Origin of the sequence: Streptomyces nymphaeiformis (assembly GCF_014203895.1) — a bacterium.
Lineage (GTDB): Bacteria > Actinomycetota > Actinomycetes > Streptomycetales > Streptomycetaceae > Streptomyces > Streptomyces nymphaeiformis.
This window is the reverse complement of sequence record NZ_JACHJY010000003.1, coordinates 570213-627883: the sequence shown is the minus strand read 5'-3', so window position 1 is coordinate 627883 and position 57671 is coordinate 570213. Positions and strand designations below refer to the sequence as shown.

General features: G+C 70.4%; 50 protein-coding genes and 3 pseudogenes (2 of these 53 cut by a window edge). 32 read left to right on the top strand and 21 right to left on the bottom strand.

Annotation, left to right across the window (positions count from 1 at the left end; all coding sequences use genetic code 11):
* Positions 1-126, top strand: a pseudogene (locus GGE06_RS12890) (transposase); its annotated part reaches 396 nt to the left of the window's first position; the annotation flags it as partial.
* Between the two features lie 401 nt (positions 127-527).
* Here GGE06_RS12890 and GGE06_RS12885 read toward each other — a convergent pair.
* Positions 528-866, bottom strand: a complete 339-nt coding sequence (locus tag GGE06_RS12885; RefSeq protein WP_116162511.1) for a thioredoxin family protein — start codon at positions 864-866, stop codon at positions 528-530.
* Positions 867-1236: 370 nt separating this feature from the next.
* Between GGE06_RS12885 and GGE06_RS12880 the strand changes: the two genes are divergently transcribed.
* Positions 1237-1842: a cadmium resistance transporter gene (locus tag GGE06_RS12880; protein WP_116162513.1), complete on the top strand. Its 606-nt coding sequence runs from the start codon at positions 1237-1239 to the stop codon at positions 1840-1842.
* A 422-nt stretch (positions 1843-2264) separates the two neighbouring features.
* Here GGE06_RS12880 and GGE06_RS12875 read toward each other — a convergent pair whose 3' ends face one another.
* Complete coding sequence (locus GGE06_RS12875; RefSeq protein WP_184930887.1) at positions 2265-2432, bottom strand: hypothetical protein; 168 nt, start codon at positions 2430-2432, stop codon at positions 2265-2267.
* Between the two features lie 184 nt (positions 2433-2616).
* On the opposite strand from GGE06_RS12875, the gene GGE06_RS12870 reads away from it, so the two are divergent.
* The 3 genes from GGE06_RS12870 to GGE06_RS12860 all read left to right on the top strand — a co-directional run bounded on the left by GGE06_RS12870 (position 2617) and on the right by GGE06_RS12860 (position 4899).
* A complete protein-coding gene (locus GGE06_RS12870; RefSeq protein ID WP_181924711.1) occupies positions 2617-3180 on the top strand; it encodes a TetR/AcrR family transcriptional regulator in 564 nt (187 codons plus the stop codon).
* On the top strand, positions 3177-3731 hold the full coding sequence (locus GGE06_RS12865) for a hypothetical protein (protein ID WP_116162521.1): 555 nt from the start codon (positions 3177-3179) through the stop codon (positions 3729-3731). Before GGE06_RS12870 ends, GGE06_RS12865 begins: the two co-directional genes overlap by 4 nt.
* A gap of 433 nt (positions 3732-4164) precedes the next feature.
* Positions 4165-4899, top strand: a complete 735-nt coding sequence (locus GGE06_RS12860) for a transposase family protein (RefSeq protein ID WP_116162523.1) — start codon at positions 4165-4167, stop codon at positions 4897-4899.
* 13 nt (positions 4900-4912) lie between these two features.
* Here GGE06_RS12860 and GGE06_RS12855 read toward each other — a convergent pair whose 3' ends face one another.
* The 9 genes from GGE06_RS12855 to GGE06_RS12815 form a co-directional block, all read right to left on the bottom strand.
* The gene (locus GGE06_RS12855) at positions 4913-5149 is read right to left on the bottom strand and encodes a hypothetical protein (RefSeq protein WP_184930886.1); all 237 of its coding nucleotides are present in this window, start codon (positions 5147-5149) and stop codon (positions 4913-4915) included.
* 62 nt (positions 5150-5211) lie between these two features.
* Complete coding sequence (locus GGE06_RS12850) at positions 5212-6060, bottom strand: JmjC domain-containing protein (protein ID WP_116162527.1); 849 nt, start codon at positions 6058-6060, stop codon at positions 5212-5214.
* Between the two features lie 25 nt (positions 6061-6085).
* On the bottom strand, positions 6086-7144 hold the full coding sequence (locus GGE06_RS12845) for an aldo/keto reductase (protein ID WP_184930885.1): 1059 nt from the start codon (positions 7142-7144) through the stop codon (positions 6086-6088).
* A gap of 145 nt (positions 7145-7289) precedes the next feature.
* Positions 7290-8039 carry an SDR family NAD(P)-dependent oxidoreductase gene (locus GGE06_RS12840; protein WP_181924712.1) on the bottom strand — a complete coding sequence of 250 codons (750 nt, stop codon included), beginning with the start codon at positions 8037-8039 and terminating at the stop codon, positions 7290-7292.
* Positions 8029-8727, bottom strand: coding sequence for an O-methyltransferase (locus GGE06_RS12835; protein ID WP_184930884.1), 699 nt, complete (start codon positions 8725-8727; stop codon positions 8029-8031). The genes GGE06_RS12840 and GGE06_RS12835 overlap by 11 nt, the downstream gene beginning before the upstream one ends.
* The gene (locus tag GGE06_RS12830; RefSeq protein ID WP_184930883.1) at positions 8724-10544 is read right to left on the bottom strand and encodes a M3 family metallopeptidase; all 1821 of its coding nucleotides are present in this window, start codon (positions 10542-10544) and stop codon (positions 8724-8726) included. Before GGE06_RS12830 ends, GGE06_RS12835 begins: the two co-directional genes overlap by 4 nt.
* The gene (locus GGE06_RS12825; RefSeq protein ID WP_184930882.1) at positions 10541-11800 is read right to left on the bottom strand and encodes a tetratricopeptide repeat protein; all 1260 of its coding nucleotides are present in this window, start codon (positions 11798-11800) and stop codon (positions 10541-10543) included. Before GGE06_RS12825 ends, GGE06_RS12830 begins: the two co-directional genes overlap by 4 nt.
* On the bottom strand, positions 11797-12855 hold the full coding sequence (locus GGE06_RS12820) for an arginase family protein (protein ID WP_184930881.1): 1059 nt from the start codon (positions 12853-12855) through the stop codon (positions 11797-11799). The genes GGE06_RS12825 and GGE06_RS12820 overlap by 4 nt, the downstream gene beginning before the upstream one ends.
* Positions 12856-12881: 26 nt before the next feature.
* A complete protein-coding gene (locus GGE06_RS12815) occupies positions 12882-14243 on the bottom strand; it encodes an MATE family efflux transporter (protein ID WP_184930880.1) in 1362 nt (453 codons plus the stop codon).
* A gap of 491 nt (positions 14244-14734) precedes the next feature.
* Between GGE06_RS12815 and GGE06_RS12810 the strand changes: the two genes are divergently transcribed.
* The 6 genes and pseudogenes from GGE06_RS12810 (at position 14735) to GGE06_RS12785 (ending at position 19636) form a co-directional block, all read left to right on the top strand.
* Positions 14735-14902 carry a hypothetical protein gene (locus tag GGE06_RS12810; RefSeq protein ID WP_181924716.1) on the top strand — a complete coding sequence of 56 codons (168 nt, stop codon included), beginning with the start codon at positions 14735-14737 and terminating at the stop codon, positions 14900-14902.
* 205 nt (positions 14903-15107) lie between these two features.
* Positions 15108-16181 (top strand): outer membrane protein assembly factor BamB family protein, encoded by a 1074-nt coding sequence (locus tag GGE06_RS12805; protein ID WP_181924717.1) that lies wholly within the window; start codon positions 15108-15110, stop codon positions 16179-16181.
* Positions 16178-17977 (top strand): M3 family metallopeptidase, encoded by a 1800-nt coding sequence (locus GGE06_RS12800; protein ID WP_184930879.1) that lies wholly within the window; start codon positions 16178-16180, stop codon positions 17975-17977. The genes GGE06_RS12805 and GGE06_RS12800 overlap by 4 nt, the downstream gene beginning before the upstream one ends.
* Positions 17978-18003: 26 nt before the next feature.
* Positions 18004-18756, top strand: a complete 753-nt coding sequence (locus GGE06_RS12795; RefSeq protein WP_116162546.1) for a thioredoxin domain-containing protein — start codon at positions 18004-18006, stop codon at positions 18754-18756.
* 171 nt (positions 18757-18927) lie between these two features.
* A pseudogene (locus GGE06_RS12790) lies at positions 18928-19146 on the top strand (transposase); the annotation flags it as partial.
* Positions 19112-19636, top strand: a complete 525-nt coding sequence (locus GGE06_RS12785) for a hypothetical protein (RefSeq protein ID WP_184930878.1) — start codon at positions 19112-19114, stop codon at positions 19634-19636. The pseudogene GGE06_RS12790 and the gene GGE06_RS12785, both read left to right, overlap by 35 nt.
* A 15-nt stretch (positions 19637-19651) precedes the next feature.
* On the opposite strand, the pseudogene GGE06_RS12780 reads toward GGE06_RS12785, so the two are convergent.
* Positions 19652-20364: pseudogene (locus GGE06_RS12780) on the bottom strand (helix-turn-helix domain-containing protein).
* Positions 20365-20656: 292 nt separating this feature from the next.
* Between GGE06_RS12780 and GGE06_RS12775 the strand changes: the two are divergent.
* From GGE06_RS12775 to GGE06_RS12765, 3 genes are all read left to right on the top strand, one after another.
* Entirely contained in the window at positions 20657-21628 is a 972-nt protein-coding gene (locus tag GGE06_RS12775; protein WP_184931003.1) for a streptophobe family protein, read from the top strand.
* Positions 21629-21744: 116 nt separating this feature from the next.
* Positions 21745-21978 (top strand): winged helix-turn-helix domain-containing protein, encoded by a 234-nt coding sequence (locus GGE06_RS44060; protein WP_376773534.1) that lies wholly within the window; start codon positions 21745-21747, stop codon positions 21976-21978.
* A complete protein-coding gene (locus tag GGE06_RS12765; protein WP_184930877.1) occupies positions 21975-23510 on the top strand; it encodes a sensor histidine kinase in 1536 nt (511 codons plus the stop codon). Before GGE06_RS44060 ends, GGE06_RS12765 begins: the two co-directional genes overlap by 4 nt.
* A 108-nt stretch (positions 23511-23618) precedes the next feature.
* Here GGE06_RS12765 and GGE06_RS12760 read toward each other — a convergent pair whose 3' ends face one another.
* Positions 23619-24188, bottom strand: a complete 570-nt coding sequence (locus tag GGE06_RS12760; RefSeq protein WP_220378551.1) for a TetR/AcrR family transcriptional regulator — start codon at positions 24186-24188, stop codon at positions 23619-23621.
* Between the two features lie 124 nt (positions 24189-24312).
* Between GGE06_RS12760 and GGE06_RS12755 the strand changes: the two genes are divergently transcribed.
* Genes GGE06_RS12755 through GGE06_RS12745 form a run of 3 tightly spaced genes read left to right on the top strand, consistent with a single transcriptional unit; the run spans position 24313 to position 27289 of the window.
* Positions 24313-25506, top strand: coding sequence for an acyl-CoA dehydrogenase family protein (locus GGE06_RS12755; protein WP_116162554.1), 1194 nt, complete (start codon positions 24313-24315; stop codon positions 25504-25506).
* A complete protein-coding gene (locus tag GGE06_RS43415; RefSeq protein WP_312883122.1) occupies positions 25503-26522 on the top strand; it encodes a phosphotransferase family protein in 1020 nt (339 codons plus the stop codon). The genes GGE06_RS12755 and GGE06_RS43415 overlap by 4 nt, the downstream gene beginning before the upstream one ends.
* Entirely contained in the window at positions 26519-27289 is a 771-nt protein-coding gene (locus GGE06_RS12745) for an SDR family NAD(P)-dependent oxidoreductase (RefSeq protein WP_116162556.1), read from the top strand. Before GGE06_RS43415 ends, GGE06_RS12745 begins: the two co-directional genes overlap by 4 nt.
* A gap of 90 nt (positions 27290-27379) precedes the next feature.
* Here the strand turns inward: GGE06_RS12745 and GGE06_RS12740 are convergent, their stop codons facing one another.
* Positions 27380-28405: an alpha/beta hydrolase gene (locus GGE06_RS12740; protein ID WP_184930876.1), complete on the bottom strand. Its 1026-nt coding sequence runs from the start codon at positions 28403-28405 to the stop codon at positions 27380-27382.
* A 525-nt stretch (positions 28406-28930) separates the two neighbouring features.
* Between GGE06_RS12740 and GGE06_RS12735 the strand changes: the two genes are divergently transcribed.
* The 3 genes from GGE06_RS12735 to GGE06_RS12725 all read left to right on the top strand — a co-directional run bounded on the left by GGE06_RS12735 (position 28931) and on the right by GGE06_RS12725 (position 31915).
* A complete protein-coding gene (locus tag GGE06_RS12735) occupies positions 28931-30400 on the top strand; it encodes an MFS transporter (RefSeq protein ID WP_184930875.1) in 1470 nt (489 codons plus the stop codon).
* Positions 30401-30509: 109 nt separating this feature from the next.
* A complete protein-coding gene (locus tag GGE06_RS12730) occupies positions 30510-31205 on the top strand; it encodes a transporter (protein WP_184930874.1) in 696 nt (231 codons plus the stop codon).
* 113 nt (positions 31206-31318) lie between these two features.
* Positions 31319-31915 carry a TetR/AcrR family transcriptional regulator gene (locus GGE06_RS12725; RefSeq protein ID WP_184930873.1) on the top strand — a complete coding sequence of 199 codons (597 nt, stop codon included), beginning with the start codon at positions 31319-31321 and terminating at the stop codon, positions 31913-31915.
* 150 nt (positions 31916-32065) lie between these two features.
* On the opposite strand, the gene GGE06_RS12720 is transcribed toward GGE06_RS12725, so the two are convergent.
* On the bottom strand, positions 32066-33709 hold the full coding sequence (locus tag GGE06_RS12720; protein WP_184930872.1) for a long-chain fatty acid--CoA ligase: 1644 nt from the start codon (positions 33707-33709) through the stop codon (positions 32066-32068).
* Positions 33710-34005: 296 nt separating this feature from the next.
* On the opposite strand from GGE06_RS12720, the gene GGE06_RS12715 reads away from it, so the two are divergent.
* The 9 genes from GGE06_RS12715 to GGE06_RS12675 all read left to right on the top strand — a co-directional run bounded on the left by GGE06_RS12715 (position 34006) and on the right by GGE06_RS12675 (position 44471).
* Positions 34006-35460 carry a flavin-containing monooxygenase gene (locus GGE06_RS12715; RefSeq protein ID WP_184930871.1) on the top strand — a complete coding sequence of 485 codons (1455 nt, stop codon included), beginning with the start codon at positions 34006-34008 and terminating at the stop codon, positions 35458-35460.
* Positions 35461-35626: 166 nt separating this feature from the next.
* Entirely contained in the window at positions 35627-36232 is a 606-nt protein-coding gene (locus GGE06_RS12710; RefSeq protein WP_147321117.1) for a hypothetical protein, read from the top strand.
* 7 nt (positions 36233-36239) lie between these two features.
* The gene (locus GGE06_RS12705) at positions 36240-37589 is read left to right on the top strand and encodes a glutamine synthetase family protein (RefSeq protein ID WP_220378604.1); all 1350 of its coding nucleotides are present in this window, start codon (positions 36240-36242) and stop codon (positions 37587-37589) included.
* Positions 37586-38692, top strand: a complete 1107-nt coding sequence (locus tag GGE06_RS12700) for a Zn-dependent alcohol dehydrogenase (protein WP_116162574.1) — start codon at positions 37586-37588, stop codon at positions 38690-38692. The genes GGE06_RS12705 and GGE06_RS12700 overlap by 4 nt, the downstream gene beginning before the upstream one ends.
* Before the next feature lie 2 nt (positions 38693-38694).
* On the top strand, positions 38695-39471 hold the full coding sequence (locus GGE06_RS12695; RefSeq protein ID WP_116162576.1) for a gamma-glutamyl-gamma-aminobutyrate hydrolase family protein: 777 nt from the start codon (positions 38695-38697) through the stop codon (positions 39469-39471).
* 77 nt (positions 39472-39548) lie between these two features.
* Entirely contained in the window at positions 39549-40976 is a 1428-nt protein-coding gene (locus GGE06_RS12690) for an aldehyde dehydrogenase family protein (protein WP_184930992.1), read from the top strand.
* A 100-nt stretch (positions 40977-41076) separates the two neighbouring features.
* Positions 41077-41943 (top strand): phytanoyl-CoA dioxygenase family protein, encoded by an 867-nt coding sequence (locus tag GGE06_RS12685; RefSeq protein WP_116162578.1) that lies wholly within the window; start codon positions 41077-41079, stop codon positions 41941-41943.
* 184 nt (positions 41944-42127) lie between these two features.
* Positions 42128-43156, top strand: coding sequence for an NAD(P)H-dependent amine dehydrogenase family protein (locus GGE06_RS12680; RefSeq protein WP_116162580.1), 1029 nt, complete (start codon positions 42128-42130; stop codon positions 43154-43156).
* Between the two features lie 58 nt (positions 43157-43214).
* Entirely contained in the window at positions 43215-44471 is a 1257-nt protein-coding gene (locus GGE06_RS12675; RefSeq protein ID WP_116162582.1) for an aspartate aminotransferase family protein, read from the top strand.
* Positions 44472-44516: 45 nt separating this feature from the next.
* Here GGE06_RS12675 and GGE06_RS12670 read toward each other — a convergent pair whose 3' ends face one another.
* Entirely contained in the window at positions 44517-45668 is a 1152-nt protein-coding gene (locus GGE06_RS12670; RefSeq protein WP_184930870.1) for a cytochrome D1 domain-containing protein, read from the bottom strand.
* A 300-nt stretch (positions 45669-45968) separates the two neighbouring features.
* On the opposite strand from GGE06_RS12670, the gene GGE06_RS12665 reads away from it, so the two are divergent.
* Positions 45969-47753 (top strand): purple acid phosphatase family protein, encoded by a 1785-nt coding sequence (locus GGE06_RS12665; protein ID WP_184930869.1) that lies wholly within the window; start codon positions 45969-45971, stop codon positions 47751-47753.
* 7 nt (positions 47754-47760) lie between these two features.
* On the opposite strand, the gene GGE06_RS12660 is transcribed toward GGE06_RS12665, so the two are convergent.
* From GGE06_RS12660 to GGE06_RS12640, 5 genes are read right to left on the bottom strand one after another with little or no spacing between them, the layout of a single operon-like run.
* Positions 47761-48912, bottom strand: coding sequence for an endo-1,3-alpha-glucanase family glycosylhydrolase (locus tag GGE06_RS12660; protein ID WP_184930868.1), 1152 nt, complete (start codon positions 48910-48912; stop codon positions 47761-47763).
* The gene (locus GGE06_RS12655) at positions 48909-50054 is read right to left on the bottom strand and encodes a hypothetical protein (protein WP_116162588.1); all 1146 of its coding nucleotides are present in this window, start codon (positions 50052-50054) and stop codon (positions 48909-48911) included. The genes GGE06_RS12660 and GGE06_RS12655 overlap by 4 nt, the downstream gene beginning before the upstream one ends.
* Positions 50051-51460 (bottom strand): alkaline phosphatase family protein, encoded by a 1410-nt coding sequence (locus tag GGE06_RS12650; protein ID WP_184930867.1) that lies wholly within the window; start codon positions 51458-51460, stop codon positions 50051-50053. Before GGE06_RS12650 ends, GGE06_RS12655 begins: the two co-directional genes overlap by 4 nt.
* Complete coding sequence (locus tag GGE06_RS12645; RefSeq protein WP_184930866.1) at positions 51457-53109, bottom strand: ArnT family glycosyltransferase; 1653 nt, start codon at positions 53107-53109, stop codon at positions 51457-51459. Before GGE06_RS12645 ends, GGE06_RS12650 begins: the two co-directional genes overlap by 4 nt.
* A gap of 8 nt (positions 53110-53117) precedes the next feature.
* Entirely contained in the window at positions 53118-55766 is a 2649-nt protein-coding gene (locus GGE06_RS12640) for a glycosyltransferase (protein ID WP_184930865.1), read from the bottom strand.
* A gap of 189 nt (positions 55767-55955) precedes the next feature.
* Between GGE06_RS12640 and GGE06_RS12635 the strand changes: the two genes are divergently transcribed.
* Together GGE06_RS12635 and GGE06_RS12630 are read left to right on the top strand one after the other, a co-directional pair.
* On the top strand, positions 55956-56792 hold the full coding sequence (locus GGE06_RS12635) for a TetR/AcrR family transcriptional regulator (RefSeq protein WP_184930864.1): 837 nt from the start codon (positions 55956-55958) through the stop codon (positions 56790-56792).
* 144 nt (positions 56793-56936) lie between these two features.
* Positions 56937-57671 carry the 5' portion of an esterase/lipase family protein gene (locus GGE06_RS12630; protein WP_184930863.1) on the top strand. The gene runs 564 nt beyond the window's last position, so 735 of the gene's 1299 nt are visible here — the first part of the coding sequence; its start codon is at positions 56937-56939; its stop codon lies beyond the right edge, outside the window.

Here is a 57671-nt window from a genome sequence, read left to right as displayed (position 1 = left end):
TGCGCCGGCGAGCAGGCCATGGCCGCCCCGAAGGGCTGGCGCCTGCTGCGAAAGCTCCGCTGCATCACCAACCGGATCCCCGACCTCGTGAATGCCGCTGACGTCCTTCATCACACCTCAACGTGAGGTTGGAAAACGCTCAGTGGCCAGAGGGAGCGGCGATGTTGCCGGGCCGCCTCGCGGAGGATCTTGCGCACGCGGTATTTGCCCGGTGGTCTGCGGTCGAAGCCACGACGGCACCTGATCTCATTCACCGCTCCCAGTAGCCGCCGTCGCACGGTAGGAACAGGCCCGTCGCGAGCTCGCCGAGCAGGTCTTCCCCGACGTCGAGCACGGCCAGGAGGACGATGCGCCGATGTCGTTGGAGGACGTCCGCGCCCACAATCGCCAGGCCGCCGAAGCCGTGCGCGCGGCTGCGATCCGCCGGGCCCGAGCCGAGCGTGCCGCCGGGCGGAACGGCGCTGGCTGTGTGGGATCCGAGACAGCACGCCCACGGGTTGCGTGACGGGCCTCGCGGCCGCAGCAGCTCAGAGGTGGCCGTCCAGGAACTCCCGTACCTCGGCGATGGTCATGAGCCCCGTGCCGTGCGCCACCGCCGCTCCCGCCTTCAGTAGTACGTAGGACGGGGCTCCGGTGACTCCGTATCGCTCGGTGGCGACCGGACAGCGCGTGATGTCGGTGCGGACGACCGTCAGGCGGCCCGTGTACTCGTCGGCGATGCCACCCACGACAAGGTCCATCGCCCGGCAGGGCTCGATCGCCTTGGGCCATGTCCCGATGAAGTACGCGAGGGCCGGGACTCTGCTCATCCCGAGGATGAAATCGAACTCCGCGTCCTCACGCGGTTGGTGAACCCGCTTCGCCATGGAAGCTCCTGACCTCGCGTTCCGTCATTCCCTCCCCATCATCCCCCTCCCGCGCTGCAGAAGAGCACCGAGTACGACCGTCACGTTGTTCCCCTTCACGTGCGGCGGGGTGTGGCTTTGTTCACGAAAACGGGTTCTGGCCCACTTTCCGTGAAGCCGGGCTGATTCGCCGTGCGAGCAGCCAGCGGATGCAGGGAACCGGCAGGTCGACGGCTTGGCATCGGGCTGACGCGAACGCGGCCGACGGACGTCCACGGAAAGTGAGCCAGAAGCCGAGAACGGACAGCACCGGCCTCTGCCCCCTTGGTCGCGGCGGTTCGGGCCCCGGTACCGTCACCGGGACACCTGAATCGAAGGAGAACGGCTCCACGTGGAACTGGGCATCATCGGGCAGGCGGCCGGCTTGTTCGCCGTCACCAACATCGACGACATCCTGATCCTGGCGCTGTTCTTCGCCCAGGGCGCCGGGCACCCCGGTTCCACCCGCCGAATCGTGCTGGGCCAGTACCTGGGCTTCGCCGCGATCCTCGTCGTGGCGGTGGCCGCCGCGTTCGGCGCCACTTTCCTGCCCGAGTCCGTCATTCCCTACCTCGGTCTGCTGCCGCTGGCCTTGGGCCTCAAGGCCGCCTGGCAGGCCTGGAAGGACCACCGGTACGGAAGCGAGGACGAGGAGGAAGAACAGACCAAGCAGGGCGGGCCGGGCCCGCTGGAGGTCGCGGCCGTCACCTTCGCCAACGGCGGCGACAACATCGGCGTCTACGTGCCCGTCTTCGCCACCGCTGGCGCCGGCGGGATGACCGTGTACGCCGCAGTGTTCCTCGTGCTCGTGGCCGTGTGGTGCTTCGCAGGCAAGTTCTTCGCGACCCGGCCTGTCATCGCCAAGGCCCTCGCCCGCTGGGGCCACATCCTGCTGCCCCTGGTCCTGATCACCATCGGTCTGCTCATCCTCATCGAGGGCGGCGCCTTCGGCCTGTAACCCGGGCAGCCACCACCGGACCAGTTCGAATCCGTCACGCTCTTGGGGTGCCTCCTCTTCTCGTGTGCAGAGCCCCCAGAGGGTCCTCCTACAGCTGGACGCCACGCCACAGGTGTCGGAGGCGGCGTTGCAGGTGGCCAAGTGGTGTGTCCTCCTGAGCCGGTCGACCGGCAGCGCGATCGCGGATCTCAAGGGGCACGACCTGCACACCGGCCCCCTTTCGCCGCCGTCTCCGGGGTACGCCCAACTTCTGGACGGCGAGGGCGATCCCGAGGCGTACGTGCAGCAGTCCGTGCAGCGTCGTCACCTGACCGCCGCCGTCTCCGGCGGGGCCGCCGGCGAGAACGTCCTCTTCCGCGAAGGGTCTCGCCCTCAAGCCCAGCTGAACCGCCGACGCCCCGGCCCACGCTCTACCGGAACTGTTACGGGGCGGGCAGGCGGCGGGCGAGAGCGGCGGCAAGCTGCCCGGCCGCTGGGCCGCTCCCGCCAGGGTCGAGCTGCTCCAGGAGCTGGAGGTGCGCGATCGTCTCGCGGACCTCGGGGGTGGTGAGCAGAGCGAGGCGGGGCTCGTCGGAGTAAGGGCCGGTCACGGGCAGGTCGGTGCGTTCATCCTTTCGGGCTACTTGGTGCCGGGCTCAGGCTTCCGTTCGGGAGGGTGGGCAGCCTGGTCGTACAGGGTCCACCGTCGAGGCCGCTATGCCACGGTCTGAATCATCCACTCGCCGGCTCCGGTGCCGATTGACGCCCTTGGCTAATGACATTAGCCTCTGGGCTATGGTTGTTAAGAGGTCGCTGACGCCGGCCGCCGTGGTCGACGTGGCGCTCGGCATCGTGGACGAGCACGGGCCGGACGGCCTCACGCTCGCCGCCGTGGCGCACGCCTGCGGGGTCGCCACGCCGTCGCTCTACAAGCACGTGGCGAGCCTCGGCGAACTGAAGACGCTTGTCGGAGCGCGGGTGCTGGAGGACATGACCGACCGGATCGCGACGACCGTCCTGGGTACCAGCGGCGACGAGGCGGTCACTGGGTTGATGCGCGCCTACCGTGCGTACGGCGCCACGCACCCGAAGCGGTACGCCGCGCTGCCGATGGACCCGCTGCACGACCCGATCCAGGAGGCGGCCGGCGCGAAGCTCGTCGGCGTCATGTATGCCACGCTGCGCGGCTACGGGCTCGAGGGCTCGGCGGCCGTGCACGCGACCCGGCGCCTGCGGGTGCTCGTGCACGGTTTCGCGTCCATCGAATCCGAGGGCGGCTTCGGCCTGCCGGAAGACCTCGACGACACCTACGACCAGCTCATCCAGATGTATCTCGCCACCCTGAGGAGCGAATCATGAGGATCCCGCTGTCCGTCGCAGGCGTACTGTTCTTGCTCTACCCCGCCCTCCGCCCGTGGGAGGACGAGTCCACCACCTCGGGTGCCGCCGCCGCGATGGGCTCCACCGCGTGGATCGTCGCGCACCTGTGCGCGATGATCGGGTTCATCCTGGTTGCGATTGCACTGCTGTCGATCAACCGCGTGGCGGCGATCGTGTTCTGGATCGGCGCCGGCCTGACGCTGCCGTACTACGGCGCCGAGGTCTTCGGCCTGCATGCGATGGCCAACCAGCCGAACGTCCTCGACCTGGCCGAGGACGTGCGTTACAACCCGTTCGCGATGACGATGTTCGGGCTCGGGTTGCTGACCATGGCGGCGGGCGCGATCCTCGTCGCCGCCCGGATGCGCACGGCGCCGGCGATCCTGTTCGCGGTCGGGTTCGGGCTGTTCCTGCCGCAGTTCTTCGGTACGCCCGCGCTGCGGATCGCGCACGGCGTACTGCTCGCGGCCGCCTGCGTGTGGCTGGCCTGGGACGCGAAGCGGGTCCAGCCCGCGCCGGTGTCGGCTTGACTTGAGGTCGTTGCCTTGTGCGTCTGTGGCTCCGACCTGTGGCGCGCGGTACCGGACAGTCGATGATCACCGCGATCAAGGTGTTGCTCAACCCCTGATTCTGCGCACGGCGAGTGCGCGCGGAGGCCATTCGGGCGTCCGCTCCCGCAGCCCAAGTCGCGCTGAAGAGCGGGGGTCATCTCAGCTCCCCGAGATCTGCCGACGGCGGTGAGATCGGCCAATTGACGAACGATCTGGCCGCGAGGATCTGCCGGCACAGTGAGCTCTTTCCGACCTCGCGGCGCTGACCACGAGTTGGACGGTCCTGCGCAACGGCGAAGCTCCTGGTGGACGGGTTCTCGACCAAGATCACCCATGTCCGCCAGGAGCTTCGTGTGCTTGTCTACCCTTCCCCAAGCTCTCGGCTTCGCTCGAGCAGGGGAGACCCCATTCGATCGGCCTGTCCACCCGCGCCCTTCAGTACCTGGCGGGGCGGCTCCGGGCTCGGCGGCGGGCGATCGGGACGCGGTGGCGACGCCTGCCGGTCGGGAATCAGGCCCTGCTGGTCCTGGCCCACCTGCGGTGCGGCGATACCTACGCCCAGCTCGCCACCGGCTTCCGCATCGGCACCGCGACCGTCTACCGCTCCATACGCGAGGCCATCGACGTCCTGGCCGCTCTGGCCCCCACCCTGGACGAGGCGATGAAGACCGTACGGACGAAGGCATTCGCAATCCTGGACGGCACCCTGCTGCCGATCGACCGGATCGCCGCCGACACCCCGTACTGCTCCGGGAAACACAAACGCCACGGCATGAACGTCCAGATCCTCACCGACCCATTCGGACGGCTCCTGTGGGCCTCGCCCGCGCTGCCCGGGTCCACCCACGACCTGACCGCCGCACGCACTCACGGCATCGTCGACGCGCTCGCCGAGGCAGGCGTGAAGTGCTGGGCGGACAAGGCGTACCAGGGCGCCGGCCGACCGGTCCGCGTGCCGTTTCGGGGCCGTCGACTCAAGCGGTGGATGCGCCTGCACAACAGCAGCCACGCCAAGATCCGCTGCCTCGGCGAGCAGGCCATGGCCACCCTCAAGGGCCGGCGGCTGCTACGCAAGCTCCGCTGCAGCACCAACCGGATCACCGACATCGTGAAGGCCGTCGTCGTCCTTCAGCACGCCTCAACCTGAGGTTGAAATAGGCTCACTGCATCCGCTCGTCCGTCGACAGCCCGAACCGCCGCTCGACCCGGTTGAACCAAGAAACTACCGGTGGGCGTGAAGCGCACGTGGAAATGCGGGGTGCGGCCAGCCGTCGCTGGATCTGGCCGATGACCTCGCCGGTGGCGGTGTCGAGTGCGGCGAACAGGGGGATGACGCCACCACGGACGTAGCCGTGGGTGCGATACGAGGAGATCGTCACCGAGAACCGAAAGCCCATTCAGACAGCAGATCCTGCGGTGATCTTTGGCAGCCTCGCCCGAGACGCTGCGCTCGGACGGCCTACTCACCCCCTGCTTGCTGGTGGTCGGCAGCGGTCAGGTGCTCCCTCTGGAGGGCGGTGACGGCTTCCAGGACGGCCTCGTCGCTCATCCTCTCGATCAGGGCACGCGTCGCCTTGTGCAGTCCGGCGGCCACGGCCTCGCGCTGTTCGGAAGAGAGTCCGGCGTGGAAGGCGGGGATGGGCTGGTGGCCGGTCATCCGGTGCTTCAGGACCTGCGTGAGGAACGGTACAACGGCCGTCTGCAGGGAAACCGCCGGGCAGACCAAGGACAGGCTCAGGGAGTCCGCGTGGGAGACGCCTGAGTGGAGCCACATCAGAGGGATGTAGAGGAGATCGCCCGGCTCGAGCGTGAAGCACACCTGGTGCTCGGGCTCCGGCGGCAGGGGATGGGCGCCGACCCCAGGGACCTCCATCATGCGGCGAGCGATGTCCTGCCGGTCGATGTGGCCGGGGGAGGCCAGCCTCCACTCCTTGGTCCCCTGCTGCTGCAGGACGAAGTTGTCGCTGTGGTCGAAGTGCGAGCCGATCCCGCTCGGGGTGTGGGTGCGTACGGTGTCGAACCACGTGCCAGGCGTACCGAAGAGGGCACCGAACCGGGCGGTCTTCGCCGCGAGACCTTCGTGGAACCGCGACACGTCCTCGATGAAGGTGACCTCACCCTCCCGTTCCAGGACGTTGTGGCCACCCGCCCTGGCACAGGCGAGTGCGGCGTCGAAGTCCGCCACCGACCAGGTGGCGCCGAGGAAGTCGGCCGCCGCGCCGCGTACGTACAGGGGTTTCTTGCGCCAGTACTCCGTGAAGAACACCTTGGTGTCGAATGTGTCTCGTGTGTATTCCTGGATGTCCATGGCAGTGCTGTGCCTCCGGTGTCGTTCAGGGAGCCGGTACAGGGGGAAGGGCCACGGCGGAGGGGTCGCCGCCGAGGATCGTGGGAAGGCCGCCCCGCGCGCCTTCGTGCGGGGCACCGAGGGGGACCGCGCTGACGCGGTTCAACCGGGCCAGGTGGCCCGGGGCCAGTTCGAGGCGCAGCGCGCCGAGGTAGGTGTCCAGCTGCTGCAGGGTGCGCGGCCCGACGATCGGGATCCGGGGCGACGTCGCCCCGGGTGAGCGCTGCAGCAGCCAGGCCGTGGCCACCTGGGCCGGGTGGGCGTCCAGCTCCTCGGCGATCGCCAAGACGGTGTCCACGACGACTGTCTTCTGCCGCGTGTTCTCCTGGTGCACCACGCCGCCGTCCCAGTCCTGCAGTCGACCGGAGCTGCCCTGCCGGTACTTGCCCGTCAGCAGGCCGCCGCCGAGCGGGGACCAGGTGGCCGTCCCGAGCCCGAAGGCGTCGGCCATGGGCAGCAGTTCTCGCTCCGCTGTGCGTTCGACGAGGCTGTACTCGAACTGCAGGCCCGTCAGCGGCGCCCAACCGCGTAGTTCGGCCAGAGTGGCAGCGTGTGCCGCCCGCCAGGCGGGGAAGTTGGACAGACCGATGTGCAGGACCTTGCCGGCACGGACGAGGTCGTCGAGCGCAGCCATCGTCTCCTCCAGCGGAGTGAGCGGGTCCGGCCAGTGCACCCACAGCAGGTCCACGTGGTCAGTGCCCAGCCGCCGCAGACTCCCTTCCAGAGACCGGATCGTGTTCTTCCGGCTGTTGCCCGTGGTCGATATCCGGGGCCGGCCGTCGGAGCCGAGTCCGAATTTGGTGGCGACGACGAAGTGGTCCCGGTCGTGTGCAAGGAACTTCGCGAGCAGCTGTTCGGACTCGCCGTCCTGGTACATGTCGGCCGTGTCGATGAACGTGCCGCCCGCCTCCGCGAAGCGCTCGAACATCGAGCGGGCGGCCGCCTCGTCGGCTCCACCGCCCCACACGGTCCCGAAGTTTGCTGTTCCTAGGGCGAGTTGTGAGATCCGCAGGCCTGTTGTGCGGCCGAATGTCGTGTAGCGCACGGTCTTTCTCTTCGTTTCTTCTCGTTGTTCCGGCCGAGCGGCGCGGGAGACGTGCGGCGCTTCGGCTGCGGGCCGTGAGTGTTTGGTCGCGCGGTTCCCGCACGGCCACGGAGTGTGATGCCGCACCGGACTTCCACGAAGCCGTTCAGATGAGAGAGCCCGCCGAGCCGCCGTCGAGACGGAGCACCATGCCGTTCGCGGTACGGCCGAGGTCGGCTATGTACCGGATGCTGCGCAGGCACGCCTCGTAGGCAATGAGGTGATCGATCACGAGGTCGGGGTTGGACTTGCGCAGGAACCGTCGAGTCACGTCGGCCAGCGGCAGGTTCAGCTTCTCGGCCACCCGCCGCAGGTCCGCCTGCTTCTGATCGTCGTCCAGCGGCCCGAGCAGGAGCGTGGCCACGGCGATCGGGCGCGAGCGGCAGGCTTCGGCGAGCCCGGCGGTCAGCAGTCGGAGTGCCGCCTTGCTCGCCGCGTACGGAGCGGCGTCGCGGTCCGCGTGGAACATGGACTCGGAGTTCACCATCACCACAGTGCACGGCCGATCCTCGGGCTGGGCGGCAAGCAGGCCGAGAGTGAGGTGGTAGGGCGCCAGGGCGTTGACCCGGAGGATCTCCTCGTGTTCGGTGAACGTGGGGGCCCGCCCGGCGGGGGAGTAGCGCACCGCACTGTGCACGACCAGGTCGACGGCCCCACCGAGCTCGGTGACGATTCCGGCATGGGTGTCGGGCCGCGCCAGGTCGGCCTGGACGTAGCCGAAGGGGACCTCGCCGATCTCGGAGGCCGGTCGGCTCCCTACCCCGGTCACCGTGTGCCCCTCGGCCGCCAGACGGGTGGCGAGGGCCAGGCCGAGGCCGTGGCTCGCCCCGGTCACCAGGGCACGCTCAGTGGACACAGGTGGCCTCCTCGATGGTGTCGCGGGTGGGTTCTTCGGCCGGGTCGTCCAGCCTGCGGCTGATGAGCAGGCCCGTGCCGCTTCCGGCGAACGCCGAGAAGAGAAGCGGGCTCCGGCCCACCGCTCGGCAGTAGGTGTGGATGGCGGCCGACTCCGCCTCGCCGTCCCCACCGCTCTCGTGTCCGAAGTCGCCCTGGGCGAAGGCGTCGTCGGCGACGAGCAGCCCGCCTGGTTCCAGGAGGGGGAAGCCCAGCTTGAGGTAGGTGGGGTAGGACTTCTTGTCGGCGTCGATGAAGAGCATCCCCACGCTGCCGGGTTCCACCGCCGCCAGGTGATCGGCCGCGTTGCCGACCACGAGGTCGACGCGATCGGCGACGCCGGCGATCTCGAAGTTCTCCCGGGCCAGTGCGGCTGCGGCCGGGTCGTTCTCCAGTGTGGTCAGCCGCCCGCCGGGAGGCAGCCCCCGGGCGATGTGTATGGCGGAGTAGCCGAACAGCGTGCCCACCTCGACGACCCGTCGGGGGCGCTGTATCAGGGTCAACAGCTGCAGCAGGCGGCCCGCAGCGTCGTCCACCATGATGGTCGGCATCCGGTCGCCGTCGAGCGACCGGCGCAGGACGCGGTCCAGGACCTCGTCGCGAGGCCCGAGGACGGCCCTCACGTAACCCGTAGGGGGGGCGATGCTCATGCGATGCCTTCCAGGTCGGAGCGGTCGAAGAAGGCGAAGACGGTGCCGCTGTCGGGGATGGCCGAGGGTGCGTCGAGGTCGAAGCTGTCGCCGAGCGAGCGACGCAGCTCCGGCCGGATCTCCACCTCGGCCAGGGGCAGGGCGTGGTAGGGGGCGTACCGGGCGCAACTGTCGGCCGACCCCCATAGGTAGTGGAAGTTGGCCCCGGGGCTGGCCAGGAGCATCGGTTGGGTGAAATATTCCAACAGATCACCGAGGGCGACGTGGCGGGAGATTCCGAACTCCTCGTCCAAGCGCTGATAGGTCTCGCGGAGTGTTCCGCGGCCGCGCCGGTGTACCTCGAAGTCGAGCAGGGCCAGCGCCCCGCGCTCCACGTATGAGCGCCGGTACTCGAGCATGGTGATGTGGCGGCAGCGGTCCAGTGCACGGACGTCGTCGCCGGGCAGGGAGAGGAAGCGGGCCAGTTCGGGATGGTAGGCCCACTTCTCGAACCAGAGGCTGAGGAATTCCAGCCGCTCCGGTGGGAGGTACTCCAGACCGGCCCGGAAGGACAGGCGTCCCTCGATCAGCAGATGGTTGGCGGCATGTCCGAACTCGTGGAGCAGACTCAGCAGGTTCTGGAAGGTGATGCGGCCCGGCTGCCGGGGATCGCGCTGGAACCGACAGGTGACGTAGGCCGCGGGGAGCTGCTCGAGCCCCGGCCAGGCGGTACGGTTGCGCACCCCGTGGGTGTGGTTGGCGCCGACCGTCTTGTGGGGTGCGTCCCACAGGTCGAGCGTGAGGGAGCCGGCCGGCCGGCCGCCTGCCCGGGCCGACACTTCGATGATCCCGCCGGCTTCTGTGCTCGTACGGCTCAGCTCCAGGCCGAGTGCGGCACGGGCAACCGCGAACACGTAGCGCAGACACTCGTCGAGGTCGAACGACGGAATCCGTGCGCCGAGCGTCAGCCGGCGCAGCGCGTAGGCGAAATGGTCGAGTGGCGGCCCGTCCACCTCCACGGCCTGCGCCGTCTGTGTCTCGAGTGTGGCCGCGCCGCTCATCGCCCGTCTCAGGAAGTCGTGCAGGAACGTCTCGATGTCACTTTCGCCGGCACGAGCACGGCGCAGCGTCCGCGCCAGGACGCTCGTGTGCCCTTCGCCGGCGCTTTGCGCGCGCCGCTCCTCGATCAGCCGGTCGACGGCCTCGGCCAGCGGGCCTTGGTGCCGCTTGCCCACGGCACGCCACGCCGCCGTCAGCTTGGCGCGCGTCGCGGCGCTGTCAGCCTGTCCGGTCAGCTTGTAGAACAGGAGCTGGGGGCGGGCGGCTTGGTCGGCCACACCGAGCCTGCCGAGCAGATGCCGCTGGTCCTCGCGTACCTGCCCGAGCAGCGACAGGGCCTCGGTGAGCAGCCCCTCGGCGCGGGCGAGTCCCGCCCGGTCAAGAGAACGAGCCCGGCGCAGCTGGTCGACGTACTCCAGGCGGGCCTCCTCCGCATCCGGATCCGGGCAGCTCAAGGCCAGCAGCAAGCGCAGGATGCGGTCGTCGAGCTCTGGGTTGTCGTGGAAGCGCCTGCGCCACGAATGCAGCCGTTCGAGCTCGGCGTGGTCTTGGCGGGCCTCCAGGGTGTAGAAGACGTGGGCCACGTCGTTGTACACCGCCATCAGCCGGACCATGGAGTCCTGAGTCAGCCGCTCGGTGTCCACCACGGTGTTCAGCCGGCCCCACAGCAGCGCCAGGTACTCGTCGGTCCCATCGGGGACCGGGGCGGCGTTCGTGCCCGCTTGGCCCGCAGACGTTGAGCGCTGTGCCGTCCCGGGCGAAGTGCCTCGGGCGGTCATGACCGAGCGCTGCCGTCCGCGTTGGCGCCCGACCTGAGCGCGCCGAGCGCGTCGTCGAAGTAGGCGGCGGAGTCATGGGAGAGAGTACGGGCCAGGACCAGCCCTGCCTCGAGGAGCGGCTCGCTGTCGGGGGCCAGTTCGGTCAGCGACTGGTAGTGCCCAAGGGCGCGCTCCCCGTCGCCGGCCTTTTCCCGCAGCCGGGCGGCCTGCAGCAGGTGGTGGCCATAGTAGGGCGGGCCGAGTTCGGCGGCCTTCTCGTACATGCGTGCCGCAGCCTCGGCGCGGCCGGCCTTTGCCAGCACCTCGCCGAGCTCGCCGTAGCTCGGCGCCCACACCGGGTCGAGCGCGATCAGGTCGCGCCCCGACTCCACGGCCCTGTCGATGTCACCCGTGACGTACAGGTGCTCTTTGATGGAGGACTCGTGATACGTCTTGAGCAGGTGCAGCTCGTAGGCGCGGGGCGTGTGCGCATAGGTCTCTTCGGCCGCACGCCGGGCGTTGTCCATGTACTGACGGGTGGTCACAGCGTCGCCTTCAGCTGCGGGGCTCATGGCGAGCGCCCGGTACCAGGAGGACACGGCGGCCGTCGGCATGTCGGAGTGCCGGCCGACCAGTTCGCGGCCGAGCCGCAGGTACCAGCGGAAGCTCTCCTCGGGCAGTTCCTTACGCTTGAGGTACCACACGACGGCCTGGGAACAGCCGTCCAGGGAGCGGTCGGCGGGCACGCCACCGGTCTCGATGGCCTGCCGCATGCGGGCGAAGGCGCGCGGTGAGCCGACGCCGTCGTCACGGCGGTTGGCCACGATGAGTTCGAGCATGGCGACCTCGAAGGTCTCACGGGCGGTGGCGGACCGGGCCGCGGCCTGGTCGAGGAGTCGCTCGGCCAAGCCGAAGCGGGACACGCTGATGAGGGCCGACGCGACGTTGACCAGGCCGACGACCGGGAGGTCCGCGCTGTGCTCGGTCAGCTCGGCGAGGCTTACGGTACCGGGCGTGGGGCGGTGCGTGAGGTCGGCGACGGCCGTAGGGTCCAAGCCCGCGAGGAGAGCCACCTCGGTGAGGGCGTTCGGCTCGAAGACCTGCGCGAAGTCGTAGCCGTACGCAGTGGTCTGGAACTCCTGGAATTGCTCGACGCAGGCCTGGGAGAACAGATCCACGTCTGGACGGGGACCGTACTCGATGCCCAGCAGGGTCTCCTGGAAGGCGTTCCTCCCCTCGGTCCGGCGGGTGCTCGCGGGGCTGGTAGGGGCGGTCACGGCAGGCTCCTTTTCGGTGCGTGGCCCAGCTGGGCGTCGCTTCGTCGGGTGCTGGGTGTCTTGCCGGGGGCAGTGTCGCCTTCCGTGCGGGCGGACCGCTGCGCTGAGAGCCGGCTCAAGACGTGCAGCAGGATGAGCACGGCCCGCGAGGCGTCCGAGACGGTCTTCTCGTCGCGGTCGCCGCGCGCGGCCGCGAACTCGACGAGGTCGAGGCCGACCAGCCGGTTGCCCGCCAGGACAAGATCGAGCAACCGCAGCAGGTCCTGTGAGCTCAGGCCCGTTTCGGCGGGGTAGCCGGTGGACGACATCTCGTTGCGGTGCAGCACGTCGATGTCGATGCTCAAGTGGACGTCGCGGCCGCTGCCGACCGCAGAGCGGAACAGCTCCGGGTCCTGGAGCTCCCGTGAGGACAGGCACAGCTGCGTACCGATCCGGTCCAGGAAGCCGGCCATGGCCGGGGCGTCGGCGGCTTCGACGGTCGCGTACGGGGACACTCCGACCTGGATCAGCCGACCGGCGCCGATCTGGTCCGAGACATGGGACATGACGTTGGTGTTGAAGATCGGGTCCCGCGCGGTGTCCGGGTCGGCGGGAGCCCCCTCCCAGATCTGCAGGTCGAGGTGGTGGTCGAACTGCACGACCCACAGGGGTTCGTCGCGGTTCTCAGTGAGGGCCTCGACGATCGGGAGGGTGATGGAGTGGTCGCCTCCGATGACGCACGGCACCACACCGGGCGGCAGTGCGGCGACGGCGGAGCGGATGGCGGCGTGGGATTCGGAAAGGCCGAGACCAGTGAAGTCGAGATCGCCGAGGTCCACGGCGCCGGCGAGCGGCTGACGGCGATGGCGCAGGTCGAAGATCTGCGGGTTGCCGGGTCCCCAGGTGAGGGCCCTGGAAGCGGTCCGAAGGAAGTACGGCCCGTTCTCGCTGCCCGGGTGCGCGCTGCCGAGCGACGATCCGGCGCCGATGACGGCGGCATGGACCCCTTCGGGGAAGTCGTCCAGGGCGGCCTGCGGCAGCCCGCAGAAGGGCGTCGAGGGTATGAGTTTCGGCAAGGCGATGGCTTTCGGCTGTGGGAGAGTCAGGACGTCCGGGACTGCGGGACCGGGCGGATCACAGGGGACCAGTGGTCTTTGCGCAGGGCACGGCCGAAGACGTACGCGAGGATCGGTGTCTGGAGGCCGGCGAGGGCGATGGCCAGGGCAGGCGACTCCCAGACAGACACTGCGTACCAGGCAAGAGGAATGGCTATGGCGTAAGTGGTCACGGTCGACCAGACGGACATGAGCCCGCCGCGCTGGTGGACTGTCAGCATCTCGCCGTAACCGGCGGACAGGACGTAGAACGGCAACGGCAGCATGAAAGCGAGCAGCACCCACAGTGCGGCGCGGGCATCGGCTTCGCCGCTGCCGAAGACGTCTACGAGGCTGTAGGCCGCCGCCGCGAGGAGCAGGGCGGCGAGGCCGGTGGGAACGGCGATGTAGACCAGGAGCCTGCGTGCGGTCTTGGCGAGGTCCGGGCTGTCCTGGCCGACTGCGTAGCTGTAGAAGATGAACGCTCCGGAGACGCAGGACTGCGGCACCCGGCAGAACACCGTGTAGATCTTCGTCGCGACGACGGTGGCAGCCAGTGCCTCCACTCCCAGGGTGCCGATGAACAGGGTGGGTACCACCGCCCCCGCCCAGTCGTTGAGGTGGCGCACCCCGATGCCGGGGGCCGTTCGCACCATGGACGAGAACTCCGCCCACATCTCGCCCTTGTCAGGCCGTTCGAAGGACTCGGCCCGCAGCCGCATCTGACGGAGGAACACCACCAGGCTGCCGGCTGCCAGCACCAGTTGCACGCCGACCGTGGAGGCGGTGACTGCGCTCTCGGGGGAGGAGAAATGCCGGGACAGGTCGGTGTAGAGGAACAGCCAGTTCAGCATTGCGTTGATGCCGAGGCCAACGACGGGCGCGGCCATGGCCACGCGCTTCAGACCGCAGATCTTCAGGGATTCGGCTACGGCCACATGGACCAGGGCCAGGCATACGGCCCCGATCCGTATGGCGGTGTAGTCGCCCACCAGGGGGACGAGGGCTGGATCCTGGTGGATGAGCGTGAGCAACGGTTCCACGCACAGCACCACCACGACGGCGAGGACCTGCGCGGGGACGAGAGCCAGTAGGAACGCCCCTGCGAGGACGGGTAGCCGCTGCGCGGACGTGCCCTGTCCCTCGGCCATGGCCAGACGGCTGCTGAAGGTGTCGGTCAGGCCGATGAAGAACGCGAAGGCGGCCGTCACGATCAACTCGCCCTGGCCGGCGGCGGCCACGTGGTCGAGGCCCTTGGGCGCGATCATCAACAGGTCGATCGCGCCGGCCCCGACGCTGACCAGCATGATCGCGAAGACGGTCCCGGAGAGGTCGGTGAAATTCCGCACCGTGAGCTGCGTGTGTTTCATCTCAGAAGATTGCCTAACTCGTCTCGCGAAACGGAGCGGGTGAATTACCCGGACGAGACGGAAAACCAGGGACCGGGGCGGCCCCGATCGGTTGGATGCATGAGCTAACCAACGGCCTTGTTGGTTGTCAAGGGAATTGGTCATGCGTCATCCCGTCTCCGACTCGCCGGCGTTGATGGAGGCCAAAAAGGGATGCCATTTCATATAGCCGCAATGTGCCTGCCATCAAAAGTGGACAATTCGCCCCCGCCAATTCCGGATTAGAGGCATATGTCCTGTTGAAATGGGTCCCTTGTGGAGGCAGGGTTTCCAGCCGAGTTGATCACTTCGGCCGGCGATGGTTGACCGCTTGGCTGCCTGAATGGTCAAGTTTTCCAGTCCGGTGCAACCCGTTACGGGAAAGCCGAATGTGCCTGTGTGGGTCGAGACGAAGTCCCGGCATGCGCAAAATCGCCCGGCCTTCCCATTCCTCTTGGAAGTGAGTGAGAAAAATGGAGAAGTACTCGTACGAGAAGAAGCCCGCCTTTTTCCGCTGCATTTCGGCCTGTACGTTCTTTGAGGCCGACGCCGTGGAGACCGAGGCGGTCCTCGGCAACCTGACCACCGACGCGGAGCTCGACCAGGAGCTCGACGCGATCCTCGGCCTGCAGGAAGCCTGATCGAGGCCGGCCGGAGCCGAGGGCACCCGCCCTCGGCTCCGGCCCACCCCGCCCCCACGTCGGACACACGAACAGAGAGGTGTGTGCGGTGCCGACCAGAGCACCGGCGTTCCGCCACGACCCGGTGAAGTCTGTCCTGCCCCTCCACAGCGCAGACACACCGTCCTACTGGGACCGCGAACCTGCCATCTGCGGATACCGCAGATTGACCTACAACAGCCGATCGCTCGACCGGGCTGTCGACGTACCGGTCAGCGCCACACCCGCCGTCGTGCCCGGTGCGGGCGTCGTCGTCGCCTCCGACGACGGCTACGTACGGTTCCACAACACCGACCTGAGCAAGGTGTACTGGCAAAGACGCCTCAACAGCGCCGTCTACGCCTCGCTCGTCGTCGACCCCGACCGCCGACGTATCCTCGTCGCCGCGACGAGCGGCCTGATCACGTGCTTCGACCTCCGCGGAACCCTGGTGTGGGCGACCGACATAGGCAGACAGGTCTTCGCCACCCCGGCCCCGATGCCCGCCGCGCGCATCCTCTTCGTCGCCGCCTTCGGGGGCCGTGTCTTCGGCCTCGACCTCGCCACAGGCCGGATCCTCTTCGAACGTGCGGTCCCACAGCCCTGGCACACCGCACACGGCGGCTCCGCCGCCCATCGCGACCCCTATGCCAGCCCTGCCGTCACTGCCGGCGGCAACGCCGTGGTCTGCTGCGCCGAACACGTCCTGTGCTTCGCGCCCGACGGCACCGAGCTATGGCGGCGCGAGCTCGGACACTCTCTCAAGGCCTCGCCCGTCGCCCTGGATACGACCGGCCAGGTGGCCGTCGCCACAGTCAACGGCCGCGTGCACTTCCTCGACGCCGACACCGGCGGCAGCCGGTCCTGCATCGACCTGAGCGGGAAGATCGTCGCCAGCCCCGCAGTCTCCGGGCCCGTCCTTGCCGTGGGAACCCAGGACGGCATCACCACCGGCATCGACATCCGCAACACCAAGGCCCTGTGGACCTCCCGCCTCGGCGCACCCCGTTCGTACACCTCGTTCAGCGTGCTCCCCTCCGGAGATTTCATCGCCACCTTCGAACGCGGCAACGTCGTCTGCCTGCGACGCGACGACGGACGCTTCCTGTGGGAAAGCAGCCAGGTGCTCGGCATCCCCAACCACGAACCCGAGATGGACATCACCCCCGCCGTCGGGCCGGACGGCCACATGTACGGAGCCTCGTACACCGGCGCCCTCTACCACTTCCTCTTCCGGCCGCGCACCGAGGAGGACCGATGACCACTGCAACCGGCCCGCGCCCAGGGGTCCACGACATGGCGGCCTCCCTGTTGTCGGCGGCGCACCGGCTCCAGACCCTCGCCGCCCGCGACTCGCTCACCGAGGAGGACCTGACCGAGGTCCTGACACTGCTCAACAACGCCGCCTACGTCTTCCTGTACCTGGAAGCCATCGACGACACGACCACGGCCGAGTGCTTCGTTCCCTGGCAGACCCGACTCTTCGACGACCCCGACACCAACGCCCGGCTCCTCACTCTCCTCGCCCGGACGCGTTGCCGCGACGCCGCGGCCGAGGAGATCCGCCGCCACGCGATCGCACACCTGCGGGAGACGGCAGGACGGGACCGCACCACCTCGGCACGCCTCGACACGTTGGTACAGCAGGCCAGACATCTGTTGGGAGAGGTACAAGAAGACCAGACGCGCCTGCTCGACCGGCTCGGCGCGGCCTCCGCCGCCACGCCGCCGGCCATTGCGTTCTACCGGCTCGTTGCGAGTACCCGCAGTGCCGCGACGCGCGAGAAGCTGACCCGGGCCTGGCGGCAACGGCGCGACACCCCCCTCGGCGCCCTGGTGAAAACCATCGACGAGATGGTCGCCCTTCGCCACGAGCAAGCCGTGGCAGCCGGCCACGCGAGCGCACTCGCCCAGTCACTGGAGAATCGAGGCCTGCCGGAGGCAAGCATCGAGGGCTTCCTCCAAGACTTTCTTACGCGGGCGATCGCCGGAACCCGACAGCTCGAACACGAGATCCGCGACATCGTCGGTGAGGACTGCGGCAGCCGTCCCCTCACCCACTTCGGCTTTGCCATAGGAGAGTTGGCTGGACGGACCAAGGCGCCCCTGTTCGCGTGGGACGCGTGCGTCGCCTACATCAGCGCCGTGGCCTCGAAGGCCTTCGGCTTGACCCTGCGACCCGCGCCCGCTCTCACCCGCGACGAGCTGCCCGTGCTTCAGGTCAGATCGAACAGCACCGAGATCGGCCTGCTCAAGCTGGACCTTCGCCCCGCCGCGGCAGGACCTGCCGCATCACCGGCAACAGCACCAGCACCAGCACCAGCACCAGCACCAGCACCAGCACCAGCAACAGCACCTGCCCTCGGCCCGTACGGCCTCCCCGTCGCCTATGTGTCGGTGCCGCTCCACCGCGAGGGACGGATCACCTTCCAGGAAGTCCAGACCCTATTTCACGAGTTCGGCCATGCCTTGCACCACGTCCTGGTCCGCAAGCGCATGCCGTCCGCCTCGGGCCTGGACTACCTCCCCGCCGACCGGCTGGAACACGTCAGCATGTGGTTCGAGCAGTGGGCCCACCATCCTGATCTCGCACGCCACGTGTGCCGCACCCCGCAGGAGGCCGACGCCCTGAGGCGGTGCTCGATTCTTGCCAGACTCGAGCACCGCGCCGGGCTCACGGAGACGGCCGCACTGGCAGCGCTCGACTTCGAGATCCACCGCCGTCGCGGCACTGGCCTGGCCGTGGCCTTCGACCGGCTCGACCAGCGCTACGGCATAGGCGCCCACACGGACCTCGGTGACTTCGTCGCCTACTTCACCTGGCCCATCTTCATAGCCAAGCCAGGCGCGTACTTCGCCAACCTCACCGGCGCGGCGGCCGCCTGCGCGCACGTCACCCGTTACCAGGGCATCGGCCTCGACGACATGCCCCCGGACATCTCCCTGAAGCTGTTCGCACCGAGCCTCGACTTCCTCGAATCGTCGACGCTGCCCGACAGCGCCCCGCTCTTCCGTCTTTACGCCGACACCACCCTCCACGCCCTCGCCGCAGTGTGAAACCCCGCGAAAAGAAAGAGAGAACCATGTCCAGCACACCCCGCATCACCGCGCTCCGCACTGGCGCCGCCACCGCACTGACCCTCGCCCTCGTCGCCGGCGCCGCCGCTAGCGCCACCGCCGCTACCGCCACCGACCAGGTCGCACCCCAGCCCGGCCGGCAGGCCACGGCCTCCGCAGCGACCCTCCCGGCCTTCGACCGCGACCTTGCCCGCCTGCCCGCCCGCATCGGCGAAGACGGCACGTCCATCGTCGTCGGCAACCCCAAGGCCAAGAACGTCGTCGTCATCCTCGAAGACCCGCGCTGCCCGTGGTGCAAGAAGTTCGAGGACGCCAATGCCAAGCAGCTCAACCACCTTGCCGCACAGGGCGATATCCGCCTGGAGTACACCCTCGCCAGCTTCCTCGACCGCCACCTGGGCGGCGACGGCTCGAAGCGCGCCGTCAACGCCCTGCGGGCGTCGGTCGACGCCGGCAAGTTCCCCCAGTACCATTCCGAGCTCTTCCGCACTCAGCCGGACGAGTCCGACGAGACCGCCTACGAGAACCATGAGCTGATCACGTCGGCGTGGAAGGTGGGCCTGTTCAGCCACCGCTTCGTCGACTCCGTCGTGCACAACAAGTACGCCAAGTTCGTGGACGATTCGGAGTACGCCGTCGAGCACTCCGGGGCCCTGGGCACCCCCACCGTACGCATCAACGGTGCCGACGTCTCGGACGATGTCCTCTACGACAGCGCGAAGTTCGCCGAAGCCCTGGCCGCGTCCGGCATCAAGTAACCACCGAACCCGGCAAGGGGACGACCGCAAGGCCGCTCCCTTGCCGGGCTGGCGCCCGACCCCGCAACCATGGGGCGACGTCCGTATCCAGCAACCACCGCCCGTGCCGCACACACCCGCTCCCACCACCCGGCACACCGGGCCGATCAGGCCCTGGTCGTTGTCTTCGGTATGGGGCGGGGTGATCTGACGAATTCGGAGTGGGACCGACTGGTGCCGCACTTACCGGTGTCGGGACGGCGTGGCGGCCGGTGGGACGATCACCGCAGGGTGATCAACGGGATCCTGTTCCGGGTGCGAACAGGTATACCGTGGCGGGACCTTCCGGAGCGTTTCGGCAGTTGGGAAACGGTCTATGAACGACACCAGCGGTGGTCAGCGGACGGCACGTAGGGAGGAGCCCTGGGACTTCGACGGGGCCGAACTCGCTTTCCTGGCAGCCCTGCGAGCCCGGGCTGCTGATTGGCAGGTGCCGTGGGCTCCCAGCCAGGTCGGACGGCCCGAGGACGAGTCGTCGTTCCTCGTCCATGTCAGCCTTCTCGATGAGGCGCGCCGACTGGTGCTCGCCGAGTGGGCCGTGCACTTTCACGGCACACACGTGCTGGCCGGGAAAGTCTGTGACCAGCTCTTCAACCTTCACGAGTCGCCAGAGCACGGCTTCTTCCGGGCCTCCGGCACGGTCGAGGAGCTCGCGGAGCGGTGCGCCGACTGGTTCGAGAGCCTGTTGAGCCGCCCTGTCGTCCGCGTCGAATGGCCGTTCAAGGATGGGAAGCCTGCGTCCCACTGGGAGTTCGCCGACACAGGCGAGATCCTGGCGACGCGCGGCTCCGTCCCCGCCGGCGGCTCATCCCCGGCCCACCGCCTTCCGGTCCGTCCCTGATCCGCCGGACAGGCCCTAGTGATCTGAGTCAGAGACTCGTCGGCAGTAGGTGGCGACTTTGTCGAGGATCTCGTCGGCTGTCTTCGTCCAGACGAAGGGGCTGGGGTGCTTGTTCCAGTCGGTGAGCCAGGCGGGGATGTCGCGTTCGAGGGCCTGGACGGAGCGGTGGACGCCGCGCTTGAGTTTCTGGGTCAGCTCGGCGAACCACCGCTCGACCAGGTTCAGCCAGGACACGCTCGGCGGCGTGAAGTGCAGTTGGAACCGCGGGTGGGCCAGCAGCCACTTCTTGATGTCGGGCGTCTTGTGCGTCGCGCAGTTGTCCAGGATCAGATGAACCTGCAGGTCGGCTGGGACCTCCTTGTCCAGCTCCGCGAGGAACTTCTTGAACTCCGCCGCCCGGTGGCGGGCGTCTCCTCGAGCGTCTTGACGATGACCCGCTCGACATCGGCGTCGGTGATCTTCCGGGGGACACCTGGCCGCGGGTCGTCGCACAAGCCGTCCAGTCCCCGTTCGATGAAGCGGCGCCGCCAGGTGCGGACCGTGTCCGGAGCGATCCGCAGCCGACGGGACACCTCCATGATCGAGTGGCCTTCGGCGCACTCCAGGACAATCCGCGACCGCTGGGCCAGAGCCTGGGACGTCGTGCGACGGCGCACCCAGCCCTCCAGCACCGTCCGCTGGGCATCGGTGACCGACAACTGCGGAATCTTCGGACCCGGACGGCTCATGCCCGACTAACGCCGAATCTCTGACTCAGGTCACTAGGGCCTCTCCGGCGGATCAGGGCGGACAGGCCCTAACGAGCTGGTGCCCGGGACCGGGGTCAGAGAGCCCCGGTCCCGCGCCCAAGTCCACGGGGCGGCGCCCCCTCCCGCCGCCCCGTACCCCTCTCCCGTACCCCGTTATGTCGTACACAGGAGCCTGCCCCATGTCCTCCGCCCCGCCGTCCCCCGTCCGCCCGGCTCGCCCTGGCGCCACGCCCTTGAAGGAGCCCTGGCAGTCGCGGCCGCTGTCATGACGATGACCGCCGCCGCATGGGCGGCGCTCACCGTCCTCGGCGCCGGATCGATCGCTGCCGTCTCGCGCCTCGTGCCGACGATGATGAGCATGGCCGTCGGTGGCCGCGTCACCGTGGAATCGGCGCCCTCCGCCGAGTCCGCCGACGGCGGCGGCCACGGCGGAGGTCTCGGCGGGCTGTTCGGGGGACTGGGCGGTGGCGGTGGCGGCCTGAGCCTCGGTCTGACCGGTGAGGCGGCGGTGACGCCCCTGATGCTGACGTTCCTCGGCACGGCCGTCCTGGCGATCGGCTTCTTCCGGCCCCTGCGCCGTCGGCAGCGGCCCACCGCGGCGCTGCTGTGGGCCCGGTGCGGCGGTGCGCTGGTGACCTCGGCCGTGGTCCTCCCGATGGTGGCCGGCATGGCTCAGGGCACGGCCCGGCTTCCGGAGAGCGTGACGGAGCGCTTCGGCAAGGGCGCCTCGTCCGGGGCGTTCAGTCGGTTCGGCGGCGGCGGGGGCGGAGGCCTCACCAAGGGCCTGTCGTCGGTGATGTTCGAAACCGACACCCCGGCGACCGTCGTCTTCGGCCTGCTGTGGATCGGTGCCGTCCTCGCCCTCGGCTGCCTCGCGGCCCGCCGTACGACCCTGCCGCGCCCGGTCGCCCTCAGCCACCTGCGCCTGAAGTGGAACGCCGTCACCTCCACCCTGACCGGGATCGGAGCCGTGCTGTGCTGCTCGGCCCTGGTCGTCGCGCTCCTGGCCGGGGCCACGACCCTGACCGGCCGGGACCAGGCGGCCAAGGCGGCGGGCCTGCTGCTCCTCCTCGGACCCAACCTGATCGCCGTCCTGCTCACCGCCGGTCTCGGCACCTCCTGGCAGGCAGGCATGCACCGACTGCAGCCGGAAGGCGGCGGGATGCTCGGCATGCTCGACTCCACGGCCTGCGCCTCGGCGGCGACGACTACGTCACCAAACCCTTCGACCTGGAAGAACTGATCGCCCGCATCCAAGCCGTCCTGCGCCGCACCCAGGGAGAGCAGCCCGCCCGGATCACCGTCGGCGACCTCGAACCGGAACCCGACAGCCACCACGTCACCCGGGCGGGACGGACCGTGCGACTGTCCCCGACCGAGTTCCGCCTTCTGCACTTCCTCGTCGCCAACGCCGAACGGACCATAACGAAGAACCAGATCCTGGACGCCGTGTGGGAGTACGACTTCGGCGGCGACCCCAGCATCGTCGACACGTACATCAGCCATCTGCGCCGCAAGGTCGACCGGGTCGAGCCCAAACTGATCCACACGATCCGAGGCGTGGGCTACGTGATCCGCGAGCCCCGGCCGTGAAGCGCCCGACCTGGTGGCCGGCCGAGAGACGGCCGGGCAGGCTGTCCCTCCGCACCCGCCTGCTGTGCCTGACCACGGCCCTGGTCGCGGTCGGTCTCCTCGGCACCGGCGTGATCGTCACCACGGCCCTGCGCGGCTACCTCCAGGACCGCGTCGACGACCGGCTCGTCCTGACCGGGCAGATCGCCGCCCGCCTCGCCCCGCCCGCCGGCACCGAGACCCCGCCGGGCGTGCAGGCGCTCAGCGTCCTCGGCGACACCACCGTGACGTATCTGGACGACGGGGGTGCCACCACCAGGGAGTTCGAAACGAGCACCGTGCCTCCGGGCGGCGGCCCCGAACTCCCGCCCCTCGACCGTGCGGCCGTCCTCGCCCACGAAAGCCGGCCCTTCACCGTGCCCTCGAAGGACGGCGACCACGAGTGGCGGGTCATCGCCCTCACCCGGCCCGCCCAGGCCTTCCCACCGGAAAGGGCAGAGGACCGGGGCAGCGTGGTCGTGGCGACCTCCCTCGACGAGGTCGACCGCACCGTCACCAAGACCCGCAACCTCTCCCTGACCGTGGGGGCCGCCCTGCTCGTACTGCTGGCCGTCGCCGGCTGGTTCGCCGTCCGCTCCGGGCTGCGCCCCTTGACCCGCATCGAGGAGACGGCGACCGCCATCACCGCCGGCGACTACTCCCACCGCGTCCCCGAACTGGCCGCTCCCCACACGGAGGTGGGACACCTGACCGCCTGCCTCAACCAGATGCCCGACCGGATCGACACGGCCTTCCAGGCCCGCGCGGAAGCCGAGGCGCGCACCCGGCGCTTCTTCGCCGACGCGGGCCACGAACTCCGTACACCTCTGGTCGGCATCAAGGGCTACACCGATCTCTACCGCATGGGCGCCCTGCCCACCCGCGAGGACGTCGACCAGACCATGACCCGGATCGCCGCCGAGTCCGAACGCCTCACCCGCCTGGTGGAGGAGATGTTCCTCCTGGCCCGCCTCGACGAGGAGGCGGCCCCGAGCCACGAGCCGACCCTCGCGCTCGACCTCGCCCCCATGGACCTGCGCACCCTGGCCGCGGACGCCCTCCACGACGTACGGGCCCTGGACGCGACCCGCCCCGTGACCCTCACGGGTCCGGGCGGCGGTAGGCCCACCACCGCCCCCGCCGTCGCCGACGAGGCCCGGCTGCGCCAGGTCGTCACCAACCTCATCGGCAACGCCGTCACCCACACCCCGCCCGGCACCCCGATCCGCATCGGCGTCGGCACGGTGGCCGACCGGGCCGTCCTCGAAGTCGCCGACGAAGGCCCCGGCCTCACCCCCGCCGAACGCGACCACGTCTTCGACCGCTTCTACCGCACCGACGACTCCCGCGCCCGCACCACCGGCGGCTCGGGCCTCGCCATCGCCCACGCCCTCGTCACCGCCCACGACGGCCGACTCACCCTCGACACCGCCCCCGGCCAGGGCTGCACGTTCCGCATCGAACTGCCGCTGCCCGACGAGTCACATCGGGCGGGTGTCGACGAGAGGGCGTGAGGCGGTTCGTCGGACCGTTCGCCTCGTGCGCGGACACGTCCCGAGGACTTGATGCCTGTCGGGAAGCTCCTCCGGCGATCGTCATGGCCCTGCCTGAGCGGCGGCCGTTCAGTCGGTGGCGCCGACGAGGCGGAGGGCGAATTCGCCGTACTCCCACACCACGGCGTCCTCTGTGATCTCGCCGTCCTCGCGGAACCAGACGGCGACGCCCATGCCGAGGTCGAGGATCGCGTAGGAGGCCAGGCGGGCCGAGGTCACGTGGAAGCGGCCTGCGGCGACACCGGTGTTGATCAGTTCGCGGAAGCCCGCTTCGTACCGGGCGCGCTTCGCCAGCACTTCGCCGAGGTGGGGTTCTTCGAGGCTGCGGATCTCGCGGTTGCCGACGAAGGCTTCGAGGCGGTGGCGGGCGTGGTAGCGCACGTGCGCTTCGGTGGCCCTGCGCAGGCGCTCGGTGGGGTCGGCGGTGGTGGCGACGGCCGTGCGGTGCAGGTCCATCAGGTCCTGCATGGTGCCGGTCATGATCTGGGCGAGCAGGTCCTGCTTGGACGCGACGTGCTTGTAGAGGCTGGGGCCGCGGATGCCGACGGCCGCGCCGATGTCGGCCATGGTCGTCGATTCGTAGCCGCGGCCGGTGAACAGTTCCAGCGCGGCGGCGCGGATGTCGTCGGTCCTGGACACGGAGCACCTTCTGTTGTTCCAACTGATCACCAAGGGTGGCTAACGAAGAGTAGCAGACCGGTCTTGCAGGCAGCTCAAACCGCACTTAGAGTCGGCTAATAAGCATTAGCCAACTGGAGGACATGTGGCTGTCGACCTGACCCCCGAGACCGCCGTCGCCGATCTGGCGCAACGCACAGCGCGATTCGTCCGAGAGGTCGTGCTCCCCGTCGAAGAGGAGCACCGCGGTGTCGTCCGCTCGGACGCGGTGCGGACACGGCTGCAGACCGCGGCCAAGGAAGCGGGCGTCTTCGCCCCTCACGTGGCGCCGGAGTACGGCGGCCAGGGCCTTGACATGCGTGGGCGCGCGCTGGTCTTCGAGGAGGCCGGCTACTCGCTGCTCGGACCGCTGGCGTTGAACATCGCGGCGCCGGACGAAGGCAACATGCACATGCTGGAAGCGATCGCGACGCCGGCGCAGCAGGACCGCTACCTGCGCCCGCTCGCCACCGGAGCGGTCCGCTCGTGCTTCGCCATGACCGAGCCCGCGCCCGGGGCGGGATCCGACCCCGACGCGCTGACGACCCGGGCCGAGCGGGTCCCCGGCGGCTGGCGGATCCATGGCCGCAAGTGGTTCATCACCGGGGCCGACGGTGCCGGGTTCGCCATCGTGATGGCGCGCACCACCGGCGAGCCCGGGGACCGGGGCGGCGCGACGATGTTCCTGGTCGACGCCGACAACCCGGGCATGAAGACGGTCCGGCACATCGAGACCCTGGACGAGAGCCTGTTCGGCGGCCACGTCGAGCTGCTCTTCGACGACTGCTTCGTGTCCGACGAGGCGGTCCTCGGCGAGGTCGACGAAGGCTTCCGCTACGCCCAGGTCCGGCTGGGTCCGGCGCGCATGACGCACTGCATGCGCTGGCTCGGCATCGCCCGCCGCGCGCAGGACATCGCGGTGGCGCGCGCCGCCGAGCGGCGGCTGTTCGGGTCGCGGCTCGCCGACCTCGGCATGGTCCAGCAGATGATCGCGGACAACGAGATCGACATCGCCGCTTCGCGGGGGCTGATCACGCAGGCGTGCTGGGAGCTCGACGAGGGCCGCTCGGGAGCTCAGTCCACGTCGATCGCCAAGACCTTCTGCGCCGAGGCGATCCACCGAGTGGTGGACCGTTCGCTGCAGATCTGCGGGGCGCTGGGGGTGTCGGGGGACGTGCTGCTCGGGCGGTTCCTGCGTGAGGTCCGCCCGTTCCGCATCTATGACGGTTCGTCGGAGACGCACCGCTGGGCCATCGCCCGCCGCACGGTCAAGCGCCACGAGCAGGCGGCCGGGCGGTGAACGCCGTGGAGGGACTGGACCTGGACGCACTCACGCGGTTCTTCGCCGAGAGCGTCCCCGGCTTCCGCGGTGAGCTCCACGCGGAGCTCGTACAGGGCGGCCGTTCCAATCTGACCTACCGGCTGACGGACGGCCGGAGCAGTTGGGTGCTGCGCCGCCCGCCCCTGGGCGGGCTGACGCCCTCGGCACACGACATGGCCCGGGAGTACCGGGTGGTCTCCGCACTCGCCGACAGCGGTGTTCCGGTGGCACGCGCCGTCGCCTTCGGCGACGCCCGGGTGATGGGCGTGCCGTTCGCTCTGGTCGAGTACGTGGACGGTGTCGTCATCCGCACCGAAGAACAACTGGACGCGTGGCCCGACCAGAAGGTCGCCGACTGCGCCTACGCCCTGGTGGACGTGCTCGCACGGCTGCACGCCGTCGAGCCCGCCGCGGTCGGGCTCGACGGCTTCGGGCGGCCCGAGCGCTACCTCGCCCGCCAGGTCGCGCGCTGGCACGACCAATGGCAGCGGGTCCGCACCCGGGATCTGCCCGACGTCGAGGCCCTGCACGCGCTCCTCGCGCAGGGCTGCCCGCCCGAGAGCGGCGCCTCGATCGTGCACGGCGACTTCCGCATCGACAACGCCATCCTCGCCGGCGACGACCCGTCACGGGTCCGCGCCCTCGTGGACTGGGAGATGGCCACGCTCGGCGATCCGCTCGCCGACCTCGGCCTGCACCTGGTCTACGCCGACCCGGTCTTCGCACCGGTCCTCGCGGGCCGGGCCGCCTCGACCAGCCCGCGCCTGCCCGCCCCCGCCGACCTGGCCGAGCGCTATGCCACCGCGAGCGGCCGCGGCCTGCAGAACCTCGGCTACTACACCGCCCTCGGCTACTTCAAGATCGCGGTGATCGCCGAGGGAATCCACGCCCGCCACCGCCAGGGCCTGACCCTCGGCTCCGGATTCGAGACCGTGGGCGACGCGCCGGCGCCCCTGGCCGCGGCCGGACTGCGCGCACTCAGGAGGAACCCGTGACCACCCCCGTCCTCGACCTGTTCCGCCTGGACGGCAGAGTGGCCGTCGTCACCGGCGCCAGCTCCGGACTCGGCGCCGGCTTCGCCGTCGCTCTGGCCCAGGCCGGTGCCGACCTCGTGCTCGCCGCGCGCCGCACCGACAAGCTGGAGGCCGTCGCCGATCAGGTGCGGGCAGCCGGAAGGCGCGCGGTCACCGTGGCCACGGACGTCACCGAACCCGAGCAGTGCGAGGTGATGGTCGGGGCCGGGCTCGAGGAGTTCGGCAGGATCGACGTCCTGATCAACAACGCGGGCATCGGTACGGCCGTCCCCGCGCTGCGTGAGCGTCCGGAGGAGTTCCGCCGGGTCATCGACCTCAACCTCAACGGCGCCTACTGGTCGGCCCAGGCCTGTGCGAAGGTCATGGAGCCCGGTTCCAGCATCGTCAACGTCGCCAGCACCCTGGGCTTCATCACGTCCTATGCCCCCCAGGCCGCGTACTCGGCCAGCAAGGCCGGACTGATGGGACTGACCCGGGACCTGTCCGCCCAGTGGGCGGGCCGCCGGGGCATCCGGGTCAACGCCGTGGCGCCCGGCTACTTCGCCAGCGAGATGACGGCGGCCGTGCCCGAGGACCTGCTGATGGACTTCATCGCAGAACGCAGCCCTCTCGGCAGGCTGGGCCGGCAGCACGAACTGGACGCGGCGGTGCTCTTCCTGGCATCGCCGGCCTCCTCCTACATCACCGGCAGCACGCTCGCCGTCGACGGCGGGATGTCCGGCCACTGAGTCCAGGGCTTCGTCACGGCAGCGCGATCACCCGGCTCGGACGCCTGTGCGTTCGAGCCGGGTGATCGGCAGGACATGAGCGTGGCTCGATTACGAGGGGAGAGCTCCGCCGGTGAAGACCGCGCGGAGGTCGGCGCACGCGTCCGTGACGGCTTCGGTGGCCTTGGTGAAGGCGCCGATCTCGGTGAAGAACCCGTGGAACACCCCTGGATAGCGGCGGTGCCGCACCGGGACGCCTTCTGCCTGGAGCCGTCGCGCGTACGCCTCGGCGTCGTCGCGCAGGCAGTCCACTTCGGCGGTGATGACGTGGGCGGGGGCGAGACCGGCCAGGGTCGGAGCCTGGAGGGGCGTCAGGAGCGGGCTGGGTGCCACGCCGTCGTCGCCCACGTACTGACGCCGAAACCACTGGGCGTCGGCGGTCCCCATCAACGGGGCGTCTGCGAACTCGGTCCAGGACGGGCGGGCGAAAGAGTCGTCCACCGCCGGGTAGACGAGGACTTGGAGCGCCGGTTGAGGCAGTCGGCGGCTGTGCAGGTCCAGGCAGAGCGCTGCTGCCAGACTTCCGCCGGCCGAGTCGCCGCCGACCGCGATGCGGTGGCTGTCGATGCCGAGGGCCGCCGCGTTCTCGACGAGCCAGGCGTGGGCCGCCCTGGTGTCGTCGACGGCGGCGGGGAACGGATGCTCCGGGGCCAGCCGGTAGTCGACCGAGACCACGACGCACTCGGCGTGGCGGCTGAAGAGGCGGCACACCTCGTCGACGCCGTCCAGGCTGCCGACCGTGAAGCCCCCGCCGTGGAGATAGAGCAGGCAGGGCAGGCCGACGGAGCCCGTGCGGGGCGCGTGCGGCCGGTAGATCCGCACCGGCACGGAGTGGAGCACCCCGCCCGGCCCGGTCCAGGTGGCCTTCTCCTCCGTCACGGACGCGACCCGGGTGAGCCGGGGCGGAGGCTGCGGGGCCGTGAACCTCCGTACCCCTTCGAGCCCGAGGGTGTGCAGGGGCTGGGGGAGCACCTCGGCCAGGAAGTCGGCTGCTCGAAGCGACTCGGGATCGAGGAGTTCGCGCCAGCGGGGCGGCGCGGTCGAACGCTCGACGGGGGGAGGAGGGGGAGTGGTCACAGGGGCGCTCCGTGTGCAGAGACCTTCGCATGGTCTGGCCGATCAGAGATAGTCAAAAGACTAGATCAGATGAGCAACATTGGGGAGGGTTCTGCCCCGGGGGCTTGTCCGGAGTGCCGGGCCGTGAACGACGGTCCGCCGGGGCGGAGTCGAGCGGGCGAGGTCGGCGTAATTTCTCAGTCAGATGTCTTGAACGGATGACTGACTTGGTCTTAGCGTACGGGGCGGCGCCACCCCGGCTCGGCCAGGCCCCCGCGACGAACGTCGCTGTCATGATCAAGACAAACCCGCTCGCCCCCTCCCGACTCCATCGCAGACACCGCGGTCGAAGTGATCACGCGAAACGGCGGCGTGATCGTCGAAGGGCTCTTTACGGGCGAGGGCCTCGCTTTCCCGTGCCCCGAGGAAAACCCCTTCCTTGCCTTCCCCTCGAATGGACCCGGTCGTTCCCGTAGGAGAGCCGGCGAGCGCTCGACCGGTCCTCGGGCTCCCAGGCCCCATCCGATCAGGAACCGGAGAAAAACCATGACAGAAACCCACCAGCCCGCCGGCCTCACCCCCGAGGCGCCTTCACGCCCCGCGCCGAACAAGTGGGCGCTCATCGGCGTAGCCGCGCTGCTGGTCGTCCTGACCAACGCGGTCGTCTTCGTCCTGCCGCCGCTCCTGCCGGTCATCCAGGCGCAGTACCACCTCGCCACGGTGGCCGACACGACGTGGGTCTACTCGGTGCTGACCCTCGGCGGGGGAGCCGGTTTCATCCTGCTGCCGCGCCTCGCCGACGTGCACGGCGACCGGAACACCTCCGTGGTGGCTGCCGCGTTCCTCACGGTCGGCGCGCTCGTACCCGCCATCGGCGACTCGTATCCGACCCTTCTGGTCGGCTGCGCCCTGATGGGCTTCGGTGGCGCGGCGCAGCTGCTCCCACTCGGTTTCCTGCGCCGCAATCTCGGCGAGAGCGGCATCACGGTGGGAGTCGCGGTCCTGGTCATCGCCACCGGCGTCGGCATCGTCGTCGGCATGATCGGCGGCGGCTTCATCGTCGAGAACCTGTCGCTGCGGAGCTTCTTCGTCGTCCTCACCGCCGCGTGCGCGGCCACGACCCTCGCCTCCTACGTCACCATCCCGCACGCCCCGCCCGCCGAGCGCACCCGCCGCATCGGAGTGCTCGGCACCGTGTGGATGATCGCCTGGGTCGCCGCCATCCTGCTCACTCTGACGCAGGGCCTGCTGTGGGGCACCGCTGCGCTCGTTCCGCTGGCGGCCGGCGTCATCGGCGGCATCGCCTGGGTGCGCGTCGAGCGCACGTCGTCCTCGGCGGTGTTCGACGTCGCGATGATGAAGGCGCCCCTGGTCACCGCTTCATGTGTGTGCATCGCGTTGTTCGCGGCGGTGAACGCGGCCTTCATGCTCCTGCTCAGCACCTACGCCCAGATCGCTCCGGCGGCCCTTCGCCCGGCGGACGCCTACGGCCTCGGCCTCAGCGAGCTGAACACCGCGTTGGTCATGGCGCCCTTCGCGGCGGCGTTCCTGGTCCGCGGCACCGTGCTCGACCGCGCGCTGTTCAAGGGCCGCGGTGTGTCCGTCTTCGTCGCCGGAGCGCTCATCAGCGCGGCGGGACTGGCCTGGCTCGCCGTGGCGCACGACCGGCCGTGGCACTACCTCGTGGGATCCGCCGTCATGGGTCTCGGGTGCAGGATCGGCTACACGGCCGGCTTCACCCTGGTGCAGCTGGCGGTGCCCGAGGAGAAGGCCGGAATGGCGGCCGGTGCCGCCGGCACCTTCATGGCCGTGGGTTTCGCCCTCGGTACGGCGCTGGTCAGCGGCGACCTCAGCGCCTCCCTGGTTCCGGTGTCCGGAACCGATCTGGAGGTCGCCGCAGAGGGCCTCTACGGCATCGGCTACTGGCTCGCGGTCATTCTCGCCCTGCTCGTCGCGGTGACCGCGCTGATCTCACGCGCCCGGTCCAACCGGCGGGCCGAAGGCGCCGTGTCCTGAACCGGCCCCCTCGCTTCGACGGCATGCACGTCTGAGGCAGTTCGACGACCCCCGTACAGATCGGCCCTCCGCCCGGTGGCGGAGGGCCTGGCCGAAGGAACCGTGAACCATGAAAGAACTGCTCCTCATGCTGGCCGACCTCTGGATGATCTTCGCCGGCTTCTTCTACGGATGGAAACTCATCCGGCGGTATGACAACTACCTGCTGGGCCTGGAATGGTTCATCATCGCCACGTCCGGCTCGAACTTCCTCGTCTGGTCCCTCCTCGGAGGCGACATGGGAAGTCCCATGTACGCCATCGCGTACTTCTTCGACGCGTTCTCGCGATCGGTGGGCGTCTCCCTGATCCTCGTCATGGGTCTGATGCGCGTGACGCACCGGTACAAGCCGACGAAGGCGGTCGACGTCGGCGTGTTCGCGCTGGGCATCGTCGCCGGGTTGTATCTCCGGCAGTTCCACGGCCATGGGCTCCACGTCGTCCCGGCGACGTTCTACGTCGTCGTCAACGCGCTCTCCACCCTGTTCCTCGCCTACTTCTCCTGGCGGCTCTGGAAGATCCGCGCCAGGGGTCTGGCCGTCGCTGCCGCGCTGACCACCGCCGCGGCAGCCGCGATCGCCGTCACGTACGACTTCTTCCCGATTCCGGGCGACGACGAGTACGGGACGATCTTCTACATCCTCGCTCTCAGCACCTGGGGCACCCAGGGCTTCGTGTACTTCCTCTCGTACCGCGCCCTGCACGACCACAACGCGGCGACGGGCGCAGAGCCGGCCCCGGACGAAAGGAGCGTCGCCCGGGCCTGAGCGGCACACCGAAGGGCGGGGCGCGGACCGAGCCGTTCGCCGAAGCAGAGGACTGGACCATGATACTGTTCAAGTGGTTCAAATGACTGAGTCAGTTCTTCTGGGAGTTTCGGATGGCGTACGTGTCGGCGGAGGCGCGGCGGGAGCAGTTGATCGAGGCGGCCGTGCGGGTGATCGCCCGCGAGGGCGCCGACGGAGCCACCACCCGGAAGATCGCCGATGAGGCGAAGGCGCCTCTCGCCTCCCTCCACTACTGCTTCCAGAACAAGGAGAACCTCCTGCTGGCCGTCTTCGCGCAGCTCTCCGAAGAGATGCCCGTCAGCGCCGATCTGTCGGAGGCCGAGGACGCGAGCCTGGGGCACGCTCTTGAGCTGTGCTTGACGGGTGCCATGCGGTGGAGCGTGGAGAACCCCGTCCGGGCACGGGCCATGATCGAGGTCACGCTGTGGGCCGAGCGCTACGACCCCGAGCTCTCCGTCGGCTTCTACGCCACCTTTCTCAGGTCGTCGGAGGCCATCCTGAGCCAGGTCGACGTGCCGCTCTCGGGCGAGGAGCTGCAGTCGGTGCTGAGGGTCACGATGGGTCTGGTCGACGGGCTCTCGCTGCAGCTGTTCTCGGACGGCGACAAGGAGCGCACGTTGCGTGACACGGCGACCGCCTGCGCGATGCTGAAGGCCTTCCTGAACGAGAGTGCGCGGGAGACCGCCTGAGGGGCGGCGTTTCCGGGCGCCTGAGCGCTACCGGAAACGCCGCCGTCACGAGCGCACCTCGACGAGTCCGGCTCGCCCCGCGAGCCGGACTCGTCCACTTCCGGAAGCGCCGGCGGGCCGTCGTTCCCGACGGCCCGGACGCGATGGCTCCTAGCCCAGGCGGACGAAGGCGAGCCGGCGCTCGGCGTACTGCCGGCGGAGGACCTTCTTGTCGAACTTCCCCACGCTGGTCTTGGGGATCTCGGCGACGAAGGCCCAGCGTTCCGGGAGCTGCCACTTGGCCCAGTTCCCCGCCAGGTGCTCCCTCAGCACCGCGGCGTCGACCGAGTCGGCCTCGCCGTCCCTCAGGACGACGGCCACGCAGGGCCGTTCGTCCCAGCGCTCGTCGGGGACGCCGAAGACGGCCGCCTCGGCGACGGCGGGATGCGCCATGACGTCGTTCTCCATGTCGATGGAGGAGATCCACTCACCGCCGGACTTGATCACGTCCTTCGCCCGGTCGACGAGGGTGAGGTATCCGTCGGGGCTGATCCGGCCGACGTCACCGGTCCGCAGCCATCCGTCGTCGAAGGAGCCGGCCTCGACCGGCTCGTCGCCCGGGCTGTAGTAAGAGCCCGTGATCCAGGGGCCCCTCACCTCCAGTTCGCCGAGCGACTTGCCGTCGTGGGGCACGAGGGCGCCGTCGTCGTCCTTGAGCCTGAACTCGACGAGCGGCGCGAACCGTCCCTGGCTCATCCGGTAGCGCCACACGTCCTCACCGGTCGCACGGGCCGGCGGATGGGCGACCGTGCCCACGGACGAGGTCTCGGTCATCCCCCAGCCGTGGACGACCTTGACCCGGTGCTGCTCTTCGAAGGTCTTCATCAGCGTGACCGGCATGGCCGAGCCTCCCACGACGACTTCGCGCAGGTGGCTGATGTCCTGGGGGTGGGCCGCGAGCCTGGCGGCGAGCCCCGTCCAGATGGTCGGTACGGCAGCGGCGGAGGTCGGTCGCTCCGCTTCCATCATGGCCAGCAGCGGCTCGGGCTGCAGGAAGCGGTCGGGCATGAGGAGCGACGCGCCGGAGAGCATGGACGCGAACGGCAGGCTCCAGGAATTGATGTGGAACATCGGCACGATCGCCAGACACGTGTCGCCCGTCGTCAGCCCCATCGCGGCCGGAGTGGTCACGTGCATCGCGTGCAGGAAGAGCGAACGGTGGGAGTACACCACGCCCTTGGGGTCGCCCGTGGTGCCCGAGGTGTAGCACATCGCCGCGGCTGAGCGCTCGTCCAGCACCGGGAAGCCGTACGCGCCGGGCCGAGCCGCGAGGAGGGGCTCGTAGTCGTGGACCTCGACCCCCCGGGGCGCGCGGAAGCCGGCCGCGTCACCGTTCACGACGATCACGTGGCGCACGGTGCGGAGCCGGGGGAGCACTTCCTCGAAGGCGGACGTGAGCGTCCCGTCCACGAACACCACACGGTCCTCGGCGTGGTTGGCCGTGAACACGATCTGCTCGGGGGAGAGGCGGATGTTCAGAGCGTGGAGGACCGCGCCCATGGCGGGGACCGCGGCGTAGACCTCCATGTGCTCGGTGTTGTTCCACATGAACGTCGCCACGCGATCGGAGGTCCCGACGCCCAGCTCGCGCAGGGCGTGCGCCAACTGCGCCGCGCGCGTGCCCAGTTCGCCGAACGTGCGGCGGCGTGCCGTCGCGCCCGTCCAGGTGGTGACGGTGGCGTCGGCGTGCACGGAGGCCGCGTAGCGCAGCAGATTGGCGAGCGACAGCGGCCCGTCCTGCATCGTGCTCAGCATTTCTTGTTCCTTGGGGTGGGAGATCGCCGTGTCGGCATGCGAGGTGCGCGGCAGCTGGTCGCCGTGGTCGCGGAGGACGCGTTCGACTCGGCCGGGGGTTGACGCCGGCCCGGAAGGCCTGGCTACCATCATGTGGGACGAACGATTTAGACACTCGATCTAGTCGGTTGACTCTACTCAACTTTGCGCGGCCGTCGCAATGCCCTGCCGAAGGCGGCCGGGAAGTCCGACCACGTGGTGCCGGGCTGGTCCGACGTGCCGAAACGCATCGTGCGAACAGGCAGGAAGTGACCCTTATGGACCAGACCATCGAGCGCGTCGACGTGGTGATCGTCGGCGCCGGCCTCTCGGGTATCGCGGCGGCGGTCGAACTGAAGCAGACGCACCCCGGGCGGTCCTTCGTCATGCTCGAGGCGCGCGAGGAGCTCGGGGGCACGTGGGACCTGTTCCGGTACCCCGGAATCCGGTCCGACAGTGACATGTTCACGCTCGGATACGGCTTCAAGCCGTGGACCGCCGAGAAGTCGATCGCCTCCGGCGAGGCCATCCTCGACTACCTGAAGGAGACCGTCGACGAGTACGGTCTGGCACCGCACATCCGCACCGGCCGCCGGGTCCTCGGCGCCGACTGGTCGCAGGACGACCGCTGCTGGATCCTGGAGGTCGCGGGCCCCGCCGGCCCGGAGACCGTCGCCTGTTCGTACCTCTACATGGCCGCGGGCTACTACGACCACGACAGCGGCCACCAGCCGGAGTTTCCCGGCCAGGCGGCGTTCCGCGGATCGATCGTCCACCCCCAGCAGTGGCCGGCCGGCCTCGACTGCACCGGGAAGCGGGTCGTCGTCATCGGATCCGGTGCCACCGCGATCACCCTGGTCCCGGCCCTCGCCCGGACCGCGTCGAAGGTCACGATGGTGCAGCGGTCGCCTTCCTACGTGGCCATCGACTCCGATGTCGACGAGCAGGCCAACCGGCTGCGCGCGGAAGTGGGGGACCACGAGGCGTTCACGCGGATCCGGCTGCGCAACCTCCGCGACCAGCAGGTGAAGTACCACTTCGCCCGCACGGACCCCCAGGCCTTCAAGAAGCACCTCTTCGACGAGGTGGAGAAGATCGTCGGCCGCGACTGCCGGGAGAAGCACTTCACCCCGGCCTATGAGCCCTGGGACCAGCGCGTGTGCCTGGTGCCCAACGGGGACCTCTTCCACGCCGTCCGGGACGGCCGGGCCGAAGTGGTGACCGGACACATCGAGACGTTCACGGAGAGCGGCCTGCGGATGGCGTCCGGCGAGGAGGTCCCGGCCGACGTGATCGTGACCGCCACCGGCCTGCAACTCGTCACGCTGGGCAAGATCCGCTTCAGCACGGGCGGCGAGCCCATCGACTTCTCGCAGACCTTCACCTACAAGGGAGTCGCCTTCAGCGGGGTCCCGAACCTCCTCATGGCCTTCGGCTACCTCAACTCCTCCTGGACCCTCCGCCTCGAACTGGTCAACCGGTTCTGGAGCTCGCTGCTCACCCGGATGGACGAGCTGGGCGCGACGGTCGTGACGCCCGTGCTGCGCGACGAGGACAAGGACATGCCCAGGGAGCCCTGGGTCAAGGACGTCTCCTCGGGCTACCTGGTGCGCCACATGGACGACATGCCGGCCCAGGGCGACCGCGAGCCGTGGATCAACCCCCAGGTCCACGAGCGGACGAAGGACCTCCTGAGCGGGCCTTTCGAGGACGGCGTCCTGCGTTTCGCATAGCGCCGGGCAAAGCCGATTTCTTTGCCGCCATGTCATTGACACCCGCCCTTAACCGGGACTACTTTCAAGCCAAATAACTCGATCAATTGATCCAGTCATTTGATCGAGATTCTGTGTACGTCGCCGGCACTCCGTGTTCGGCCGCGAATGATTGAGGTGAGTGCCCATGAGTGGCGCTGTGAGAATCGAGGTCGAAGCGGATCCGACTCCGCTCGTGCTCTCGCTGGCGAGGGCCCTGCGCGAGAGCGCGGCGGTTCCCGAACTCCGTGATCTCCTCACGGGGCTGACCGGCACCGTGGCGCTGCGATCGCAGCTGGACGCCCAGGCCGCGACCCTGCTCTTCGCCGAGGGCGGCGTGGACATCCACCACGGCGTGGACGAGGGCGTCGAGGCGATCCCCCTCGTGCCCTACTCCGATTACGCGCTCGCCGAGACGCCCGATGAGCTCGCCTCGGCAGTCGAGACACTGCTGAACCCGCCGGTGCCCGCCTGGCGTGATGCCGCCGCGTCCTTCTGGGCGGCGAACCAGGGCTCGTACGGATTCCCCGAGGGGCTCCGCGTGGTCTGCCAGACCGAGGAGGAGGAAATCCGCTTCGGCGAGGACGCACCGGCGTACGAGGTGCACGGTCCCGCAGACGCGCTGGCGGCGGCGTTCAGCGGCCGCGGTGAAACTTTTCTGTTCGCCATCGCGACCGGCGTCACCGTCGTCGGCAGCGTGGCGCATCTGTCGGCAATGTGCGGTGCGCACTGGAAGGTGAGATTCGGTGTCTGAGATGACCATGGATGAGCTTGACCGCTGGCTGGACGAGCACGGCATCACGTCCGTCGAGATCCAGGCGACCGACCTCGACGGCACGTTCATCGGGAAGACCCTGTCGCGAGGCAAGTTCCTGGGCGGCGTCGAGCAGGGATTCGCCTTCGCGGACGTCGTGTTCGGCAACGACCTGAGCAGCACCCCGATCCTCGGCATCCCCTTCCCTTCCTGGCGCGGCGAACTCGCGGACATCTTCCTTCGCCCCGACCTCGGCACGCTGGTCGTGTGGAAGCCGGGCAAGGCGGCCGTCATCGGCGACTTCTGGACCCAGGACGGCACCCCGGTCTCCGTCTGTCCGCGCAACCTGCTGCGCCGCGTCGATGCCGACGCCAAGCAGCTCGGTTTCACGGTCGACACCGCCATCGAGATCGAAGCGACCGTTTTCGAGGAGTCGGTTCGCGAAGCCCGCGCCAAGGGCTACGAGAACCTCACTCCGCTCGGCGGCACCAGCGGAGGTGCCTACGTGCTCGCCAAGGACGCGGACTGGCGCGCGTACCTGGAGCGGGTGGAGGAGCGGCTGCGGGCCATCGGCATCGACTGGGAGGCCTGGAACGACGAGGCCGCCGCGGGCCAGATCGAAGTCAACGTCGCGATGGGCGGTGCCGTCGAGGTCGCCGACCGGTGGGCCCGGTGTCGCCAGGTGATGCGCGAGGTGGCCCACGAGCTCGGCCGGACCGTGACGTTCATGGCGAAGTGGTCGGACGCCTGGGGCCAGGCGTCGCACCTGAACCTCTCGCTGGCGACGCCGGACGGGAACGCCTTCTACAGCCCCGACGGTCCGTCCGACGTGATGAGCCGGTTCATCGGCGGCGTGATGCCGGCGATGGCGGGTACGACGTCGATCGCCCTTCCCTTCATCACCTCCTACCGCCGGCTCATCCCCGCCGAGGGCCCGCCCACGACCATCAGTTGGGGAGTCGGCAACAAGACGACGGCGGTGCGCGCCGTCGTGGACCACCCGAAGCAGTCCCGCATCGAGTACCGCGTGCCCGGTTCGGACGCGAACATGTACCTGGTCACCGCGGCCGTCCTCGGCGCCGGCCTCTTCGGAGTCCGCAACGAACTCGAGCCGCCCACCGCCTTGACCGGCATGGCCTGGTTCCGCCCCGACGGGGAGCCGATTCCGGCGAGCATCACCCAGGCGGCCTCGGCACTGGAGGCGGACAAGATCCTGCCCGAGGCGCTCGGAGCCGAGTTCGTCGGCTACTGGATCGGCACGCGCCTGTCGGAGTGGCTGTCGTTCCACACCGGTGGGGGCGACCCCGATGCCGGGATCACCCCGTGGGAGCGCAACCGATACTTCGAGCTGGCATGAGCACCCGGATCACAGCCGCCGTACTGAACACGGCACCGGGCCCCCTCGAACTCGAGGAGCTCCTGATCGACGACCCCGGACCGGACGAGGTCCTGGTGAAGGTGGCGTACGCCGGTCTGTGCCACTCGGACCTCCACGAGATCGACGGGACCTTCGAGACCCAGCCGCCGATCGTCCTCGGTCACGAGGCGGTCGGTCGGGTCGTGGCCACCGGTGCGAGCGTGTCGGAGTTCGCGCCGGGGGACACGGTCGTGACGTGCCTCTCCGCGTACTGCGGCAACTGCGAGTACTGCGTGGCCGGCAGGCAGACCCTGTGCGTGAACCGCGCACGGCTGCAGCAGGAGCGGTCCCGGCCGAGGCTGACCAAGCCCGACGGCCGGCCGGTGCGGCCGACCGCCGGCATCGGCGCCTTCGCGGAGATGATCCTCGTCCACAAGAACAGCCTCGTCACCATCCCGGACGACGTCCGTCCGGAGACGGCGAGCGTGCTCGGCTGCGCCGTCACGACGGGCATGGGCGCGGTCCTGCACAGCGCCTCGGTGCAGACCGGGCAGAGCGTCGCCGTCGTCGGCCTCGGCGGGGTCGGTTTCGCCGCCGTCCAGGCCGCACGACTGGCGGGCGCGGCGCAGGTCATCGGTATCGACGTCGTGCCGGGCAAGCTGGAGCGGGCCGTCCGATTCGGTGCGACGCACGTCGTCGACGCAAGGGAGACCGACCCGGTCGCGGCGGTGCGGGAGATCACCGGCACCGGCGTGCACCACGCCTTCGAGGCGGTCGGCTCGGCCGCCACGGCCGGACAGGCGTTCGCCATGCTCCGGCCGGGCGGGACCGCCACCGTGATGGGCATGATCCCGGACTCGCAGCCGATTCCGGTACGAGGGGCGGAGCTGTTCCTGGAGGAGAAGCGCATCCAGGGATCGTTCATGGGCTCCAACCACTTCAAGGTCGACGTGCCGCTGTACGTGCACTTCAACCGCATGGGCCTGCTCCAGCTCGACGACCTGGTGACCGCCCGGTGCGACCTCGCCACCCTCAACGACGGATTCAAGGCCCTGGCGTCCGGACGGGAGATTCGCGTCGTCGCCCGGGTCGGGGAGGTGTGAACATGCCACCGCTGATCGGCATCACGGGCCGCCGCCTGAGCCTGGGCATGGTGAAAGGAACGTCCCGCCGCTTCCAATTCCAGTTCGTCAACTCCTACTTCAGCGCGTTCGGCGACAAGGTGGCGGCCGCCGGCGGAATACCGGTCAACGTGCCGTTCAACTGCGACGCGGAACACGTGGTCGAGCGGCTCGACGGACTCATCGTCACCGGCGGGCAGGACGTCCATCCTTCCCGCTGGGGTGGAAACGCCGAGGTCGACCCCGCGGTCGACCCGAGGTGGAACCACGATGTGCCGGACCTCGAACGGGACGAGTACGAGGCGGCCCTGATCGTGGCCGCGCTCCAGGCGAACATTCCGCTCCTGGGCGTGTGCCGCGGTCACCAGCTGCTCAACGTCGTCCTCGGCGGCACCCTCGTCGAGCACATAGAAGAGGGCCCGATCGTCCACGTGTCCCCGAACTTCGCACCCGACGACGGCGACGACGAGCACACCGTCGACTTCGTGCCGGGAAGCCTCGCCCACACGCTCTACGGGCCCCAGCGCGTCGTCAACTCCTGGCACCACCAGGCGGTCGACCGCCTCGGCCGGGGACTCACCGTCATGGGCACCACCGCCGACGGCGTCGTCGAAGCCGTCAGGCTCGCCGACAGCCCGGTGGTGGGGGTGCAGTGGCATCCCGAGTGGATGGCCTCGCCGGACCCCGTCTTCGACTGGCTCGTCGACCAATCGGAGGCGAACGCACTCGGAACCGCCATGACAGGAGGCGCGACGTGGTGAACACGGACCGGACCGGCACCGCACGTTCACTGGACGACTGGCTCGCTCTCAAGAGCCGGCTGAGCCCGTCCCGCGGAATGTGGATCGACGGCGAACAGGCCGAATCGAGGACCGGCCGGACGGCCACCCTCGTCAGCCCGCGCGACGGACTGCCCTTCGCGGACGTCCCCAGCGCGGACCGCGACGACGTGGACCGGGCCGTCCAAGGCGCCAAAAAGGCGTTCTCGTCCCGGGTCTGGGCGGGCCTGGAGCCGCGTGAGCGCGGGGCCGTGCTGATCCGCTGGGCGGACCTGCTCGACCGGCACCGCGATGAACTGGCCCTGCTGCTCGCGCTCGAGATGGGCAAGCCGGTCACGGTGGCGTGGTCCGTCGAACTGCGCACCGCCATCAACACGATCCGCTGGTACGGCGAAGTCGCGGACAAGCTGATGGACGAGTCACCGCGCGGCCGCAGCAACTCCGTCGCCCTGGTGACGCGGGAGCCGCTGGGGGTCGTGGGCGCGATCACGCCGTGGAACTTCCCGATGACGCTGTCGATGTTCAAGATTCCCGCGGCCCTCGTGTCGGGGAACAGCGTCGTCGTCAAGCCCGCGACGCAGACGCCCCTCTCCCTCCTGCGCGCGGCGGAACTCTCCGCCGAGGCGGGCCTGCCGGCCGGGGTGCTCCAGGTGGTCACCGGCAGCGGTGCGACGGTCGGCTCGGCCCTGGCCCTGCACGACGACGTCGCCACGCTGACCTTCACCGGCTCGACGGAGGTCGGAAAGCAGCTGCTGACCTACTCCGGACAGTCCAACGCGAAGCCGGTCTGGCTGGAGTTGGGAGGCAAGTCCCCCAACATCGTCTTCCCCGACGCACCGGACCTCGACGAGGCCGCGCGAATGGCGGCCTGGGCGATCTCCTTCAACAGCGGGCAGATGTGCACGGCGGGTTCGAGGCTCCTCGTGCACGAGGACATCCGCGACGACCTGGTCGCCAGGGTCGTGGACCATCTCGGCCGCCACCGGATCGGCGATCCGCTGGACCCGGAGACCACGATGGGGCCGCTGGCGTACGAGCAGCACCGCGACGAGGTGCTGGACGAGGTGCGCAAGGGGATCGCGGAGGGAGCCCGGCTCGTCCTCGGCTCGGACCGGAAGAGGACCGACGGACTGTACGTGGATCCGGTGGTCTTCGTGGACGTGGACCAGCACAGCCGCCTCGCCCAGCACGAGATCTTCGGCCCCGTCCTGTCGGTCACGACGTTCCGCGACGACGCCGAGGCCATCGCGATCGCCAACAACTCCGACTACGGACTCGGGTCCGCGATCTGGACCGGCGACCTCGCCCGGGCCCACCGCCTGTCGCGGGAGATCCAGGCCGGCCTGGTCTGGATCAACTGCTACGAGGAGGGCGACACCTCGGTGCCCTTCGGCGGTCAGAAGCTCTCCGGCCACGGGTCGGACCGGAGCCTCCACGGCCTCGACAAGTTCACGACCTTGAAGACGACCTGGATCGAACTCGCCTGATCCGTCGCGAGGACGACGCGCAGGAGACCAGGGAGCCGTAATACCCGCGGCTGATCGAGCGGTCGATCAACCGTGGTTCAGATTGAGGGAGAGAATTCACATGGCAACACAGAAGAAGGCCCAGGACCTGACGTCCGTGGCGGCTGACACGTCGGCGGAAGAGATTCTCAGGATCGTGGCCCGTGACGGCGGCGTCATCATCAAGAACTTCCTGACGCAGGAGCAGGTCGACCGCTTCAACAGCGAGATCGAGTCGCCGCTGCAGGCGCTCAACCCGGGTTCGACCCACGAGAACGAAATCGTGGCCGCGTTCCACGGCCACAACACCAAGCGGCTCACGAACCTGGTGACGCACAGCGCCACGTTCCGCAGCGAGATCATCGACCACCCCCTGGTCCACGAGATCAGCGACTCGGTCTTCCTCGAGGAGTCGGGCACGTACTGGATGACCACTGCGCAGGTCATCGAGATCGGCCCCAACAGCCAGGCGCAGCTGCTGCACCGTGACCTGGAGAACTGGTTCCCGTTCGTCGGGCTGGGCCCCAGCGGCCCGGAGGTCAGCATCAACTTCCTGGTCGCCCTGACCGACTTCACGGAGGAGAACGGCGCCACCCGCGTCATCCCCGGGAGCAACCACTGGAGCGACTTCGAGGACCGGGGGACTCCCGAGCAGACGATCCCCGCGGTCATGAGCGCCGGCGACGCCCTTTTCATCAGCGGTAAGGTCGTGCACGGCGGTGGGGCGAACCAGACCAGCGACTTCTACCGGCGAGCCGTGGCCTTCACGTTCAACGCGGGCTACCTCACCGGCGAGGAGGCGTACCCCTTCCTGGTCGACAAGGAGCTCGCCAAGACGCTCTCCCCGCGCGTTCAGCGCATCCTCGGCTTCCGCTCCCAGTACCCGACGGGCTCCCCCGGCCTGTGGCAGGTCAACTACGCCGACCTGGCCGACTACCTCAACCTCTGAGGCCGACCCGACCGGCTCACGCGGCCTCGTCACCGAGGCCCCGTGAGCGAGACGTCCCGCAGACGGCCCTCCACGGGCCCTCTGCGGGACGTCGTCCAGGTCCGGCCCCTGTTCCCGCTCGTTGATCCACGGGACGCCGGACTCGGTGCCGCCGTCCCGCGTGTGCTGAAGGAGGCACTCAAACATGACCAAGGCGACCGGTGTCGTTCTCGTCGGACTCGGTGCCACGGGCATCGCCATCGCGGAGTCGCTGGTGAGCCGACGCGACTGCGAACTGCTGGGTGCGCTGGACATCGGGGCGGACAAGGCCGGAGTGCCCCTCGCCGACTTCGTCGCCGGCGCCCCGCGTGTCCCCGTGGTCTCCTCCGTCGCGGAGCTGCCGCCCGCCGACGTGGCCGTCGTCGCCACGTCGTCCTGGGTCGACGCGATAGAACCGACGCTCGCCGCCCTCGTCGAGCGCGGTACGAACGTCGTGTCGATCTGCGAGGAGCTGCGGGATCCGACCCGGAGCCACGCCCGGGCCGTGGACCGTCTGGACCGGCTCGCGCGCGAACACGGTGTCTCCGTACTCGGTACCGGCTGCAATCCGGGGATGCTGATGGACACGCTGCCGCTGGTCCTGAGCGGCCTCACGCTCGGGGTGGAGCGCGTGTCCGTGCGGCGTACGGCGGACATGAGCCGCTACGGCGCGATCCTGAAGAAGTTCGGGCTGGGCCTCACGCCGGCCGAGTTCGACGCCGAGCGCGATGCGGGCCGTGTCATGGGGCACGTCGGTTTCGCGCAGAGCATCGGCGCCCTGGCACGCGGCCTGGAGTGGGAGCTCGACTCGATCGAGGTCGACGCCGTCGAGCGGGACCTGATCGCGGAGACGGAACGCAAGGGACAGCACACCGTCATCGCCGCGGGAACCGTGACGAGCGTCCTGCACCGGGCCCGTGGACTGCTGGCGGGGAAGCCCGTCATCGAACTGGCCACCCGGTTCGGCATCTTCGACCCCGAGGACGCCGTCGAACGCGGCGACGCACTCACCATCGTCGGCCGTGAGCAGACGATCGAACTCGCGGTGCCCGGCGGGTTCGAGAGCTTCCTCTCGACCGTGGCCATGGCATCGAACGCCGTGACCGCGGTCGTCGAGGCGGCGCCGGGTTTCCGCACCGTCGAGGACCTGCCGGTGGGCGCCCTGGCCAGCAAGGGTGCCCGCGTCGCCCCCTGAGGCTCCCGCAAGACCACGCCCGGCGGTGCCGGGTTCCCGAGAAAGGAAGAAACGTCAGATGAGTCTGGAGTCATCGCGCATCGCCTTCGAGCGAGCCCGGCGCAGTGTGGGAGCGGGGGTGGGCTCCGGCCTCCGCGCGGCGATGCAGCCGCATCCGCTCTTCGTGAGCGAAGCGCGGGGAGCCCATGTCTGGGACCTGGACGGTGACCGCTACATCGACTACGTCATGGCGTGGGGTCCCCTCGTCCTGGGCCACGGCGACCCCCGCATCGTGGACGCCGTACGTGATGTGGTCACGCGGATGCAGGTCGTCGGCACCGGCCACGTCCTCGAGTACGCGGCAGCGGAGGCGGTCCTCGGATCCGTCCCGCACGGCGAACGCCTGCTCTGGAGCAACACCGGAACCGAGGCGGTTCAGGTCGCGCTGCGCCTGGCGCGGGCGGCCACGGGGCGTCGGCGGGTGGTGAAGTTCGCCAAGAGCTACCACGGATGGCACGACACCGTGTACGCCGGCCTGACCGACGCCGACACGGGTGAGGCCGCGGTGCCGGCGAGCAGGGGCCAGAGCCCGAGTGCGCTCGACGACCTCGTGGTGGCGCGGTTCAACGACGTGGAGATGATCGAACGCATTCTCGCGGACGCCGTCGAACGGGACATCGCCGCCGTGCTCATCGACCCGATCATGAGCAACGCGGGCGTCGAATCACCGGAGCCGGACTTCCTGCGGACGCTGCGGTCCCGCTGCGACCGGCACGGCGTGGTGCTCATCTACGACGAGGTGATCGCCGGATTCCGGATCGCCCGGGGCGGCGCGGCCGAGCGCTTCGGGGTGCACCCCGATCTGTCCGTCTTCGGCAAGGCCATGGCCGGTGGCTTCACCCAGAGCGCCGTCGTCGGTCGAGCGGACCTGATCGACCAGGTGACCGATGGTGTGGTCCACGCCGGGACGTTCAACGGAAACCCGGTCGCGTTGGCCGCGGTAAAGGCGACCATGGAAGCACTGGAGGACCCCTCCGTCTACGAAACGCTGGAGGGCGTCTCCGCCCGGTTCGAGCTCGTGATCGGGGACCTGCTGGCCTCCGCGCCCCAGGCCGCCCGCCTCAAGCGCGTCGGTTCCCTGCTTCAGTTCGTCCCGGACCTCGATGCCACGGGCCTGCACGGGACCGGCGGCCTCTGGCCGCGGATTCTGGGCGGGATGCTCGCCAACGGCGTGGCGTTCATGCCTTCCGGCAAGATCTTCCTCAGCACGGCGCATCACCGGGCAGACGTCGATGCCACCGCCGACGCCCTCGAGAAGGTCCTGCGTCAGCTGTAGGGGGCCGCACGGGTCTGAAGCCGCCTGCGGCCCCGGCGCGTCCCGTCAGCGCGTGCCGGTCTCCTTCCCCGCCGTCTTCCAGTGGACGCGGTGCCTGGTGCCGGCCCGCGGGGCCACCGGCTCCGGCTCCGCCTCGGCGGCCACGCTCATCGGTCCCGCGCCGACCGTCGCCGAGCCCATGACCCGGTCGGTCTCGGTGTCGACGAACACCGTGGACTGCGAGCCGAGCCCCGTGGCGACGTACAGCTGCTGTCCCTCGTAGCCGAGCGCGAGACCCTCCGAGCCGCCGGGAACGCGGAAGGTGCGCGCCACCTCGCCGGCCTCGGTGTCGATGACCGACACCCGGTCGTTGCCGAAGCCGGAGGTCACGTACACCGACGTGCCGTCGGGCGCCACGGCCAGCGACTCCGCGCCCTCCTCGACCGGCACGGCGTCGAGGACGGTGGCCGCGCGGGTGTCGAGGACGGACACGTAGTCGGTGCCGTTGCCCGTGGCCACGTACGCCAGGGTGCCGTCCGGGCTGACGGCCACGTCGTAGGCGGCGGTACGCGTGCCATAAGGGGTGGCGGGGGTGCCCAGCGGCACGGTCGCCGCGACCCGGCCGGGGAAGGCGTCGATCACCGACACGCTGCCGGACAGCAGGTTGGCGACGTAGACGCGGCGCCCGTCCGGGGAGACCGCCACGCCCTTGGGGAAGGCGCCGACCCGCAGCGTGCGCACGACCCGGTCCCGGTGGGTGTCGATGACCGAGACGGTGCCGGAGTCCGCGTTGGTGACGTAGGCGCGCCGGCCGTCGCGGCTGACCGCGACCCCCTCGGGCCGGTCGCCGACCCGGATCGTACGGACCACCCTGGCCCGCACGGTGTCGATGACGCTGACGGTGTGCGAGCCGCTGCCACCGGTCACATAGGCGCGGTGCCGCTGCCGGGAGACGGCCACGTCGACCGCACCGGACGGCACGCTCACCGTGTGCGTGACCGTCCGGTCGTCGGTGTCGAGGAACGACAGGGTCCTGGCGGTCGCGTTGGCCACGTAGGCGCGGTCGGCCGCCGGCCCGTCGTCGTGCGGCGGCGTCGCCGCCGCGGGCGTCACGGGCGCGACGGCCGTCGAAGCGACGACGGCAGCGGCGGCCAGGACCACGCGCAGCCGACCGGCGGACCGGCGTCGGGTGGCTTCGTGAGAGTCGCGTGCCGGCACGGGGGGCCTCCAAGGGGGCGGCGATCGGGCGACCCCCGGCACGGGTGCGGGAGCGCATGGGTGTGTCCCCTTCTTCCCGTACCGGGCGCGGGGCGAGACCGAAGGACACGCCTTGTCGCCCGACCGGCCGACGCCACGGGCCCCCGATCGAGTGAATGCGGCGGCCGGGAGGGCGCGGTCCGGCCGCGCCGGACCGTCCCGGCCCCCGGCCGCGCCTACGTTCCCGAGGGTGCCTCCGTCCCCCCGTCTCCTGGCCGACGCACTCGACCGGCCGCAGCGGAGGCTGAAAGGACCCGTGACATGCCTGTGCTCGCATCCGGCGGAAGACGCCGCGGCCTCCATCTCGCCGGCGCCGCCGTGGCGCTCGGCGCACTGTCGGCGGCCCTCGGCGTGCCCACAGCCGCCCATGCCGACCTGCCCGGCGCCTCGCCGGTCCTCACCCGGGCCCCTTATCTGACGGACCTGACGCCCACCTCCGTCCGCGTGACGTGGGCGACCACCACCCGCAGCCGGCAGACCGTGAAGTACGGTCCGCTCGGCAACTGCACGGCCAACTCGGTCACGTCCACCGTGCTCGGCACCACCATCACCGTCAACGGCCTCACCCGGTACACCAACTCGGTGACCGTGCCGAACCTCAGCCCCGACACCCCGTACTGCTACCGGGTCTACACCGGCGACGCCACGCCCATCGACCTGCTCGGCACCAACCCCTCGCCCGAGTTCAGCACGATGGTGCCGGACGGCTCGACCACGCCCTTCACGTTCGCCGTGCTCGGCGACTGGGGCGACACCACCAGCAACGGCGTCAACAGCGGTGCGGTCAACCAGGACCAGGCCAACGTGCTGTCCCGGCTGGCCGCCAGCGGCGCCCGCTTCACGCTGTCCACCGGCGACGTGGCGTACCCCAGCGGCAGCCAGACCAACTACGGCGACCTCCAGCAGTCCGGCGTCAACATCAGCGGGGTCTTCGCGCCGGAGTACTACGCGGCTCCCGGACAGAAGATCCCGATGTTCGCCGTCAACGGCAACCACGGCCGCAACACCACCCTCCTCCCGACCTGGCCGGAGAGCGCCGTGACCGCGGCCTCCAACGGCGTCTACTCCCAGGTCAGCTATCCGTCGTTCTTCGGCAGCGACCCGGCGACCTACCCGACGACGTACTACGCCTTCACCAGCGGCGGCGTGCGGTTCTACATGCTCGACGCGTCCTGGAGCGACAGCAACACCGGCACCGCCGACGGCAACAACTGCGAGGGCACCGACCACTGCGCCATCTACCAGGTGGACGCCGCCGCCCACTGGACGACCACCTCGGCCGAGTACCAGTGGCTCCAGCAGGACCTGGCCGCGCACCCGGGCGGCGTCAAGGTGGCCGCGTTCCACTTCCCGCTGCGCTCCGACGACCCGACCGAGCCGGACGACGAGTACCTGAAGAACAACCCGGGCAGCACCGACACCCTGGAGCAGCTGCTCCACGACAACGGCGTGAACCTGGTCTTCAACGGCCACTCGCACATCTACCAGCGCAACGTCGCCCCGCCCGGCGGCGTGCCGAGCTACGTGACCGGCGGCGGCGGCGCCAAGCTCAGTTCGGTCGGCGGCCACGGCTGCGACCCGACGGACGCGTACGCCCTCGGCTGGTCGTACAGCTCCAACGTCGGCAAGCGCTGCCCCACCTCGGTGCCGATCCCCGCGGCAGACGCCAACGTCCACCACTTCCTGCTGGTCTCGGTCAACGGCTCGACGCTGACGGTCACGCCGACGGACTCCCTCGGCAACCAGTTCGACGCCCAGACCTACGACTTCACCGCCGACGGCACCGCGCCGTCGGCTCCGTCCCCGCTGACGGTGACCCGCCCCGCCTCCACCACCATGAAGCTGACGTGGGGCGCGTCCACCGACGACCGGCAGCTCGCGACGTACGACGTCTACCGCAACGGGACGTACATGGCGACGGTCCCGAAGGAGGTGCTCACCTTCAGCGACAAGACGGCCGTGTGCCCGGCCTCGTACAGCTACGAGGTCAGGGCGCGCGATCTGGCCGGGAACACCGCCGGGACGACCACTCCGGTGACCTGCTGACCGCTCCTCAAGGGCCCGTCTCCCGCCCCTCGGCGGGGGCGGGCCCGCTCCTCCGCGCGGCGCGCAGCCGGCGCACCGCGAGCGGGGTGATCAGCAGCATGGGCGCGGCCAGACCGGCGAACGCCCAGTAGGCGCGCGAGGGGTCGGCCCCGGGGGCGGACCGGTGGGGGACGTCCCCCGACCCGCCGGGGTCGGTCCGGGACACGGCGGTCGCCCGGACGCCCCGCAGGTCGCGCAGCACCTGGAGGTAGCGGTCCCCGTAGGCGCGGGAGGGCTCGACGTAGGTGTTCTCGGAGAACTCGTTCCAGCTGATCAGGCCGATCGCGTCCGGCGCGGAGCGGAGCGCCGCGTCGTACTCGGCGGTCAGGGTCGCACCGTCCCGGCGCGGGACGGGCTTGGTGCCCCCGACGAGCCGCGCGTCGAAGCCGGGCGCGCAGGGGGCCAGCCAGATCTTGTGGTCGGCGTGCACCGCCCGGCCCATGTCCACGAGTTTGGCGGCGTAGCCGGGGGTGGCCTCCGGGTCGGCGGAGGACCAGTAGTAGGCGTCGCCGTCGGTGACGTCGGCGATCCGGCGGTAGCCGTCGACGTTCTTCTCGCTGGCCAGGACCTTCAGGTCGCCGCGGACGGCGGAGGTGACGCGGGCGACGTCGTCGTGGGAGTACTGCCAGGTGCCGCTCCAGACGGTCAGCGGGCGGCCGCCGACGCGCAGCATCGCCGGGCTGTCGGCGAAGTGGTCGCGGAAGTACCGGAAGTCGGCGGCGACCTGCGCGACGGGCAGCGGGCGGCGGTAGAAGTCCAGGCTCTGGTAGATCATGGCGAGCTTGAAGTGCCTGGCCTCGGCGGCGTCGACGAGCTTGCGCAGCCGCCGGTCGTTCACGGTGCCCTGCTTCCACCCGACGACGAACCCGTCGATCCCCGCGGACTGGGCCTCGGCGATCTGGCGGTCGATCACCTGCGGGTCGTCGCTGGAGTACGGGCCCGCGAGCGGAAGGTCGGTCTTGGCCCGCTGCCAGGAACCGGGGCTGAACCACTGGTAGTAGTACGCGAGGAGCGGCGGATCGGACGGGTCGCCCGCGGGGGCGGCGGGCGGGGGGCCGGGGGCGGCCGCGCCCGGCAGGCAGAGCGCGAGCGCGGCGAGGACCGCCCAGAACAGCCTCATCCGGCCGCCGCCCCGGGCGGGCTCCCGGACGGCTCCGGTCGCCGCGGTGGCACGTTCTCTTCCGTGGTCCCGGTGTCGGGCACCGGGTCCGCGGCGGTGCGGCGGGCCCGGCGTCGGAGACCCATCCGGATCGCGATCGGCAGTCCGACGAGCAGCAGGGCGGCGCCGCCGAGGACGAGCATGTCGGCCAGGCCGATCACCGTCACGTCGGCGGTGACGTTCTGGGACAGCTGGATCGTGCGCGGGCTGGTGGCCCCACCGGAGGCGTCGACGTCGACGGTGTACGGGCCGCGCGGCAGGTGGGTCAGGACGGCGGTGTGGTCCGGCCCGAGCGACGCGGTGTAGGTCTTCCCGCCGGGGCCGGTGACGGTGGCCTTCTGGCCGGTGGCGTAGCCGAACAGCGCGTCGTGGGCGGTGACGGTCAGGTCGTGGAAGGTGCCGGTGAGCGTCAGGTGCCGGTCGGGTCCGGGCCGGAAGCTCTGCCGCCCGGCGTCGGCGATCTCGGCGCCGTCGTAGACGAGGCTCCGCAGGGTGTAGTCGACCGGGACGGGCGTCAGGCGGCTGTCGCGGAAGACGGGCACGATGCCGTTCAGCCACGTGGTGCCGGTGGCGGACAGGTCGGAGGTGCGGGCGTCGGAGCCCCTGACCTTCACCGAGGAGACCAGGGACGGGTCCAGGGGCGCGCCGTGCTGGTCGGCGAACGAGACCGTCACGGGGTACTGGGCGGTGAACCCGGCCGTGACGGTGTAGTCGGCGCGCAGCGGCAGCCCGTCGACCCGGGTGCGGAACGTCTGGTCGGGGTCGCGCTGGCCGGCCCAGCGGGTGAAGCGGTAGCGGGCGTCCGGGGTGTCGACGGAGGTGTCGAGCAGCCGCAGCGACTGGGGGGCCGCGGTGTGGGCACCGGTGTACGAGGCGGTGCCGTCCGTGCCCGTGACGAGGGTGGTGCCGGCGAACTCCAGCCGGACCCCGGGAACGGCCGGGACGGTACGGAAGGTGACGGTCACGGGCGGGGCGCCGGCCTGCGGGCGGGTGGTCCCGGCGGTGGCGTGGCCGTGCACGGCGGGCCCGGCGGCGGCGAGCAGCAGAGCGGCGAGCAGGGCGAGGAGGGAGACGAGGTGCCGGCGGGCGCTACGGCGGTTCACGGCGTGCTCCCTTCCGGCGTCCTGGACGGCTCCTCCGGCGTGGCGGCCGGCTCGGCGGGTCCCGTGGCGGCCGTCGTCGCGGCGGAGCGCCTGCGGGCGGCGAGCACGGCGGTGCCGGCGACGATCAGCGCGGCCGCGCCGAGCGCCCCGCCGTAGATCCCGTACACGGGCGTCGCGTTCACCGGCCGCACGGCGGGCCGCGCGGTGGGGACGGCGAGGACTTCGGGCGACCGCGGAGCGGTGGAGAAGTCGAAGGCGGAGGCCAGACCGGTGGCGGAGGCGTCGCGCCCGCCGAGCGACCGCAGGTTCCAGTTGTCCTCGATGAACCGCAGCGCCGACGACGAGTCGAGCACCTGGTGGTCGACGCGCCCGGCCGGCGCGTAGGGGCTGACCAGGACGGCCGGTACGCGCAGACCGCGCGGGCCGTCGGCGGCGGCCGGCGGGGCCACGTGGTCGTACCAGCCGCCGGAGCCGTCGTAGCTCCACAGCAGGGCCGAGCTGTCCCAGTACCGGCTGAGGGCGAGCTGGGTGGCCAGCGAGCGGATGAGCTTCTGGCCGGGCGCGACGGACCGCGCGGAGGTCTCGGAGGAGCCGGTGCCCGCGATGTAGGCCACCGACGGCAGGGTGCCGTTGTCGAGGTCGCGGTAGTACTGGTCCAGGTCCACGATGTGCGAGGCGAGGGCGGGGTCGTCGACGAAGCGGGCGTGCCCGAGCAGCGGGACGCGCACGTGCTGGGTGGCGCCGGGCGCCCGGAAGTTCTCGGTGGGCCGGTAGTCCTCGACGTAGAACTTCCAGCTGACGCCCGCCTCCTCGAGCCGGTCGAAGATGGTGGGGCCGTCGGCCGCGGTGGCGGGGGCGGACCCCGAGACCCAGTAGGAGCGTTCGGCGGCGGTGCCGTACGGGACGGACGAGAAGAACCGGTCGAAGAGCACGTAGCGCTGGGCGGCGGCCCAGGAGAACGGCAGGTCCCGGGCGTCGTAGTGGCCCATCGCGGGCGTGCCGTCCCGGCCCTGCGTGGTGTACGCGGAGACGAAGCCGTCCATGCGCCCGCCGTTGATCTGCGCGGCGATGATGCTCCGGCTCGGGGAGAGCGGCGCGGGCGCCCGGTCGTGCAGGGCGTACGGCTTCACGCAGTCGGAGGCGGGACCGCCGGCGACGCGCGGCTGGCAGGTGCCGGCGGGGATCCCGTCGGCACCGGGGTACGTGCCGAAGTAGTTGTCGAAGGTGCGGGGGCCCTGCATCAGGTAGACGAAGTGCTGGATCGGAGTGGTCGCGCGGTGTTGCTCGGCGGCGGTGCCGGCGCCGGCGGCCGGGTCGGGGTCGGTGGCGGCCGCTGCCGAGGTGGGGCCGAGCAGCAGCGCCGCGCCGGCCAGCGCTGCCAGCAGACGGACGGTCGGCGACTTCATGACACACGCACCTGGTAGATGACGAAGACCGGAGTGGGCGTCGGGTCGGTGGACGACGCGGGGACCTTGAGGGCGGAGGTGTAGACGGCGGTGCCGTGGTACTTCTCCACCAGCTGCCGGATCTTCTCGCCGTAGAAGGGGGCGCGGTGGGAGGTGTACGAGTCCCAGACGAGGTACTGGAACTCGCCGTCCCGCAGCGCACGGTCGGGGTTGGGCACCGGCGTGTACGAGGGGTTGCGGTGGAGCCGGTTGACGCTCACCGAGAGCGCCGAGACGGGCTTGCCCCCGTAGAACTGGAGCACGTTGGCGGTCGAGGGGCCGGCGGCGAGCAGCTGTGCCCCGGAGGGCACGTGCTCGCGCACCCACCGGCCGGCCTCGCGGCCGCCCGGCAGACCGCCGGAACCGGCGAGGAACCTGCCGTTCGGGGCGGTGGTGACGCGGTCCGCCGAGGAGACGGCGAGGGAGGCCGCGACGGCGAGGGCGACGACGACGGCGCCGGCGGCGGCCAGGGTGCGGGGCCGCAGCTTCCCGCCCCACCGCAGCCGGCCGGGCCGCGGCCGGAGTTCGGCGAGGGCGCTCAGCGAGCGGCCCGCCAGCACCGCGAGCGGCGGAGTGATCGCCAGCAGGTACGGGAACCCCTTCACGGGCCACAGGGTGAAGAACAGCACGGGCGCCGCGATCCAGCACAGCAGCAGACCCTCGCGCCAGCCGTTGCGCCGCCGCAGCACGACGAGGCCGGCCACGGCGGCCGCGAGCGTGACCCAGCCGACGGCCTGCGGCACGGTGGCCGCGTAGAAGCCCATCGAGTGGTTGGCGCGCCGGAACAGCTGCCACTGCAGGTAGTTCTGTCCCGTGGTGCGGTGCCCGGCCAGTGACACCGCGAGCGGGAAGGCGGCGACGACGAGGGCGAGGACGCCCGTGGCGAGCAGCGCGTGCCGCAGCCGCATCCGCACCGAGCGGCAGAGCACGAAGAAGACGTACAGGCCGCAGACCAGGACCAGCGCCGTCTCCTTGGAGAGCGTCGCGGCGCCCAGCGCCCCCGCGGCGGCGAGCAGCCAGGCCAGTCCGTCGAGGCCGCTCTGCACGTACCGGACGACGCAGTACAGCGCGACCGTGGCGCACAGCGTCATCAGCCCGTCGAGCAGCACCTGACGGGTCACCACCACGTGGTACGGCATGACGGCGAGCAGCAGCGCCGCGGCGAGCCCCGCCGCGCGGCCGTACAGCCTCCGGGCGAGGAGGTACGTGACGGCGACGGTCACGACGCCGATGGCGGCGGCGACGGCGCGCGCGGTGAAGTCGTCGGTGCCGCCGCGCAGGAACAGCGACAGGAAGCCGGTGAACAGCACGGGGTGGGCGCGGAAGACGGGGAAGACCGCCTGCATGGCCGGGTCGCCGGCGAGGGAGGCGGCGGTGCCGGTGTAGACGGCCTCGTCGCTGTTGAAGCCGGTCTCGGTGAGCTGCCAGAACCGCAGGAACGTGGCCAGGGCGAGGATGGCCGTGAGCGGCAGGGCGCTGCGCACGGCCCAGTGGGCGGCGCGGCGCCGGCGGTCGTCACGGGGGGCCCGGCGGGCCGGGGCCCCGGCCGTCGTCGGCGGACTGCCGCCGGCGAGCCGCGAGCCGGTGTCGGTGTCCGAGGGGGAGGGCACGGGGCGGATCATGGCGTCTTCCCGCCGGCGTCGTTCTCACGGGACGCGCCGGAGTCGGACCGGAGGGTGGTGTACGGGGGCAGGGCGCCGGAGCGCATCGGCAGGGGCGGCGCGCCCTCCGGTGCCTCCGGTTCCCAGTGCGGCCACGGGTGCCCGTCGGCCGCGGGAACCGGGCGGCCGTTGGTCGGCGGCCGGTCCGCGGCGAGCAGCCGGGGTATCTCGTCGGCCCAGCCGAAGCGGTCGGAGGCCAGGACACGGGAACGCACGCCGGAGAGGAAGCCGGTCAGGACCTCCCGCTCGCGGCTGCGCAGCTGGGCGTGGTCGAGCCCGGCGACGGTGATGGCGGGGGCGAAGTACCGGAAGGGCGGGAAGCCGTACGCGTCCTCGGTGTTGACGAGCAGCCGGCTGACGGTGTCCTCGTGGCCGAGGTCGCTCAGCCGGGGCGCGCCGCGCTCGATGACGAACAGCTCGGTCACCTTGACGGCGCTGCTCAGCCGGCAGGACACGAGCCGGTCGACGGCGTACTTCGGCGGGGGCACGAGGATCTGCGTGACGGCGTTGACGCTCATGATGGGCAGGTTGTGGCGGGCAAGGGTGAAGGCGAAGGAACGGCCTTCCTTGGAGTGCAGGCGGCTCTGCCGCTGCAGCCGGTGCCATTCGTGCGGGGTCAGGTCGTCGGAGCGCACGGCGTGCAGGGTGTGCGCGCTGATGGTGAGCGGCTTCGGGAAGCACAGGGCGTTGCCGTGGGCGTCGACGACGGTCATGTCGTCGGACAGGAAGCGTCCCTCGTGCTCGCTGAGCAGCCGCAGGACGGTGGACGTCTTCCCGGTGTCGGTCAGCGCGGAGAGCATCACGCCGGTGCCGCCCAGCTCGACGCAGGCGGAGTGCAGGAGCATCCGGCCGCGGGCGACGAGCACGAAGCGGAGCAGCGCCTCCAGGACGTTGGTGTAGACGACGTGCGGGGAGCGGGCCAGGAAGGGGCTGACGAGGACGGCGATGGGGTCGCCGATGTCGACGCGGAAGTTGGCGCCGAGGCGGCCGAGCTGCTCCTCGTACTGCACGGTGGTGGGCTGCGGTGCGCCGCGGCCGGGGATCTCGGTCATGACCGCGCGGTGGCGGGGGAACCGGCGGCCGACGTCGCCGACCCGGACGGTGATGTCGCAGGAGTCCGGCGGCACCCACTGGGCGCGGAAGAACTCCAGCTCGGGCAGGCGGATCTGGGAGCCGATGGTGACGGTGCCGGCGATGTCGTACCGGTAGGTGAGGTACCGGGGGCGCTTGGGGTGGCCGGCGGAGGACTTGGGCTCGGGGGCGGGGGCGGTGGCCTGCGAGGCGGCTTGAGCGGTGGCCTGCGCGGTGGCGGCGGGCTTCGGGGTTCCGGGAGGGACGGAGCCGGGGGCGACGAGCACGCGCACGGGGTCGCGGCGGGCTCCGTGGTCACGGGGACCCCGGTAGATGACCAGGTCGCTGAAGAGGAACCGGGCCACGAAGAGGGCGACGAGGCTGACGACGTTGGCGGTGAGCAGACCCATGCCGGTGTGGAGCAGCCACTCCAGGAAGGGCAGCCGGCCGAGCAGCAGCAGGTTGTTCAGCGCGAGGAAGGCGAGGCCGCGCATGAGGACCGCGCGTCGGCCGCCGCCCCGGCCGCCGTGGTAGACGAGCGTCTCCAGGAGGGCGAAGTTCCAGAGGGACGACACCTGGGTGGCGAGCGTGGCGCTGACGAGGTGCTGGACGCCGGCGACGGTGTGGAAGAACCACAGTGCCGCGGTGTTGACGGCGATGCCGCTGACGCCGATGAGCCCGAAGGCCAGGAACCGGGCGGTGGCGCTCATGCCGGGGCGGCCCGGTCCGGCGTGGCGGCCTGACTCGGTGCGCCCCGTGGCGCCGGGCCGGCGCAGCCGTGCCAGATGCCTCAGGAACCGCAGCCCTTCGCGCAGCGAGGCCTTGGAGGTGCCGGCCGCGCGGGGTGCGAAGCGGTAGGAGACCTCGGCCACGCGGGCGCCGGGGTGTCTCACGAGCAGTTCGAGGAGGACCTTGAAGCCGAGGGGGCTGAGCCGGTCCAGGTCGATCGCGGCGGTGCGGAAGGCGAAGAGCCCGCTCATGGGGTCGCTGACGCCCGCGAGCCGGTGCGGGAAGACCGCCTTGGTGACGAGGGTGCTGCCGCGGGAGACGAGCCGGCGGATCGGCCCGTCGAGCCCGTCACCCGTCGAACCGGATCCCGCGTAGCGAGTGCCGACGACGATGTCGACGCCGTGGCCCAGGGCGGTGCGGGCGAGCGCGGCGGCCGCCTCCGGGGGGTGCTGGAGGTCGGCGTCCATGACCAGGGCCCATTCGCCCCGGGCGTGGCGCGCGCCCGCGAGGACGGCTCCCGCGAGGCCGCCCTCCCGGGCGTCCTTCTCCCGGTGGAGCATGCGGACCGGCATCCTGCAGTCCCGCGCGTGCCGTGCGGCCGTCTCCGGCGTGTCGTCGTCGCTGTCGTCGACGAACAGGATCTCGGCGGGCAGACCGTCGAAGGCCGGTTCCAGGGCGCGCAGCAGCAGCGGTACGGATTCACGCTCGTTGCGCGTCGGGACGACGAGGGTCAGACGGGGCCGGACGAGCGTGTGCGGGCCGTTGAGCTCGGAGCACTCGGTGCGGGGGATGCGGTTGCCATCCATGTCAGCGGCCTCCAGCGGGGACCGGGCAGCTGTGCTGTCGCCGTACGTCTACGTTTTAAACATACATATTGCTCCGAGGTGTCCTGCCTGTCAATGAATGTCCACTTACACGGTAAACGTATGGGTTAGGGGTCATTCGGATATAGTCGGGAGCAGTCGCAGGTGCGACGACGAGCCCGGAGGCGCGCCATGGCCAGCAGTACCCAGCCGGACCGCAGGAAGGTGGACATCGGCCACGCCACGGAGCGCCGCCGGGGCCGGCGCCGGCTGAGCCGCGAACGGGTGCTCGCCGCCGCCCTCGACCTGGTGGACCACGAGGGCCTGTCCGCCCTGAGCATGCGACGGGTCGCCGCCGAGCTCGACGTCGAGGCGATGGCCCTGTACCGCTACGCCCCCAGCAAGGACGCGCTCCTGGACGGTCTCGTCGAGCAGCTCTACACCGAGCTGTACGAGGACCTCGCCCGCGAGGAGCCCGCCCCCCTCGGCCAGGCCGCCGACCTGCCCGAATGGCGTGCCGAGCTGCTCCGCGGCGCCTGCGCCCTGTACCGGATCGCCCTCGCCCACCCGCACGTCGTGCCCCTGCTCGCCACCCGGCTGCTCGCCGTCCCGCTGGCCCGCCGCCCCCTCGCCGTCCTCCAGGCCCACGAGCGCGTCCTGACCCTCCTCGACCGCGCCGGGCTCGACGAACAGGGCGTGGTCACCGCCTACCGGGCGGTCACCGGATGGGTGCTCGGCTACATCTTCAGCGACCTGCGGGCCATGGTCGAGAACCCCGACGAGCCCGATCCCGCCTTCCGCCTGGGCCTGCACCTGATGCCGGCCCGCGAGCTCCCCCGGCTGCGGGAGACCGCGCCCGCCATGGCCGAGAAGGGCGGCTACCAGGAGCTCACGGACGGCCTCGACGCGCTGCTCGACGGCATCCTGGCGGCACACGCGGCGCGCGCGGCGAAGGAGGGCCCCGCACGGGACGGCGGCCCGGCGTCCGCGTCCACGTCCGACGACGAGGCCCGACCCGACACCGTATAGGGATCCCTCATGAGCACCTCTCGCTTTGTGTGGCGTGACCACATGCCCCGCTGACCTCCCGCCCGCCTAACGTGTGCAGCTCCCGGTGCCAGGACGGGCACCGGGAGGACGCGCCGAGGGCGCACGAGTGGGGGAGGCCGGAGCATGGCCGACGACAGACGGAGTCCGGGGAGCCCGTGGCGACGGCGCGCAGCCCGGGTCCTCGCGGTGGTGGGGGTCCTCGCGGCCGCCCTGACGGCGCCGCCCGCGACCGCCGCCACGCCGCCCCCGTACCTCACCCTGGAGGCGGGCTACGGAGCCGGCACCGTCACCAACGGCTGGGAGAAGGTCGAGCGCTACCTCGACACGACCAGCGGATTCCGCACCGAGGGCTACCCGGCGGACGGCCGCGGTGACCAGGACGGCAAGCGCGTCACGTACTTCGGCGGCGTCTCCCGGCCCTCCTCCGCCCGGTTCCTGCTGTACTCGGCCCCCGGCTGGAACACCGGCAGCCGCACCACGCCCGTCCTCCTCGTGCACGGGGCGAACGACACCGCGGACCGCGCCTGGGCCAACCCCGGCGAATCGGGCGGCTACGGCTGCGGCGCCGCGTCCTGCCCGTCCACCGGACTCATGCAGTACCTCGCCGGGCGCGGCCACCGCGTCTTCGCCGTCGGTTTCGCGCACAAGCAGGGCGACAACCTCATGCAGGCGCAGATCGTCGGCGACGCGATCGCCGTCATCAAGGCGAAGCTCGGCGTCGACAAGGTCGACCTCGTCGGCTGGAGCAAGGGCCAGATGTCGACCCGCGCGTACGTCTCCTCCCTGAAGCCCGCCTGGGGGCGCCCGTACGCCGGCGACGTCCGCCGCCTCGTCACCCTCGGCGGCCCCAACGGCGGC

Bases quoted from the DNA above. Each gene is read 5' to 3' on its own strand.
- GGE06_RS12830 (WP_184930883.1), bottom strand. From the start codon at position 10,544: ATGACCGCCCGAGGCACTTCGCCCGGGACGGCACAGCGCTCAACGTCT.
- GGE06_RS12735 (WP_184930875.1), top strand. From the start codon at position 28,931: ATGACAGAAACCCACCAGCCCGCCGGCCTCACCCCCGAGGCGCCTTCA.
- GGE06_RS12665 (WP_184930869.1), top strand. From the start codon at position 45,969: ATGCCTGTGCTCGCATCCGGCGGAAGACGCCGCGGCCTCCATCTCGCC.
- GGE06_RS12795 (WP_116162546.1), top strand. From the start codon at position 18,004: ATGTCCAGCACACCCCGCATCACCGCGCTCCGCACTGGCGCCGCCACC.
- GGE06_RS12685 (WP_116162578.1), top strand. From the start codon at position 41,077: ATGGCAACACAGAAGAAGGCCCAGGACCTGACGTCCGTGGCGGCTGAC.
- GGE06_RS12720 (WP_184930872.1), bottom strand. From the start codon at position 33,709: ATGCTGAGCACGATGCAGGACGGGCCGCTGTCGCTCGCCAATCTGCTG.
- GGE06_RS12640 (WP_184930865.1), bottom strand. From the start codon at position 55,766: ATGGATGGCAACCGCATCCCCCGCACCGAGTGCTCCGAGCTCAACGGC.
- GGE06_RS12775 (WP_184931003.1), top strand. From the start codon at position 20,657: ATGACCGCCGCCGCATGGGCGGCGCTCACCGTCCTCGGCGCCGGATCG.
- GGE06_RS12700 (WP_116162574.1), top strand. From the start codon at position 37,586: ATGAGCACCCGGATCACAGCCGCCGTACTGAACACGGCACCGGGCCCC.
- GGE06_RS12675 (WP_116162582.1), top strand. From the start codon at position 43,215: ATGAGTCTGGAGTCATCGCGCATCGCCTTCGAGCGAGCCCGGCGCAGT.
- GGE06_RS12815 (WP_184930880.1), bottom strand. From the start codon at position 14,243: ATGAAACACACGCAGCTCACGGTGCGGAATTTCACCGACCTCTCCGGG.
- GGE06_RS12885 (WP_116162511.1), bottom strand. From the start codon at position 866: ATGGCGAAGCGGGTTCACCAACCGCGTGAGGACGCGGAGTTCGATTTC.
- GGE06_RS12650 (WP_184930867.1), bottom strand. From the start codon at position 51,460: ATGAAGTCGCCGACCGTCCGTCTGCTGGCAGCGCTGGCCGGCGCGGCG.
- GGE06_RS12810 (WP_181924716.1), top strand. From the start codon at position 14,735: ATGGAGAAGTACTCGTACGAGAAGAAGCCCGCCTTTTTCCGCTGCATT.
- GGE06_RS12725 (WP_184930873.1), top strand. From the start codon at position 31,319: ATGGCGTACGTGTCGGCGGAGGCGCGGCGGGAGCAGTTGATCGAGGCG.
- GGE06_RS12635 (WP_184930864.1), top strand. From the start codon at position 55,956: ATGGCCAGCAGTACCCAGCCGGACCGCAGGAAGGTGGACATCGGCCAC.
- GGE06_RS12660 (WP_184930868.1), bottom strand. From the start codon at position 48,912: ATGAGGCTGTTCTGGGCGGTCCTCGCCGCGCTCGCGCTCTGCCTGCCG.
- GGE06_RS12695 (WP_116162576.1), top strand. From the start codon at position 38,695: ATGCCACCGCTGATCGGCATCACGGGCCGCCGCCTGAGCCTGGGCATG.
- GGE06_RS12850 (WP_116162527.1), bottom strand. From the start codon at position 6,060: ATGGACATCCAGGAATACACACGAGACACATTCGACACCAAGGTGTTC.
- GGE06_RS12785 (WP_184930878.1), top strand. From the start codon at position 19,112: ATGAACGACACCAGCGGTGGTCAGCGGACGGCACGTAGGGAGGAGCCC.
- GGE06_RS12835 (WP_184930884.1), bottom strand. From the start codon at position 8,727: ATGAGCATCGCCCCCCCTACGGGTTACGTGAGGGCCGTCCTCGGGCCT.
- GGE06_RS12690 (WP_184930992.1), top strand. From the start codon at position 39,549: ATGTGGATCGACGGCGAACAGGCCGAATCGAGGACCGGCCGGACGGCC.
- GGE06_RS12800 (WP_184930879.1), top strand. From the start codon at position 16,178: ATGACCACTGCAACCGGCCCGCGCCCAGGGGTCCACGACATGGCGGCC.
- GGE06_RS12730 (WP_184930874.1), top strand. From the start codon at position 30,510: ATGAAAGAACTGCTCCTCATGCTGGCCGACCTCTGGATGATCTTCGCC.
- GGE06_RS12855 (WP_184930886.1), bottom strand. From the start codon at position 5,149: ATGGGCTTTCGGTTCTCGGTGACGATCTCCTCGTATCGCACCCACGGC.
- GGE06_RS12705 (WP_220378604.1), top strand. From the start codon at position 36,240: ATGGATGAGCTTGACCGCTGGCTGGACGAGCACGGCATCACGTCCGTC.
- GGE06_RS12680 (WP_116162580.1), top strand. From the start codon at position 42,128: ATGACCAAGGCGACCGGTGTCGTTCTCGTCGGACTCGGTGCCACGGGC.
- GGE06_RS12870 (WP_181924711.1), top strand. From the start codon at position 2,617: ATGGTTGTTAAGAGGTCGCTGACGCCGGCCGCCGTGGTCGACGTGGCG.
- GGE06_RS12715 (WP_184930871.1), top strand. From the start codon at position 34,006: ATGGACCAGACCATCGAGCGCGTCGACGTGGTGATCGTCGGCGCCGGC.
- GGE06_RS12865 (WP_116162521.1), top strand. From the start codon at position 3,177: ATGAGGATCCCGCTGTCCGTCGCAGGCGTACTGTTCTTGCTCTACCCC.
- GGE06_RS12710 (WP_147321117.1), top strand. From the start codon at position 35,627: ATGAGTGGCGCTGTGAGAATCGAGGTCGAAGCGGATCCGACTCCGCTC.